Consider the following 57,671-nt stretch of genomic DNA (forward strand, 5'->3'; position numbering starts at 1 on the left):
GATCAGCGTAATGAGCTGCACCAGCATCAGGAGGACCGAGGTCAGCAGCCATTCCTGCACCCAGGCAATGGTCCAGGCGCCGGTAGCCAGGTTGTTCAGTATAAAAAAGGTGCCGATGCGGCGCGTGGCGGCATTGGCCTCATGGTTCAAGTCTGCTTTAAAGGCTTTCAGGAGGTGGTAAATGCAAAAGGCCGCCAAAGCTACATAAATGACTCCCCAAATAGCGAACGTAATGCCAGCCGGTGTAAAAAGCGCCGGATACTTACTAGAAACATCGCCAATCGTCTGGTTGTTAAATAGTTTCAGTTGTGTTAGTTGCGAAGGCAACAGATGTACCAGGAAAAAAATGGCATTTAAAACGGCAAGAGTTTTAGTTTTATTCATACAGAAAACCTTCGAAAGTCAGGAGTATCGCTATTTTTATATACAGATACCACTTACTATAGAAAATTGTTCGTTCAGTACCCTACATAACAAATGACGTAGGTGATGATAATTTAAAAATAAATAGAATATAAAGGGAATCAGCTAGCATATTTCCTTGTATATTGATCTCCGAAATTACCTTGAGGTCGAACATCATTGCCCATACCTATTTTTTGCAAGCAGCATCCTTAAAACCTGTTCTGGCTAACCATTTAACTTTAAAGAATGGAAATAACATAGGTCTGGCATGCCAGGCTGTTATGAAAGGTAAGCAGGACTTCAGGAATGGGATAGAAACAGCAGAACCAATTAAAACCATCCATATTTACTTGTGCCATGAAAACCATAGCGACAGAAGAAACACAAGCCCTTACCCAGGAGTTTAAAATGGCCAGGGGCTGGTTCATTTTTACTTGCATAGCAGCACCCCTGCTGATTTCCCTCTTCCTGTTTATGTTGGTAATGCCTTTTGTGCCCGCCCTAAACGACGGTATGGGCGATGGTGCTGCCTATTTTTTTGTTCCCCTCTCGCTGGTGATGATCGCTGTTATGGTTCTGGGCTGGCTTGATGCTATAAAGGGGCGCTTTCTAATCTCCGAGGATAGTGTAAAATCCATCGGTGTTTTTTCAGTTAAAACATTGCTTTTAGAAGATATAAAAGGATTTAGAGTATCGGAGCATTATATTTTTATTGAACCTCAGAGCAGCAATCAGAAAAAGATAAAGATAAGCTTGTACCTGGGCAGAAGCCAGGATATACTGAACTGGTTGCAGCTGCACTTTCCTGATTTGGATTTACTGCACGCGGAACAGGAAGAGCAGCAAATTCTGCAGAACGAAGAACTTGGCTGGACTCTTGAACAACGGGAAGAGAAGTTACAAAAGGCGCGCAAAACTGCCAAAATTCTCAATTGGGCCGGAGGTCTGGTGGCAGCCTGGACCCTGTTCTGGCCGCAACCTTATGCCTTCGCTATACTGGTTTGCCTGGCACTTCCTGTAATCGTTGTATGTGTTCTAAAATTGTTTTCAGGCTTAATTCGCCTAGACGAACGGAAAGACAGTGCTTACCCTTCGGTATTATGGGCTGTGTTAGGTCCTTGCTTAAGCTTAGCGATTCGGGCTTTGTTAGATTTTAACATTTTCAGTTTCGATAACTTATGGGTGTTGATGGGGCTTGTAGTGGTTACGTTTTTAGTCCCTCTCCTTTTAGGCAGCAAAGAGTTTTCTTTTACTACAGCCAAAGGTCTGGCCATGTTTGCGGGAATTTTTATGACAATAGCCGCTTACGGATATGGTGCAGTGGTAACAGTAAACTGTGTGTTCGATACCTCAGCGCCTGAATTTTACGAAGCCGAAGTGACAGGCAAAAGAATCAGCACAGGCAAAACCACCACCTACTACCTGGAGCTAACTCCCTGGGGCCCGCAGACCGAAGCAGACGATGTATCGGTTTCTAAGGAGTTATATGAACTGGTAGATTCCGGAGATGAGGTGAGTGTTTACTTTATGAAAGGCTACCTCGGTGTGCCATGGTTCATGGTAACAGAATAAACTATCAGTCGCAAACTCTTATTGTGGCATCTAGTCCTTCGCCAAAATTTAATACAAGAAATTAAAAATGATGCTGGCGCGAGTGTCCTCTCTCGTACCAACTATTCCGCGGCCACTGGCTGCCTTAAAATTCCATTGCAGAGTGCATATTGCTTTACTAATAGAATTGAAGAAGCGCTAAGAACATGCAAAAAATTATTATCAGGTAAAATAACCCGTTCCAGCAATAGGTTCTAAATTATTCAAATGAAAACAGCCTCCAGAAGGTTTTTCGTCAGAAATTCGCCAAGGGTCTATCAGTTTTGCAGTAGTTAAAGGATCATACAGAAACAGCTTTCCAGATCGTTTCCTGCCATTGCACAAATTTTTACACACCCAGCATAATCCGGTGACATCTGTCATGTAAGGGCATGATCATCGTCATGTTAATAAAAGAGTCTAAGGTGTTTTTTTGTTATACCAATTGAACAAAAACCAACACGTATGACAAGGTCACTACTCAGCAATGCGGTTATGATAGGAACCATGGGCCTTTTTGGCCTGGGTGCTCTAACATCCTGTGGCACCAAGGCCACTAACGCCGCTACACCCTCTTCCTCATTAGCAACTGACACAGGTCCGCTTCCTACCATAGAGGCTCAACTAACAGATGCTCCGCTTGTGCCAGCGCCTATTACCCGAAAAAAACCGGCAAAAGTCATCGTACGGCTTGAAGTTACGGAAGTAGTTAAAAAGCTTGCTGATGGCGTGGATTACACTTTCTGGACCTTTGGCGGTTCGGTGCCAGGCAAATTTATAAGGGTGCGGCAAAACGATGAGGTGGAGTTTCACCTCATGAACCACCCCGACAGCAAAAATCCACATAACATAGACCTGCACGCTGTAACAGGCCCGGGTGGTGGTGCGAGTGCCACATTTACTGCTCCCGGCCAGGAAACTGTGTTCAATTTTAAAGTTCTGAATCCCGGACTTTATGTATACCATTGCGCCACCGCCCCGGTAGGCATGCACATTGCCAACGGTATGTACGGCTTAATAATGGTGGAGCCGGAAGAAGGCATGGAACCTGTAGACAAGGAGTTCTACATTATGCAGGGCGATTTTTACACCAAGGGCGGTTTCGGAGCTCCCGGCCTGCAGCCCTTCGATATGGAGAAAGCGCTTGACGAGAAGCCATCGTATGTTGTGTTTAACGGTTCGGTTGGTGCCCTTACCGGCGATAACGCCATTACGGCCAAAGTAGGCGAAAAAGTTCGATTGTTTGTAGGCAATGGCGGCCCGAACCTGGTGTCTTCTTTCCACGTGATAGGTGAGATTTTCGACAAAGTATATCCTGAAGGCGGCTCCAACACAAACACGAACGTGCAGACAACCCTGGTTCCGGCAGGTGGATCGGCCATTACTGAATTTAAAGTGGATGTGCCCGGCAATTATGTGCTGGTCGACCATTCAATTTTCAGAACATTTAATAAAGGTGCTCTGGGCATGCTGAAAGTGGAAGGCCCGGATAACCTGGCCATTTACTCAGGGCAAACTACTCAGAAAATTTACCTGCCTGAAGGTTCCACAGTGCAGGAAATGCCAAAATCTGTTTCTCCGCTGGCATCTGTTGCCACCAACAAAGACATGCGCGTAGACCTGGGCAGAACCCTTTACGCCCAGAACTGCCAGGCTTGTCACCAGGCCGAAGGTCAGGGTATAAAAGGAGCCTTTCCACCACTTGCTAAATCCGATTTCCTGAATGCCGATGTTAACCGCTCGATTGGCGTAGTGGCACACGGGCTGGAAGGCCAGATAAAAGTTAACGGAGAAGTCTATAACAGCACCATGCCTAAGCTGAAGCTGACGGATGAGGAAATTGCTAACGTTATGACCTATGTGCTGAACAACTGGGGTAACAAAGGCGGCGAAGTATCGCTCGATCAGGTTAAAAAAGCCAAACTCAGTTACAAACATTAACCTCTAACCCTGCATGGCCATGATACAGGCACTACTGATTATAACATTAATCTTTGGAGGTTGCCTGGTAGCACAGGCACAAAAGAGCGCACCTGCCGCCATGGTAGAAGTGGCAGGTGGCACTTTTGTGCCGCTCTACGGCAGCAACAACCAGGCTGTGTCGGTGCCCGGTTTCCTGCTGGACAAGTACCCTGTTACGAATTCAGAATTTGAAGCCTTTTTGGCCGCAAACCAGAAGTGGAAGAAGTCGGAGGTGAAAAAGCTGTTTGCAGATGCAGGTTATCTGAAGCATTGGGCCGGTAACGCCGAAGTAGGAGAGGAGGCCGAAAAGCTAAAAGATAGTCCGGTGGTAAATGTGTCGTGGTTTGTGGCAAAAGCTTACTGCGAGTGCCAGGGCAAGCGGCTGCCAACTGTTAATGAGTGGGAATATGCTGCCATGGCCAGCGAAACTAAACGCAACGCAGCCAGCGACCCCGGCTTTTACCAGCGCAGCCTCGACTGGTATAGCCAGCCCAACCCTAAATACCTGCCACCTGTGCAGCAGAGCTTCCGCAATGTGTATGGGCTCTATGGCATGATCGGTCTGGTCTGGGAGTGGACATCAGATTATAACTCTGCCCTGATAGTAGGTGAATCGCGGGCAAATGCCAGCCTCGACCGGCAATTATTTTGTGGTGCCGGCTCTACCGGAGCCAGCGATGTTAAAAATTATGTGGCCTTTATGCGGTATGCCTTCCGGTCGAGTCTAAAACCAAATTATACGGTTACTAACCTGGGGTTTAGGTGTGCCCGCAATGCCTCTGTAAAAGTTACTGCTTCACGTTAAATCAAAAAAAATGAAAAGCTCTGTTCTTTTATTTTCCCTGTTGCTGCTCGTTACTGTTTTCTCTTGCCAGGAGCAGAAAGAAGCAAGTTGCTGCACCAAACCAGCTACGGCCACGGCCACTAAAAGCACTGTTAAAACGGTGTCCGGTACTTTACCTGACATGTCGTTGTACCAACTGAGTTCGGAGTGGCAGAACCAGGCAGGCATTACCCAGCCATTGGCACAGCTCAAGGGCAAGGTGCAATTGGTGGCTATGGTATATACCCACTGCCGCTACGCCTGCCCCCGCATTATTGCCGACCTGAAACGCATAGAAAGCTCTCTGGATGAATATAAGCGGGATGATGTAGGCATTGTGCTGATAACCATGGACCCTGACCGAGACACGCCAGAAAAGCTACGGCAGTTTGCAAGCGCCAACCGCCTCGACCCCAGCCGCTGGACCCTGCTCACCAGCAGCCACGACAACATAAGGGAACTGGCGGCACTCCTTAACATGAAGTATAAAACTGAGCTTGACGGTGAAATTTCGCACGCTAACATTATAAGTGTTCTTACCACAACCGGAGAGCTTGTGCACCAACAGGAAGGTTTAGGCTTGGACCCAGACGAAACCATTAAAAGCATTAAAGCCCAACTGCAACGTATTTGAGTAGCTGGAGAGCACAGGTTTCATGAAGCAAGACTGCTGTAGGTATAATAAGTTTAATGGCTGATAGTATACATTCTGGAAAAATGGAGCAGATGTATTGCACCATATTTTAGGCTCCTGTTTACTCCTATTCGATCTCCTGCAGGCACTGTCTTTTTGCATCTGCAGGAGATTAATGTGTATAGCTTGCACGAAATTAAGTGATAAAGGCCATTTTTTTTGATGATCTAAAGCTGCCTTAATTCATTTTTACCTTTCTAATTTTGGGTTAATTGGTGCAGTAACTTAACTACTGCAGCTTTACAATCCGTTGCCATTCGTTCAGGAAATCTTTTTTCCTGCTGATGGGTACATGAAGCCTGAACCTAACTCATTTATTTATAATGAATAGACGTTTACTCTCTGCCTTTTTATCTGCTAGTATAAGTTTTGTTTTTCTACAGCAATCGGTTTTGGCGCAGGTTACTTTTACCGGGCAGCTACGAACCCGCACCGAACTGCGCGATGGCCAGGGCAGCTTACCTTTGCCGGGTGCTAAAGCCAGTCTGTTCACGAACCAACGTACCAGGCTCAACCTGGGCTACAACACCGACCGGTACAGGTTTTTTGTATCCGGGCAGGAGGTACGGGTGTGGGGCTCCGATCAGTCTACGATCAGTAACCTGGAAGGAGGCAAGTTCTTTATGCACCAGGCTTTCGGCGAAATTATTCTGAGCGACACCTCTGGCATTAAAGTAGACAACCTTTCCTTAAAAGTAGGTCGGCAGGAAATTGTGTATGATGACGCCAGGCTCCTGGGCAACCTCGACTGGTTGCAGCAGGGGCGCAGGCACGATGCCCTTATCCTGAAGTTCAGCCACAAGGGTTGGGTGGCAGATGCCGGTGTAGCTTTTAACCAGAACCACGGGAAAGATACGCCCAACCGATCAGGAAATATTTACAACGGAATTCCGGCAGCTCCTGTAGTGCCCGGCACCAATGCCATCGGCATGATGTACAAGTCTATGCAATACGGCTACTTTGCCAGAACCGGATCATTCGGGAAACTCAGTGCCCTTGTATTTAAAGACGATTTTCAGCGGATGGAGCTGACAGAAGGGGTTAACACACCGGTTGCTGGCGTCAATAGCCGAATTACCGTTGGAGGTGCCTTGTTTTCGAAGGTATCAGACAAAATACAGGTGAATGCGGCTGCTTATTACCAGGGCAACAAAGACCGGTTTGGCAACACCCTCGATGCGCATAATTATACTGCAGATGTTGCTTACGCAGCTGGCAAATTTGTCGTAAACCCTGGCTTCGATTACCTATCCGGCAACAACACCACCGAGCCTGGTCGGGTAAATCGCCACTTCGACCCCCTCTATGGCACACCACACAAATTCTGGGGCCTGATAGATTATTTCTTTGTAGCCGATCCGTATGGGGTGGAGGGGGTACCGACGCGCTCACCGGGCCTGGTCGATATCTTTATACGGAACAGGTATAACGTGAATAACAAGTTGGTGGTAATGCTCGACCTGCACGAGTTCTACGCTGCCAATGCTGTGGCCGACAGAGCCGTGAACCCGGTGGGGAACCTGGGCGACAGCAGGCGTTTAGGAACAGAGATAGACTTTGTGTTGAATTACAGCCTCCTGAAAGAACTGAACATAGAGGCCGGTTACGCCACCATTTTTGCAACTCCTGCACTCGATGTGCTGAAAGCCCCGGCCACCTACAAGCAGGACAGAGGGCAGTGGGCTTACCTGATGCTGAATTTTACCCCTAACTTTTTGGCAAAGCAGGAGCCGCGCCAACCTTAAGCCAGTGGTGGCCTGAACTTGTTTTGAAAAAAAGAAGCTGCTTTGTTGGCTGATCTTCTTTTACCAGACAGCCTATAAAAACTTAGAAAAAGTAGAAAGCTGCTAACTGACTGGTAATGACAAGGTTATGTTGCTGTTTTGGGTTGATGCGTTTTTGTATTTTAAGCATATTCAGAATTCGTAACATCAGATCAAAGGCAGGAACTACAGGTAATTCAAAATCTTTAGAAAATTGCATCTGCTAACCGCAACGGCAGCTCTATATTAAGCGTATGCCAGAAACAAACGCTTATAATTTTCACTTATGTCATACTTGTTTCAGGATTGGGAAGCAAATAAAGGGAATTTGAAAGGCAGATTAGTTATGGTACTTTTCCGCCTGGCCCGGCCTGCTTCTATTAATATATTTTTCAGAATGCTCTGGTTGCCGTACCTGGCTTTTTATAAAGTTTTTGTAGAGTGGTTTCTGTGCATCGAACTCCCACACTGGACCTCGGTAGGCAAAGGCTTACGCTTGTTTCATGGGCAGGCACTCGTTGTGAACGGCTGCACCACCATAGGCGATAACTGTTACCTCCGGCAATCGACTACCATCGGGAACATTATACGCGAAGACGGCTCCTTCTCCAGTTCTCCGGTTATCGGCAACAATGTAGAAATCGGGGCTAATGTTTGTATTATCGGAGATATAAGAGTTGGGAATAACGTAAAAATTGGTGCTGGCTCTGTGGTGGTAAAAGATATACCAGACAACGCCATTGTGGTAGGCAACCCTGCCCGTATTATCAGAATAAATGAGCCGGTGCAACGTATGCTGCGCATCGAGCCAGAATTTTTACAAAAACTAGGCTAAGGCAATTCAGCCGGTAAGCGCAGGTAAAATGTTGAATTAAATCCTTTGGGAGGCTGCTGATTATGCTAATAAAATCAGCCTTCCAAAGGATTTTTTGCGTTTTTACCTCAAGGGTAGCTCTTGTATGGCTACATCCTTTTCTTTTCTCTTGAAGTTTGGGATAGTACATTCTGAACTATAAAGTACCTGCTGCACGATTGTAGAAACAGTCCGTAAAAGGCTTAAAGGCTTTTTGAGGAGAAATTTAACTTCATGCTAACGGATAATATTTTTTGATGGTAAATTGCAGTACATCTGACACTATTTTGAAGAAGGAAATGGACAATAACCAGCATACTATAAATACCCGATCATTAGAAGCCCTTTTAACTTTATCGAGTGGAGGTTACAAAGCTTTTTTATACGATTGCGATGGCACCCTCGCCGATAATATGCAAGCGCATAAGGATACCTATGTGCAGGTAGCTGCAGACGATGGCGTTGCAATAGATCCGGCTATTATTGATGAGTTTGCCGGCCTCCCGATACCGGCTGTGGTAGAAGAAATTAACAAACGCTACAGCAGCACCTTCGACCCAGCTGCTTTCACCGATTTAAAGTCGGCTTTGTACTACAAGGAGTATATCGACAGAATTAAACCGGTGCAGTTTGTCGTAGATCACCTGGTAAGCCATGTCGGGAAGGTTCGGATTGCTGTTGTATCGGGTGGCTCCCGCAAAATGATCGGGAAAACGCTGGAGGTGCTGAAAATTGCCCATCTGGTGGAGGTGCTGGTATGTGCCGAAGACATAGCCAAAGGCAAACCAGATCCGGCTCCTTTTCTGCTGGCAGCCGAACAGTTAGGCGTGGCTCCCGAAGATTGCCTGGTGTTTGAGGATGGTACACCGGGAACTTTAGCGGCAGAGGCTGCAGGTATGAAGTGGATCAGGATAGACAAGGTACTGACGGAGAATTCTGCTGCAGCAGGTGTGGCATTCAGAAATTAACCTGTTGCATTGGCATTATGATGGCGCGAGCGTATTATTCCGCGGCCTCCCGGCTGCTTTGAACATGCTACGCAGAGATGGATCTTCTAAGAACTAACTTGGGGAGCACTAACCATATATTTTTCTGTTTAATCGCATTTTTTTCATTCTTCCAGAATCTTAAGGTTTGGAAGAAAAGCCGAAGGGTTATTTATAAGAGTTTATACAGTTTCACGTACTGTAATAGCTGTTACAGTACGTGAAACTGTTATTTTGCCTGCAATCCTATTCGATTAATACCTAATAATATTCCTAAATAAAGGCAACTGATTTTAGCAGTTTTATCCCAACTTCTAATTTTTACTTTTGCTGTGAAGCAGCAGCCAGTATCTCCTGTACAATAACTAAAGATTCAACAAGCTTAAACAGCGACAAAACCTAGACTATACATTATTGAAGAATTTACTATATTTAGTTAGAAATCTACCTGTTCTTTTAAAAGTAAATGTATATGAACAACTTACTTGCTGAAACTAAAAAGGTGCCGCCGGAGACACAAGAAGCTTTAATCAGCACCTTACAAGCCCGTTTTGCAAAACATAAGCAGCGGCATGAGGGGCTGGTATGGGCGCAAGTGCAGGCAAAACTGGAGGCGAGCGCTGAAAAATGCTGGTCGCTGCAGGAAATGGAAATAACCGGTGGTGAACCAGATGTTATAGGATTTGATGAGCAAACGGGTGAGTACATTTTCTGCGATTGTTCCGCTGAGAGCCCGAAAAGAAGAAGAAGTATTTGCTTTGACCGGGAAGCGCAGGAGTCGAGGAAAGAGCATGCCCCAAAAAATAATGCCGTGGATATGGCTGCCGCCATGGGCATCGACCTGCTGACAGAAGAGCAGTACCGTGCACTACAAAAGTTAGGTGAGTTCGATTTAAAGACATCGAGCTGGATTCAGACACCTGCTGCTATTCGAAAATTAGGTGGCGCCTTAATTTGTGATCGGCGATATAATCATGTTTTCGTGTACCATAACGGAGCCCAATCTTACTACAGTGCCAGAGGGTTCCGTGGAATTTTAAGAGTATGATTCTGACGGTGCTTTGAAAAAATTTGTGCTAAAGCGTTTGAACCCTTGACTGATTTTGGTCCTTTTTTCTTTTGAAGGTCCCTTTCATTTGAATAATTTGCCATGACCTCGAATTTATTTTCTACAACTCTACTACCAGCAAGTAATCTGTTATGCTATAGACCCTTGGCAAGTTTTGCTCGAAAATTCTTCTGGATACCGTTTTTATCTGAATAATCTGAAATTGAGGTAGGGCAGTAGATAATTTAACCATAAAAATGCTATTCCTCTATTAGTTTTGTTTAAAAGAAACTGCCGTATCATGGATCTGGACTCCTGCCCGAAAGCTGCTTTTAATTGCAAAAAGCAATGGCGGAGAGTGAATTTGGACAAGAACCTGGGCAACTTAAGGACTATTAAGCTTATGAAATTGCCTTGATCGACCTGTGCCAACTGTTTGTCGCACTATCTGTACTGCTATGCTAGTGCTGTGTCCTCAGCTATACCAGCAATATTTTAAAAGGTCTACTCAAAATGAAGATTTCGGCACCTGCAAAGCCTATCATAGCTGCCTAAGGCTATAAAAAAATGGCCCGAGTTTTCCTGCTCGGGCCATTGTAATTTTTAATATGACTAGGTCGTTCCTATTTGTTTTTGACGAACCTAACCGGAATGTGTGGCGGGTTAAAGCCAACAGGTTGACCTGAGAAAGAAGAGTATGTATCGCTTGGCAACTGGATGATTTTAAAAACAATGGGATTGTCTTGTGCATCGGTGTTGGCTGTCCAGAGCAGGCAGTTCGTGCCTTTGCCATTCGGGTTACCGTTCGTTACCAGCAGGTTACCAGGCACCGCATTAAATCCTGATTTGTTATTGGCATATCCGTCTTGTTTCAGCCAGCCTTTCGCAGACATCAACTGACCTAACAACCGCTTAGACTGTATATCAGACCCATCTGTGGTCTCCCAAATTTCATTATAAACAATTCCCTGAGACGTTAAAAGAGCAAGATAATCCTCGCGTGTAGGAACTCGCCAGCCTGTAGGTACCTGTATTGCTGCTACATCCTGGTATTTAAGAAAAGTGCCATACTCAGGGTTATCAGCATCACTTAATCCACCTGGTCCTGCATAGTTTACAGACATCCACTCCAGGTTACCAATGGTCACAGAAGGATAATATTTGTCACCGATCTGCACATAGGTACCTGAGCTTGGTGGCTGGGAGTACAGTTCACCCGGGTTGTTTGGTACATTAGTACCTCCTTCCAACTTCTTAAATTTAACTGAAATCTGCATCCCTCCGTCGAGGCGTTTTGCCGTCATTATATTTTGGGAGCTCGTATAAGTAGAGGCCTCCGGGTTCAAAAAAACTGTGTGATAAGCCTTCATTTCTGAACTGATAATATCAGATTCCCGGAAGCCGGAGTATTTGTTGCTGAACACCCGCTTTTTGCCTGATTTTGCATGAAAGGTAATACTGGTCGGGTTGGTTTTGTGCTCTAGCGTACCGGTTATTTTGTACATGTACTGCTTCACTTCATCTCCCACATTTGTGACATCAGAAGTATACTCCACGGCATTTTTCCCGTCCGCAGTCATCACAATTGTTCTGAACTCCCGGAAGCCCTGTGCTCCTTGAAAAGTACCTTCGTCCCAATTGGCAGATAAAGGACCCTGATTATCGTCTATGTACCAGGTTCCCACAAACTTTGCCGGTATAGAGGTAAATGGCGTTTCAAACACTTCTCCATCAGTGGGGACTGTGGGGTCGGTAGGACCTGTTGGCTTAGTGTCTTCTTTTTCACAGCTACTGAATGCAGCTAGAGCACCCAACAGGAGGGTAGGTAACATACTTTTAAACATTTTCATAATCAATAGTTTTATTTTGTTGTAGGATTTAGGAATGAGTAGTAATAACTAGAAAATTGCTATTTTTAATGATTTACTTATTTTATTGTATTTTGACAATTAATATGCCATGTTAATAAAGTGTATAATAGCTTCTATTTTAGAGTAGTTTTGCCTGAAAGATGTTCATTACTGAACATGAGCTGTTCCATAATAGATCATGGAAGTAAATTGGTGAAAGATATTGTGGTGAGAGAATAAGTATGAAATAGTGCTTCGCCAAATTAAAAATTATGAGGGCGTGAACATCCTCGTTTGTAACGATTATTCCGCGGCCAGAGGCTGCTATGAAGCTCTTTTGTAAGGGTAATTAAATTGGAGGAGCATTAAATACATGCAACCAAAACATGTCGGGTAGACCCTTGGCGAAAATCGGATGCAAAACCTTCTGGAGGCTGTATTCATTCAAATAATTTAGAAGCGAACACTGAAGCAAGTTGATTTATCTGACAGAACTTTCTTGTTTGAACTTAGTTTCCTGGTGCAAAAAAATGAATAACCTATGGTAAAATGAGGCAGGTGGGTGCTGTCAAGAAAAAATAGTTTGGTTTAAAAAATAGAGAACGGTCAGCCTTATATCTTTTATTTAAAAGCACCAGTGGTCCATTGACCTGATTTGTTGCAAGCTCAAATCCGTATTTGTGTTAGCTTCCAAGAAACACGCCTTATCGAAGAGTAAGAAAATGGTTCTGGTTTAGTCTCTATTTTCAAAAGTGGCTTATCTACCTAATTTTAAAGGTATAAATCTTGCATGTTTACCTCCATGTATGCTGCACAAACTACGCTTACACCTATTAGCTGATTCCTGAATTTGGTTAATAACAGATGATAGCATAACTTTCCCCAATCAATTTAAACCCAGAAGAATCTATATTACATGCTTACACAAAAAATCAGGCTCGCATTGCTTCTCTTGTTTTCCATTTTGCTGAATATTTCTGCTTCTGCTAAAGAAGTATTTCCGGATGGAACACCAATACCAGAATGGTTCCGACAAAACAAAGCTACGGATATAAATAAGTTAGGAAAGCAATACCGTGTAACAGACCATAATATTACGACCGACAGCACGGTACTCCAGACCCGGCTCTTACAAGCAGTTATAGATAAAGCCCATGAGAACGGGGGAGGCGTTGTCATAATTCCTAAAGGGACCTTCCTGAGTGGTTCCCTGTTTTTTAAACAAGGCACACACCTGCATCTGGAAGAAGGAGGCAAGTTGAAGGGCAGCGACGATATCAGCAATTTTCCAATTGTCATGACCCGTATGGAAGGACAAACGCTGAAATATTTTGCTGCATTGGTTAATGCCGACGGTCTTGACGGGTTTACCGTTTCAGGTAAAGGAACCATAGACGGAAACGGCCTTCGTTACTGGAGGTCTTTCTGGCTACGACGTGAATTTAATCCGAAGACTACCAATATGGATGAAATGAGACCTCGACTTGTCTATATCTCTAACTGTAAGAATGTACAGCTGTCAGGTGTAAAATTGATAAACTCACCTTTTTGGACAACTCACTTATATAAAAGCGAAAACGTAAAGCTGCTCGACCTGTACATATATTCTCCTAAAGAGCCCATAAAAGCGCCTAGTTCCGATGCGGTAGATATAGACGCATGTAAAAACGTACTCATCAAAAACTGCTATATGTCGGTAAATGATGATGCTGTCGCGTTAAAGGGCGGCAAAGGTCCGCGTGCAGACAAAGACCCGAATAACGGAAGCAACCTAAACATTATTATCGAAGACTGCACTTACGGCTTCTGCCACGGCGCTTTAACATTCGGAAGCGAGTCAGTACATGATCGCAACATCATTTTGCGTCGGATAAAGGTTAACCATGCTGAGCGCTTACTCTGGTTTAAAATGCGTCCTGATACGCCACAGAATTATGAATATGTGCTGGTAGAAGACATTGAAGGCCATGACATCGGGAATTTCATTTTTATTCAACCCTGGACCCAGTTCTTCGACCTTAAAGGGGAGCAGGTATCGGGAACGTCTAAAATTCAGAACATAACCATGCGCAATATTAAACTCGATTGTAATAACTTTTTTAATGTAGGAGCGGCCAAAGAAGTAAATCCTTCTCAAGGTTTTGGCTACAAGATGTCGGACTTCAGGTTTGAAAATATTCATGTAACTGCTAAAAACCATCTTGAAATAAATACTTCCATTATAGAGAATTTCAAACTGAAGAATGTGACTGTTAACAAGAAGAAGGTATTTTAATACTAACTGTTAAAATAAAAAGCCGGCTGAAAGAAATATGGTTTCTTCTCAGCCGGCTTTTTTTATCTATTTAACTGCTCCGGTGTTAAGCGTTGTGGACTCATTCTTTGTTTACCAAACTAATCGATATAGATACTTATAAGACTTAAGGTGTATATAGTCATTTAAAATTACAGTCTACATATAGTCCGAACTAGCTGACAAGGATTCCAGTTTAAGCTTTTGCTAGTCTAGATTTAAGTGAGCCAGGGAGGCGATGCAGCATACAGTACGCGTCAGGCAATTTTTGTAGCGCAAGTCAAACAGCCTATCTGGCAGAAGATCACGGATCGTAAGCGGCTTTTCAAAATACTAATGCGGTAGTTTGGCACTTAGGTATTGTTCCGTAAAATCGTTTCAGAAAATATCCTAATACATAAAAAAGCCGCTTCAGATCTAACTGAAGCGGCTTTCGTGTAGTCCGTAGGGGAATCGAACCCCTGTTGCCAGAATGAAAATCTGAAGTCCTAACCCCTAGACGAACGGACCATTGTGTGGTATTGAGGGTGCAAATATAAGGTTGATTTGGAGTAACGCAAAATATTTTTTCTATTTATGGCAATTGGTGCTACTTTTTTATTCAACTTTCTGGTGAAGTATAGTCGTACAGAACCTATATAGAAGTATCTCGTTTTAAATACATAAAATTAAGAGGATAAAGAAATGGCAAAAAATGCGCATTACAGTGGAGTAAGACCTGAGGTATACAACCAGCTTCGCGATAAGCTACAGACTATGGGGCTTCATTTAGAAGGCAACAGTGGCAACATTAAAGAAAAAGGTGTATCGGCCAGCTACCTGTATAATCCTGAAGCGGAATCGTTAGAGATAAATGATGTGTCGGTCGGCTTTCCGGCCAGCATGATGCTGAACGCAGATAGTCTGATTGAGCGAATGAACCAGATGATAGTGCAGTATGGTGGTCAGCCAAAAATATAGTTAAACAAAGCCAATCTACCAGAACTACCGTATAAGTAGCAATTGCTAATCTAGAAAATAGGTAAACATAAAATTATGGAAAACGAACAAAACCAAAGTGCAAACGCAGGTGCCCGCAAAAAGTCTTCTGAAGGTGCTTTGCAGTTGCTGCAACCGCATGATATGTCTAAAACTGTTGAGTCGGCCATGCATGTGTTTCAGGGCCGTCACGAGAAACTGCCGGAACTACTCCACGATGTAGGTACGCTTGTTTTAAAAGCAACTAAAAAACTGACAACCACGCAATTGATTTTGTCGGCAGGTGCTGTTACCATCGGAGCCATCTTGGTTGCCCGCTATGTAGGCGACCAGGATTTCGACTTCGATTCAGAATAAAATCTGCTGCATATAAAAATCAAAAGCCTTTAGCTCCAGGAGCTAAAGGCTTTTGATTTTTATTTATCCCATTTATTCAGCTGCATTCGCCAGAATACCTGAAACTTTCCTAATTAACCAGATGCTGCAGCCACTCTTTTGGCTTATCCTATAAAAAGCACCTAATTTGTCCTCTGTTAAATACACTAAAAAATTGAGTGTAAACATAAATCTAGCTCGCAAATTATTTAAATGAAATTAGCCTCCAAAAGGGTTTTTATCAAAAATCTGCCAAGGGTTTACTATACATTTGAATGAATTGCACTGGCTGCTCCTCTTGTTCAAAGGCGGCTATACTGCATTTGCTTCCTTAATCTTTTCGTAACGCACAAATAACACAGCGGGAAAGCCATAAGCAATAACGCTTGCTCCCTGAAAACAGCTTCATCCTTATTTGAAGAAGCACTTGATTTCACGACCCTTGGATGATTATGCTCTAAATTTCTTCTGAAGGCATTTTTTATTCGAATAATTCCCTGGTTCAAACACGCTTCTCTACATTCTAAGTAATGGCATTTCATGCAACTATCTGGCAGTGATAAAAGGAAGGCATCGCGGGCAGTTTAATAGCCTTGTATTTCCAGGAGCAGGTAAGCCTTTTTGATGAGAGTCCAGAAAATTTATTTAGACTATTTTTTAGTGTTTAAACTTTGTTATTCTTGGTGCAGCATCCTTATTAGCAGCGAGTTGTACTGCAGTGGCAGTTAATTAGCCAGAAAGCTGTTTTAAATTGTATGCTTATCAAAGCCTACAACCGGGTAGTGAAGTTAAAAGATGGTACAGGTTTTGAATAGGCAGCCAGTATAGCAGCAGGCTATACAGTACCTGAACTTTTCCCAGGTGCAAATTCTAAAAATCAACCAACCTTTTTACAAAACAAAAATTATGAAAAAGTCAAAATTAATGCTGCTGATGCTGTTTGCACTTGCCGCTCCGATGGTCCTACAGGCTCAAACGCAACAGATTCTTCCTCCTATGATAAATGTTGACGGAAGAGGCGAAGTAAAAGTACAGCCAAACGAAGTGGTAGTGACACTGGGCGTAGAACTACGCGACAAAAACCTGGACCAGGTACGGAAGCAGGCAGATACAAAGGCAGCGGCCATTATTGCTTACCTGAAAAAGCAGGGAGTAGACGCGAAAAACATCCAGACATCGTATATGCATGTGCAGCCGGTGTATAACACAGCCAGCTCCGAATTTGGCAAAACAACGCCAGACTTTTACATGGCCCAAAAAACCATGACATTTGTACTGACTAAACTCGACAAATTCGATGAAGTGATTTCCGGTTTGTATGGCGTTGGTGTTAACCGCGTAGACGGAATTGCTTTCAGAGTATCGGATGTAGAGAAATATAAAGTAGAGGCCAGAAAAAAGGCTGTTAACGATGCTAAAGCGAAAGCCGCTGCCCTAACAAACGACCTAGGAGCCAAAGTAGGCAAAGTATACGCCATCAGCGAAAGCACCAATGGGGGAGGGCCTCAGCCACTTTATGCCAGAAATAACATGATGGTGCAGCAGGCTGCTATGATGGATGGAGATCCGTCTATTGCAGGTGGTGAGGTCGTGATAACATCAACCGTCAGCGTGAGCTTCGTGCTGGAGCAGTAAAACTAAAGACCCATAAACAGAGAAGCTCCTGCCAGACCGGCAGGAGTTTCTCTGTTTTTATGGGTGCCCCAGCACCTCCTCTTTGTTGAAATGCGGCATAGGTTTAAAGTGGTCACTGGTATCGGCAATAAAGCTGATGACCTGGTTCAGCTCCGGCATCAGGTGCTGCTTCCGGATACTCCACGGCTTCAGCATCTCTTCCAGCATGTGGGCGTAACTGGTGGCCTCCCAGGGGTTAAAAACTTCGTTCGTCACATCATCAATCAGCGTATCGAGTACCAGCTGTTCATCGCCTGGTTTGGTGGGGCGCTCAAAGTATTCGGGTACAACGTTAAAAATATAGGCAGCATAAAACACCCGTGCCTTTACTTCGGCCAGTTGCACCGGATGCAACTGCTGCCCCTGCGTTAACCTGTAGAACCGCCCGAGTGCCCTCTTTATAATGCCATTGTCGAGGAGCGAGCAAACGATGGCAACAGAGCCGAGCTTAATACTGAAAGCCATGGTCGTAAGTTCATCCTGGTATTCAAAAGGAAGTTCGTCTTCTGTAGAATTTACTTCCACCAGAAACAGGGAGCAAGGAAGAAAATCTGAAAACACCATCGGTACCCGCAGCGATTGCAGCACCTGGTAAAAAGATCGGAACTTACCCAGCATTTTCGGGTTTTCGCTAACGGCATACTCTGGCCTTATCAGCGGATCAGCTTCTTTTATAAGTTCGGTAACAAGGGTGCCATAATACATTTTTCCGATCCACTGAAACAGCTTTTGCTCTTCGAGGGCTTGCAGACCAGCCAGGCCCTGTGCAGCAGCCGCTTCAACCTGCTCCTCCAGCGGAATGATGTGGTGCAGGTGGCAATTATCGCAACAGGGTATGGTTAAGTCGCCAAAGGTGGTCACACTTTTATCGAGCAGGAGCAGTTCTTTTTGCTGCAGGTTGTATTGCTGCTGTAGCCAGGTAGCAAAAACCGGTGTACGTTGTTCGCTGGTAATGGAGGTGCCGCAAAGAAAGCAGTTTTGAGCACTGAACTGCATCTTCTCGAAAGGGTCGTAAACGCGTAAATCTGTCATCTTATAAAGTAAAGTGCAAAGATACGAAGGCGAGAGGGGAGTTAAGAGTTAAAAATTAAGAGTTATGAGTTTTGAGTGAAGGGAACAAATTTTTTTCTACTTCAAATTTCTGAAATAAAACATTAAGCCTTTAACAATCAACATCCTTTCCAAACAAAAAGCCCTACCAGAAACTCTGCTGCTGTTGGTGCTGCTGTAAATTAGTAGGAATAGGGAAGAACCTGGAGGATCTGAAAGAGAAGGCACTTAAGTAGAGTAGGAGTAAAGAACTAAGCAAAGGGATCACCGAAAGGCAATCCTTTTGAAAATATACACTCCATCATTCATACACAGCTTTAAAATTAAAAAATAACGGCAAGCCGATAAGCCGGGTTCTGTCATCAGGATGTTACTCCCAAAGTCTTATCATTTATCTAGGCCTGCACTCGCGCGCAGGCTCCATCGACCTACCCACTGACATCGGACGAGCAGCCCTTAGCCTTGCCGAAACAAGACGCTGCCAGCCTATTTGGTCTTTCAACTCCTAAGGTTTACCCAGCTGGAACGGTCGCCCGCCCACTGGTGCGCTCTTACCGCACCTTTTCACCCTTACCTCTCTTGCAAGAGGCGGTTATTTTCTGTGGCACTAGCTGTAGCCTTTCTGTCGCCGGAAAGGCCCCTTCCCGTTAGGAAGTAGGATGCTCTGCGTTGCCCGGACTTTCCTCTCCTCCCGAAGGAGCAGCGATAAGATGGCTTGCCGTTAATTTTTTATGCTGCAAAGATAGCTAATTTTAGATGATAGATTTTAGATATTAGATGCTAGACTTCAGGATAGACTGGTGGTTTTCAATTTCTAAGAACTACTCCTGAAAGTCTGCTCCCTTTTACCACTCACGCTGCTGAATCTAATATAACAGGTCTACTACACCATGAACATTGATTTGTTAGCATGATGCCCAATTATTCTAACGAAAAAGGCCTCCAAAAGAAATAAGAGCAACATTTGGCTCAGGGTTTAACATATGTCCAAGCCTTTCTGCTGTACTCAGTTTCTGATTTCAAATAACTATCTGATTCTAACCAAAGTAGCGCCGTAGCCAAATTTTTCTTTGCGGGCATCCTCAAAGTATTTGATGCCTTGGGTACGGCTCAGGATTTTTTGTATTTCTTTCCGCAACACGCCAGTGCCGGTACCATGAATAAAGATAATTTCGTGCATGTTGGTAGCCATGGCTCTGTCAAGGGCATCCTGGAAGTGCTCCAACTGCAATTTGAGCATGGCACTATTGCTTAGGGTTTTGTACTCGTCGGTAAGCTTCTCTATGTGCAGGTCTACTTCGTGGTCGGGTGCTTTTAACTTGAAATTTTCGTTCTGAGCAGGTTTTTCGGCCAGCTGCCCCAGTAGTTGCCCTGCGTCAAGGGGTACAGGTTTAGAGTCCAGCTGAAAAACGTAGGCTTCTTTTTTCAGGACGGGTGCCATTTTTTTGCTCTTGTAAAAAGAAGCGGCTTTAAACTGTATTTTTTTGGTGATCGGCTCAAACAGCGTGGGGCCACCGGTGCGGTGCTGCAGAAACTGTACCAGCAGGCTTGGCCACTGCTCAAAGTCTTTGAGGTGGTAGTGCCCTACTACCCGAGTGGCTTTAGGAGCAACTTTGTCGTTTTGCAGGCCTCTGTATTTTTCGTTGCGCTCTTCTCCGCAGGTAAATAGCACATCGTAATCGGTGTTGTTGATGATGGTGGCCGCCAATAACTCATCAGACTGGTGCACCATAGCCAGGTAGATGCCATGCGCTGCCAGAACAGGTGCCACAGGTTCTTTTTTAGCTACAGGTTTAGGTGTGTCGTTGCGTAGAAAAGTGCTTTCTTCGGCGGCTATTACCACTATTTCGCGGCGTGCCACCGGTATGGTAAAGTCATTGTCTATAGCCACCTCCACAATGTTATTATCTAAAATCCGGGTAATAATGCCTTCTTCTCTGCCAGACATTAACCGGACACGGTCTCCTACGTTCATCGGTTTTTCAGTTAATTGTAACTACAAAGGTACAATGTTTTTAACAAAGAGCAGCAGTGCCTGAACCAGGGCAACCCTTGACCTCAATAACCCCTAAAAGTGTTTTGGAGGCCAATTTCATCTGAATAATTAGCCAATACAGTAAATTACTTCATCGGTTTAAGAAAAGGAAGCTGCGCTTCTTCAGAACACAGTTCATAAGGTTTTTCTCCTTCTGCTAAAATCCTGCATTGTGGTAACTGGTGCGGCCAAGACCTCGCAGCGTGCGCAGCTCCTGCGAGCGTCTGAGAGATTAGAAGCAGCTCTCCGAAGATATTACTTACTGAATTGCTGCATTGGCAATGCCTTAAAATAAGCTCTGGTAAGCCTGTTGCTCTACAAGAAGATTAACTTCACATTATCTAATGGTAAGCCTAAAAGTAAACAGGGTGGAAGCGGATGCCTCCCCGGCTGCGGAACTCCAGTGCGGGTGCAGGTATTTTCACGATGCTTAGCACGTAAAGCGCTGTGTTTAATAATTTATTGCGGCCTTTAAAATGAAGCAGGTTTAAGTCGGGACTCAGGTAAAACTGGCGGTAAGCGTGCAGGCCCAAGGCACGGTTAGTGGGTACGTGGTTGTATACCATTTCTTCAGCACCATAACCTACAGCCAGGTTCAGCCAGCGGGGGTAACGCCGCTCCCGTGCCAAAAAAGCACCCACATCTACCGATAGCCAATAAGTTTGCCCGTTATAATCTTTTAGCGCCTGCTCTGCCAGACTGCTGCCAAGCAAATTGGGGCGAATGGCGGCATAGCGGGTAGTATGGAACGAGTATTTAGGCATAATCCGGATTTCGCGCCAGGCAAGTTCCTGAGCAACAACTGCAGCGGAGCCAACCGTGTTCGCCACCAGGTCGCCAACAGAAGCCCCGTATTCAGACTGAAATCCGTCGAAAATCTCGATGGGCGTTTGCAGTACCACACCCACCAAACCACCATAAACAATGGCTTTTTTATCAGGTAGTCCGGCCCAGCGCATCAGGTCTATACCGGCTCTGCTCTGGTGAAAGGCACTCCAGAAGTGACCTGCCTTGTCCATCTGTTTCCACTCGTGGTTATCGTTAAAAAAATGGAAAGAGGTGCGGTCCTGCTCTTTGTACCACGCGTGGTGCAGCGTGTACAGCATACCTGCATACCCAACTCCAAACCCGGTGCCCAGCACCAGCAGGCGCTTTTTGTTTACGCCCGTCTCCACCGAATCTGGAGGCAGGGGAGAGGCAGCAAACAGAGGCTGAAGCGAAAAAACGAGCAGAAGAAACGAGAGCAGGTACTGAAACATAATGTAAAGGTACAGAAGCAATCTAATTTGCACTAGCAGTTGCTGCTGAAACCAGCTTTCATGAAGCGAATAATGACTATTCTAATCTATTTTTAATCTATCTTTAATCTTGAAGTCTAATTTTACGGAAAATGCTTCTCTTTAAAAGTTCTATGAGATTTTTCTTAGTTTTTCTGTTTACGCTTACCTCCTTTGTAGTAAGATCTCAACATCATCATCCTGCCGATTCTACCGCTAAGCGCCCACTGAAACTGGAGCATGCCGAACCTCTTTACATCGACCTTATCCGGGATTTGGGTGCGCACAAAGGTGAGAAGGAATGGAACATCGGAGCTGGCATGACCGATAACCTGAACTACGACAGCTATGAGTTTCTGATAGAGTATGAGTGGGCACCCATCGACAGGCTCGGCCTTGAGGTGGAGGTGCCGTTTACTATGTATACCCGCAACAGCAAAGACCGCCTACCCGAAATTAACAGGCCTTCTGATAGAGTAGAGTCGCTGAAATTGGCCGCACAGTACACGTTTCTGGTGAACGCAAAGCTACAGACATCCATGGCGTTGGGGCAGATCACCGAATTTGAATTCGCAGACCTGGACCGCATCGGCAAAGACGACCTTTTTTCAGGTTTGCTGTTCAACCCTTTTCTGGTAGTGGCCAAACGTTGGGGCGGCGACTTCCATACCCTGGTGTATACAGGCCCCCGCATGCGCAGACATTTCGGGCATAGCGGTATCACAACAGATTATGAAGTAAATACCAGCCTTCATTACATGATTCCCGGGAGCAGAAACTTTCTAGGTGTGGAGCTGAACAAAGATTTTTACCACGATCAGTTTAAAATGGTCATCCGGCCGCAGATGCGTTTGGTTATTCATGAATCGCTGATGATGGGTATCGTTACAGGCATCCCGATTTCAAAAACAAGCGAACGCCTGAGCTCTTTTGTACGCTTAATTTATGAACCAGGCAGCCGAAAAAGCCATCATAAACATTAAAGTAGTGCTTCGCAAAATTAGAAATTAGAAATTAGAAATTAAAAATTATGTTCGCACAGGCATCCTCGCTTATGATAATTATTCCGTGGCCTCTGGTCGCTCCTGAGCTCTTTTGTCGTGGTACATAATTCTAAAAATTAAATTAGCAGGGCATACGATTAAGGAGTTTTATCAATTGTAAAGTAGGCAATACAAATTCATCAAAGTTAAGACTCTACTATAGTTTAGCACAAACCAGCTTTAGAACCAGGATACAAGCTGAATAATCGGTGATTAACTGAATTATTCTAATGAAATTGGCCTTCAAAAGGAATTTGAGAGATTTTGAGTCAAGGGTCTGGTAGAGGTTTGATGCCATAAGTTGGTGCAGCTTTAAGACCCCATCATTTCTATCGATTTTTTAAACTCCTGTAGGGCTCTGTCGCGTGCCTGGCTGTGGTCGACCATAGGAGCAGGATAGGCGGCTGTGCCAAACTCCGGTACCCACCTTTTGATGTACTCGTGCTGCTTATCGAATTTTTTGACCTGGCTGTCGGGGTTAAAGATGCGGAAGTAAGGTTGCGCATCGGCACCCGTTCCCGCGGCCCATTGCCAGTTCCCGATGTTGCTCGATTGTTCGTAGTCCAGCAACTTAGCGGCAAAATAGGCCTCACCCCAACGCCAATCTACGAAGAGGTCCTTTACCAGAAAACTTGCCACCACCATCCGCACCCGGTTGTGCATAAAACCTGTTTGGTTAAGCTCTCGCATACCGGCATCAACCAACGGAAAACCTGTTGTGCCCTGGCACCATTTTTCAAATTCCTGTTCGTTGTTGCGCCAGGTAATCTGCCTGAATTTCGGGTAGAAACTTTCGTTGGTGGTTTGGGGGAAGTGGTAAAGCAATTGCATGAAAAATTCGCGCCAGATCAGCTCCTGCAACCATACCTTGTTATGGCGCAGGGCCAATTGTACTGCCTGCCGCACGCTGAACGTGCCAAAGCGTAAATGCACGCTCAGTCGGCTGGTAGCATCGAGTGCCGGTAAATTGCGGGTATCGTGGTAGGCGCTGAGGGTATCTGCCGATACATCGGGGTCTGGTACCTCCACCTCCGACACCTGAAAGCCCATCTTGTGTAAAGTAGGTACTTTGGTTTTAGCATGGTTCAGGAGGTGCTGCAACTGGTGCTGGCTCGGAGCTTCTTCTGCGTGTTCCGGTTTAAAAGCCTTCAGCCAGGAGTTCTTGTATGGCGTGTACACTTTGTAGGGGCTGCCACTCTGCGTCATTATCTCCTCTTTCTCGAAAATAACCTGGTCTTTAAACGAGCAAAATGAGACGTTGTGCTTCTTTAGCAACTGCTGCAGGCGTAAATCGCGCTGGCGGGAATAAGGCTCATAATCGTGGTTGGTGTAAATGGCCTCTACTGCATAGGTTTGGAGGAGTTCTGCTATAACAGCCTCCGGCTTGCCATATTTTACAAGCAAAGTGCTGTTGTAAGTCTCCAGTTGCTGGTGCAAATTTTCTATTGTCTTGTAGATAAAGGTCACGCGCGCGTCCTGGGTATCATCGAGCTTATCGAGAATGTCTGTATCAAAAATAAAGAATGGCAGCACCTGCGCACCACTTGTGAGTGCCTTAAAAAAACCTGTATTGTCGTGCAGGCGTAAGTCGCGCCTGAACCAGAATAAAACCATAGCTTATGTGGAAAGTTTAGGTTGAGAAAGTGAGTAAACCCTTGACTGTTTTAGATAAGAAAAGCTTCTGAAGGGCAATAACATTAGCAAAATTTAAGTAATCTATAAACTGCATCCTCACTTATCGAAGCCAAATAGATACGAGCCAGGACGATCGCGCCATAATAATTTCTAATTTGAAGAAGCCTTAAGATGTCCTGAGGGTGCTCATGCCGCCATCAAGGTGCAGAATCTGGCCGGTCATCCAACTGGAGGAGTCGGAGAGGAGGTAAAGGGCTGCCGCCGCAATGTCATGAGGTTCGCCTACACGGCCGAGTGGGTGGCGTTTACCGGCTGCCTCTGTTTTTTCGGGCGTGTTGAGCAGCGTTTTTGCCAGTGGCGTATTGGTAAGCGAAGGGGCTATGGCATTAAAGCGGACCTGAGCACCGGCATATTCTGCCGCCAACGACAATGTTAATCCTTCCAGAGCGGCTTTGGCTGTGGCAATACCAGCATGAAAAGGCATACCGTTCTGCGCGGCCACCGTACTGACAAGCACCACGCTGGCTCCTTTGGCTTTTTTGAGTAAAGGTAACACGGCCTGCAGCACCTGCACAACTCCTATTACGTGTAGCTCCAGTTCCTGTCGGAAATCTTCCGGCTTTAACCGTTCAAAAGGTTTTAACCTGATGCTACCGGGGCAGTAAATCAAGCCATGCAGTTCGGCAGGCAAAGCATCTGCAAACGCATTGTCGAATTGCAGAACATCCAGCGGCAGGTGCGGTAACTGCTGTGCTTCGGCTGCTTCAGAATGCTGCCGCGATGCCACCAGAACATGCGCGCCTTGTTGTTGTAATTGAGTTGCCGTTTCGAGACCTATGCCGGATGTGCCGCCTACCACCAATATATTTTTATCGTTGAAATTCATAGTTGGGTTTTTGATACAACCGCCAGCCGCTGTATTTGTTATGACTTGTACCAGTTTTCCTAAGCTATAACCGGGTAGGGGAGGCTCAGTCACAGAACGGAACTATATCATTAAAAGAAGTTTGCCCGAAATGGTTCTTCTAATACAGGTAAACAGAAATTAGCTGTAGAGGTGGCTAACGCTCTGTTTTAGCACCTGCTGGTTCTGGGCGGTTAGTGAGCCGGTAATGTGCAGATTTTGATTTTGTACTTTAATTTAGTCTCTTTGTAATTGCTTAAGCAGCAAGGCTGGTAAAACTTTTCTTTTTAAGCATATCAAATCGTAACTGCTAACCCATTCTATGTACATCTCGATCAGCTCTTTTGAAATTGCAAACGATATGGCTTTTGAAGTAAAAGAAGCTTATCGGAACAGGCCTCACCTGGTAGACAATGCACCCGGTTTTGTAAAACTGCAGGTGCTGAGCCCCCATGAAAACCCTAACGAAATCTGGCTCATGACTTTCTGGACCGATGAGGAGAGTTTCCAGGTTTGGTACAAAAGCCACATGTTCCATGATGTACACAATAGCATTCCGGAGGGCCTGAAACTGGTACCTGGCAGCGTCAAAATCAGAGGCTTTGAACATGTAGCGGAGTAATTTCTTTAGGTGTAACATTTTTTATAGGCACAATTTCGGAAGAAGTTGTGCTTTTTTATTTTGCCTGCTTTTGGTAACTTGTCAGGATAAACTTGTACCTGCAGGCTGCATAGAGGCGATTATACTTCGCACATAATGCAGATAAGCGTAGGTTTGGTTGAGTATTACGTTTATCCATTAGTTACCCTTCATTTGAAAAACAAAAACAGCGAGTTTGAAAATTAAGTATCTTTGAGTAAAGGAAAAAACAATGGCTGAATTTACTGAAAGATATATAAACCCGTTTACCGATTACGGTTTTAAGCGGCTATTCGGAGAAGAACCTAACAAAGACCTGCTGCTGGATTTCTTAAATGTGCTACTGAAAGAAGAACAGGGGGAGATAAAAGATTTGACTTACCTAAAAAGCGAACATCTGGGAACGAGTGAGCTTGACAGAAAAGCCATCTTTGATTTGTACTGCGAAAATGAAAAAGGGGAGAAGTTTATCGTAGAGCTACAAAAGACAAAGCAGAACTTCTTCAAAGACCGCACCGTCTACTACTCCACCTTTCCCATTAGGGAACAAGCTAAACGAGCCGACTGGAACTATGAGTTGAAGGCTGTCTACACCATTGCCATACTCGACTTCGTGTTTGACGAAGACAAGAATGAGCCCAACAAGTTCAGGTATGACATAAAGCTAACAGACACAGAAACAAAAAAAGTGTTTTATGATAAGCTTACCTTCATCTATCTGGAGTTGCCTAAGTTCAACAAAACAGTTGACGAATTGGAAACTAGGTTCGACAAGTGGCTGTATGTGCTTCGCAACCTCAATAGACTTGACAAGGTGCCAGACAAGCTGAGGGAGCGAATATTTGAAAAACTCTTCGAAACAGCTGAGATAGCCAGATTCACTCCTGATCAAGTTCGATTATATGAGGACAGCTTGAAGTATTATCGTGACTTGAAGAATTCATTAGATACAGCAAAGGAAGAAAAAGCAATTGAAATAGCTAAAAAAGCTTTGAAGATGGGCTTTTCTATTGAAGACATTACAGAACTAACTGGTTTAAGTAGTGAATCTATTGAGCAGTTGAAAACAAACGAAGGGTAACCCAGCCTATAAGTTATGCTGCGGCTGCGCCTTGCACACCTTATCAGGCCACACCGTTAGATGCTATGCTAAAAACGACCGTACATACATTCAACGACCTTGACAAATGGTTGTCCGATAACTTCTACTTTGAGGACGGACACGTTTTGGCAATCACGGAAAATCCGCTTGAAATTATTGTTGGTTATAACGTGAAAGCAAACTATAAGGCAAATTCTGAAAGACACATTTTACCATTCAAAATCATTCCTTCTAAAATTCACGAATGGACTTTTGACAAAGATGTGGTAAATGTTAGTGACGACAATTACATCGAATGTATTGAAGCAAGTGAAGTTGAAAATGGAATTTGCTTGGTATTCACTACTCCTGCGACTTTTCGACTTGTTACAGATAGTCTTGTTATTGAAGAACAGCAATTAATAAAAACAATTTTTAAGCCTTGGGCAAGTGAGACAGAAATGTATTTGACAACTGACCTTTCGGAAATTCCAAGACCTGAATTTTGGAAAGAGATATTAAGCAAATACGGACACGAAATCTTGTTTCGTTATTACGCAGGTGACGAAAGACAACCAGAACAAGTTCCTTATCCAGACTACCAAGGTTACTACATTCAGCTTACGGACAGAATTAATTCAACACAAGAAGGCATTTTTTTAAAGCATCTAAAGGTAAATAACGGAAAACTGAGTTTGAGTTTTGAAAACAAGGACGAAAAATTGAAAAATGTTTGGGACGACTTAACAATGGTTCTTGCGGACTTTCCAAATGCTATAATCAACAGCGGAAATTGTGAATTTACAGGTACAAAATGGAAACAGTATCTAACTGACAAAATACTACCGACAACAGAATGGAAATAAGCACAGCATATAACAAGGTATTGCCAAAAGCGGGGCTGAACCGCTTCGATTGGGCATTTGTGCAAAGTTCAACTTTTCATTCTTCGATTGAAATTTTGTGCTAAAAATCCCCGCCTTCGGCAATACCCAAACCGCTCACACCCTAAGAATTAAAAATAATAAATGACTATCAAAGAGCACACCCTAAATAACGACCTGGTAGCAGAGGTTATCGCTGATGACATGGTAATTAAGACTGTAGAAGATGGAACAAATTTAGTTGGCGATTTATATTACCAAAATTATAACACCGTTATTATTCATCAGAAAAATATTACACCTGATTTTTTTATTCTGAGAACAGGAGTAGCTGGAGAACTACTTCAGAAGTTCTCGAACTACCGCATTCAGCTGTTTATTATAGGTGATTTTGACCGCGAGGAGAGCAAAAGTTTACAGAGCTTTATATATGAAAGCAATAAAGGTGCGCTTGTAAATTTTGTCGCCACACTAGCAGATGCTTTCAAGCGGCTTTCTATTGCTAATCCGGGTAGTTAAGGTGCAACCATGAATTACAACAACAAAACCTTCAGGCCGATCAGCAATTCTGAAAATGGGGAGACATCGGCCGATACCTTGTTTGTGTACAGGCAGGAAGGAAACCTACTGACATCCGACTATGCCGGTGGCGAAATCAGGAAAGGCCACCTGATTGGTTTAGTCGATGCGGAAGGAAATATTGAGATGCGGTACCATCAGGTAAATTTAAAAGGTGAACTTATGACTGGCATCTGCCAATCTACTCCTGAAGTACTACCCAATGGCAAACTAAGGCTCCACGAAGTGTGGCAATGGACATCAGGCGACAGATCTGCCGGCCAGTCGGTGCTGGAGGAGGTTTGACTAGGGTGCCGGATAAATAGCATTTACCACCGAGGCATATTTCTGCAATATAACTTTGCGTTTCAGCTTAAGCGTAGGCGTTAGTTCACCACCTTCTATGGTCCACTGCAGCGGGAGCAGCTCGAAGCGCTTTACCTGCTCTACCGGGTTAAAATGCTGGTTATACCAATGCACCGCTTCTGCAATCAGGGCCTGGGCTTTTTTATCTTTTATCACTTCTGTGTCGCCTGGGTAGGTTTCGCCTTGTTTCGTGTACCACTCCTGCAGCTTCTGAAAAGCGGGAACAATAAGTGCCCCTACAAATTTCTGCAATTCGCCTACCACCATTATCTGCTCAATATAAGGGCTTTCCACCATGCGGTTTTCTATGGGTTGCGGGGCTACGTACTTGCCGTTGCTGGTTTTAAAAAGCTCCTTTTTCCGGTCGGTAATCTTCAGGAACTTACCCTGCACCAGCGTGCCGATGTCGCCGGTATGCAGCCAGCCATCTTTAAGCACCTCCGCCGTCAGGTCGGGGCGTTTGTAGTAACCCATCATCACGTTAGGGCCTTTTGCGAGTATTTCACCATCGGGGGCAATGCGCACCTCCACGCCCTGCAGTAGCGGCCCCACAGTGCCAAACATGCGGTTTTTTTCGCTGAAACGGCTCCCGCTAATAATAGGAGAGGCTTCTGTTAACCCATACCCTTCCTGAATAACAATCTGGGCAGCTGTGAAAATACGCAACAGGCGAACCTGGCAGGCAGCCGCTCCGGTAATAATCGCTTTTACTTCACCACCCAAAGCCTCTCGCCATTTACTGAAGATGAGTTTGTTGGCCAGCGCCAGCTGTAACCTGTAGCTAAGACCCTGGTCGGTGTTTACTTCAAATTTCTCGGCCAATGCCAGTGCCCAGTAAAAGAGTTTCCGTTTTACGCCGGTAAGTTCAGCGCCTTTGGCCATTATGCTCTCATATACCTTTTCGAGCAAGCGGGGCACCGTGGTGAAGAGGGTGGGTTTAACTTCGCGCAGGTTTTCGGCAATTTTTTCCATGCTCTCGGCATAATACACCGAAACGCCACTGTAGAAGTAGCAATAGGTGGCCATGCGCTCAAAGGCATGGTTCAGCGGCAGAAAGCTCATGGCCCGCTTGCCCTTTACACCTATTTCCTGGATAATGTCGGCACTGCCGAGCGCGTTGCTTACCATGTTGCGGTGCGATAGCATGACGCCTTTGGGGGTACCGGTGGTGCCGGAGGTGTATAAAATGGTCGCCAGCTCATTTTCCTGCACTGCCTGACGACAGCTCTCTACTTGCTGTAACTGCTCATCAGAAACAGGTGCCAGCAGCTCCTGCCAATGCGGTGCCCCCTGCACCTGCTTAAATGTATAAACCTGCTGCAGGCGGGGCAGCGCCGATAGCAACTGCTGGAGCTTACGGTAAAGTTTCTCATCGCCTACAAAGGCCATTTTAACGGAGGCATCCTGCAACACAAACTGCAGCTCGTTGTCGTTTATGGTGGGGTAAACCGGCACCGGCACCACGCCAATCTGCAGCAACGCCATGTCCACCAGCATCCACTCCGGGCAATTCTGACTGATAATAGCTACTTTGTCTTTTCCTACAGCCGTACCGTCTCCCGACGATAGGCCCATCTTCAGGAAAGCTGCGCTCAGCTGATTCACGATCTCAGTTACTTGCCGGGTGCTGTACTTTTTCCAATGGCCGTTTTCTTTGGCACTCAGCATATCCTCGGCCGGGAAATGTTCCAGCTGGTAAGTCAGAAAATCGAATAATCTTGTAGGCTTGTTCATCAGGTGGTGTTCTCTGCTTTAGCTCTTTTACTTAACTGGAGCCTGCATGTTGCAGATCAGGGGCAGAAGCAGATCAATCTTTTTGCTTCCAAATCTACTGTTTTTGCTCACATAAAAATAGTCTTAGCCTTCGGCAAACTAATATTTTTCTTCAGCTGCATCACAGCCATTGCCTTTTGCTCCAATAGGGGAGTTGTAAGTGCCGCCAAAAGTTATAGGAGGAGAAGAGAGCGGAAAAGAGTTAAACTTACAAACAGTAATTTTTTCAGAAACAGAAAACATTATGAACAAGAATGCAGTTTATAATTAGTAATTATGCTGCATGCATACTATTTTTGAAAGGAACGGTAGATGATAAACCGACTTTTTGCGAGCACGAGCAGGGAACATACATTCTGTACCCTTGGAGCAAAAATGCCAAAAAACCGTTGGAAGGCTATTTTTATTTGGATAATTTGAAAACTATGTGCACCAAAATAAGAAACGACGGGGAAGTTATCAATGGGAGATTGAAGGATTGAATGAAGTCTTGTTCCAGAATTATAAGGATGTTCTTAAACGAAACCAGACAAAGAAATAGTCATTCATCCATTCAATCTCTCATTCAAAATTCCCATCTTACTCGTCTTCGTAGTCGAGGCCCATCATTTTGTTATAGGCCTGCTGCAACTCCGAGAAAGCGTGCATGTTTCCTTCCTGGCGGCTGATCATCATGCCTTTTTTGTAGATGCGTTCGGCCGTTTCGGGTTGGCCAAGCTCCTCGTAGAGTTTGGCTGCATGGTAGTAAGTGCCCACGTAGCTCTCGTGCTCAGCGAGGAGCTTTTCGTAGTATTCCATTGCCTTTTGTTTGTCGAAGTTGCGATATTCGGTGGCAATTGCGTATAGGGTAAAAGCATCGTTCGGGTCGTCTTGCAGGAAGACCAGGAGCTGTTCAAGTCGGGACAAAGACATAATTCGTTTTTGCTATATTTAGGAAATCATTTTAATTTATAATTCACAAAGCTAACATTTCTAACCATGAAAATATTAGTTTGCATAAGCAACGTACCGGATACCACCTCTAAAATTAACTTTACACCCGACGGTAAAACGTTCGACAAGAACGGTGTGCAGTTTGTAATAAACCCCTGGGATGAGTATGCGTTAACAAGAGCCATTGAGCTGAAAGAGGCCAAAGGCGGCACTGTAACTGTATTAAACGTTGGCGAGGCCGACGCAGAGGCTAACATCAGGAAAGCACTTGCCATAGGGGCCGATGATGCCATTCGGGTAAATGCTTTTCCGAAAGATGCCCTGTTTGTGGCGCAGCAAATAGCTGCTATAGCCAAAGAAAATAGCTACGACCTAATTTTGATGGGTAAAGAGTCTATCGACTTTAATGGCTCGCAGGTGCATGGCATGGTCGGCGAGTTGCTGGGGCTGCCAGTTATATTCCCGGCTTTTAAACTCGATCTGCTCGACGATACCACTGCCCGCCTGGAACGTGAGATAGAGGGTGGCAAAGAGGTGCTGGAAGTAAAGCTGCCATTTGTGGCGAGTGCCCAGCAACCCATGAGCGAGCCCCGCATACCCAACATGCGCGGCATCATGACGGCCCGCACCAAACCGCTGAAAGTTGTGGAACCGAGTGGCAGCGAGCCTAAAACTGAATACGCCAGCTTTAGTAAGCCCGAGAAAAAAAGCGGTGTACGCATGATCGAGGCCGAAAATGCCGGCGAGTTAATTTCATTGTTAAGAAACGAAGCTAAAGTTCTGTAATATGTCTGTATTAGTTTTAGTAGAAGGATTTAACGGCGAGATCAAGAAATCATCGCTTGAGGCAGCTTCTTACGGAAGCCAGGTAGCCACCACTTTAGGAACAGAAGCAACCGCCATAGCCATAGGCGATGTACAGGAATCTGCGCTCGCCGCACTAGGCGCACAAGGAATCAGAAAAGTTTTATTTGATGATGACGCGCGACTTCATAACTTCGTGGCGGAAGCCTATTTAAAAGTAATTGCCCAGGCAGCCTCGCAGGAGAGTGCCAAGGTCATTATTTTCTCGAACACAAACATTGGCGCGGCCCTTGGGTCGCGGCTGGCGGTGCGGTTAAACGGTTCGTTGGCAACAAACGTAACAGAGTTACCTGTTATAGCTGGCGATACCTTTACAGTAAAGCGTGGCGTATTTTCGGGTAAGGCCTTTGCCGACGTAAACCTGACCGGCGACGTAAAAATTGTGGCTGTTAAAAAGAACAGCACCGAGGTACGGAGCGATGCAGGTGGCAGTGCTACCGTAGAGAAATTCTCGACCGGCCTCACAGATGCCGATTTTGCAGCGGCTCCGAAAGAAACCGTGATGCAGGAAACAGGCGGTGGCGTACTGCTGCCCGAAGCCGAAATTGTAGTATCGGGTGGTAGAGGTTTAAAAGGACCTGAGAACTGGCACCTGGTAGAAGACCTGGCCAAGGCTTTAGGAGCGGCAACTGCCTGCTCTAAACCGGTTTCGGACCTGGATTGGCGCCCGCACCACGAACATGTTGGGCAGACTGGTATTACTATTAGTCCAAATTTGTATATTGCCATCGGAATTTCCGGAGCCATTCAGCACCTGGCGGGGGTTAACTCTTCTAAAGTGATTGTCGTTATAAACAAGGATCCGGAGGCACCATTCTTTAAAGCAGCCGATTATGGTATAGTAGGAGATGCTTTTGAGATAGTTCCACAGTTAATTGAGGCAGCAAAAGCCTTATAAAACAGACAAAAAGCTTATTGTGAAAAAAATTCAGCTAGAGATACTTGGTCTCTCTTCCAGTCAGTCACAGACAGGGTCGTTTGCATTAGTTCTCGGCGAGAGAGAAGGCAACAGAAGATTGCCCATTATTATTGGAATGTTCGAGGCGCAATCTATCGCTATTCAGATAGAAAAAATTAACCCGAACCGCCCCCTCACGCACGACTTGTTTAAGAGTTTTGCCGAGCAGTTGAGTGTTAGCATTACAGAAGTGCTGATCTCAGACCTGAAAGAAGGGGTGTTCTATTCTAAAATAATGTGTTCAGACGGCGTAAAAGATTTTGAACTAGATGCTCGCCCTTCTGATGCCATCGCTATCGGTCTCCGCTTCGGAGTTCCGATTTATACCGTAGAAAGTGTGCTCTCTGAGGCTGGAATTATTCTGAGTGACCTCGAAGATGAGGACGAGGAAGCAGAAGAAATGGCAGTTAAGAGTTCGCCTACGTCTTCTTCCGGTTCAAAAGAATCGTTGAGCCAGACATCGGTTGAGGAACTGAATAAGTTGCTGAACGATGCCCTTGAGAAAGAGGACTATGAGCGGGCTGCCAAGATTCGTGATGAGCTGAATAAACGCAATTAATGTATACACAATATTAATGTTTAAAACTCCTGCCTCACGAAGGCAGGAGTTTTGTTTTATAAAATTATCTGCTTTACTTTTGAGAAATTTCTCTAAAGCATGTCTGATATTTTAAGAGGGCTAATTGGCTTAATCGCTATTCTGGCCATAGCTTTCCTTTTTTCAAAAAATAGAAAATTTATTAGTTGGAGGCTGGTTGGGTTTGGCGTTTTTTTACAACTTCTATTCGGAATTCTTGTAACTAAAGTGGCTTTTGTGGCCAGCATGTTTGCTGCCGTGAGTCGTGGGTTTGTTACTTTTCTTGATTTTTCGCAGGCCGGGGCGCAGTTCCTTTTTGGAAGCCTTGCTAACCCTGACAATAATGCAGGGCTGGGGTTTATCTTCGCATTCTCGGTACTGCCCACCATCATCTTTTTCTCTTCTGTTTCTGCGGGCCTGTATTATTTAGGCGTATTACAAAAGATCGTGTTTGGCATTGCCTGGGTTATGTCGAAAGGCATGCGTTTATCCGGGGCTGAGAGCTTGTCTGCTGCCGGCAATATTTTTCTTGGGCAGACAGAGGCACCTCTTCTCGTGCGTCCGTTCATTGGCCGCATGACGCGCTCCGAGCTGATGTGCCTGATGACAGGTGGTATGGCTACCCTAGCCGGAGGTGTTCTGGCAGCGTATGTTTCTTTTTTGGGAGGCAGCGACCCGGCCCAGAAAGCCATTTTTGCAGCTCACCTGCTCACAGCCTCTATCATGAATGCACCGGCTGGCATCGTACTGGCAAAAATACTGGTGCCCGAAACCGAACCAGAGAAAATTAATACACAGCTGGAGGTGAACGAAGAGCAACTGGGTGTTAACCTGATAGATGCACTGTCAAGAGGAGCTGCTGATGGTCTCAGGCTGGCTGCTAATGTGGGAGGGATGCTACTTGCCTTTATCGCAGTTATTGCACTTGTAAACTATTTGCTCACCGACCTGATCGGTTCCTGGACTGGGCTAAATGATATCGTGATATCCAGTACAAACGGTCAGTTTAAGGGGTTCTCGTTGCAGTATATTTTGGGTCAGATATTTCGTGTTTTTGCTTTTTTAATGGGGGTGCCCTGGGCTGAATCGTTGCAGGTGGGCAGTTTACTTGGCCAGAAAACTGCCATCAATGAGTTTGTGGCCTACCTGGACCTGGCCGAAATGAAAAATGCCAATACACTTTCCACTAAATCTATAGTAATGGCTACCTATGCCTTATGCGGTTTTTCTAACTTCAGTTCTATTGCAATCCAGGTTGGAGGCATCGGCAGTATGGCACCTAACCAGCAGGGAAATATTTCTAAACTTGGCTTTATTGCCCTGCTAGGTGCATCTCTGGCCTGTATGATGACAGCTACTGTAGCCGGAATGCTTTACGATTTGTAGGATAGCAGGATAGAGGAGTTATTTCAGTTGCGGGGCAATTAAATTACTTGAAAGAAAATGGCCTTCCGAAGGCTTTAGAGGTAGATTTATCTTATACCTGGCATTTAGGCTACTAGGCAAAGCATTTTAACTATCTTTCGTGCTCGCGTAAGTCGGGAGCTTGCCTACACAAAAGCCACGGGTTACCGCTACTCCTAAACTCGCGGCAGTTATGAAAGAGCAATTTGCCAAGCCACAAAAAAGGGAGTGCACAGTAACATCCCTTTTTTGTGGCTTGGTCTTAGGTCTAAAATCTAAGATCCTGCATCTATAATCTATCTAGTTTCGCCCTTACGTTCTTCTTCTACACGATCTTCCTCTTCTGCACGTTCGTCCTCAACTTTTTTAGCATCACGCATCAGGCGGTTGGCAAAAATAAAGTCGTTCAGTTCTTTAATATCTGTGTCCATAATTTCAACGTTGTTGCCTTCCCATAGCTTTTTGCCTTTGTACAGGAACATAATCTTGTCACCGATCTCGATAACAGAGTTCATGTCGTGTGTCACAATAATGGTGGTAATGTTGTACTCTTCGGTTATTTCCTTAATCAGCTCATCTATGGTAATGGCAGTCTGGGGATCGAGGCCGGAATTTGGTTCATCGCAGAACAGGTAGGTACAGTTAGGGGCAATGGCACGCGCTATACCCACACGTTTTTTCATACCCCCGCTTATCTCAGAAGGCATTTTGTGGTTGGCATTTTCGAGCCCTACACGGCTCAGGCAGAAATTAACACGGTCCATACGTTCGCTTTTGCTCATGTTGGTGAGCATCTTCAACGGGAATTCCACATTCTCCTCTACATTCATAGAATCGAAGAGAGCAGAGCCCTGAAAGAGCATCCCGATTTTCCGCCTGATTTCCTGGCGAATATCGAGTTTGTTGTTGGTATAGTAGGTGCCGTCGAAGGTAACGCTGCCGATGTCTGGTTTTATCAGGCCTACAATACACTTAAGCAGCACGCTTTTGCCGGTTCCGCTGGCACCGAGGAGCAGGTTGGTTTTGCCGGTTTCAAACACCCCGCTCACACCATCCAGCACTTTTTTGCCACCAAACGACTTATGTATATTATGAATCTCAATCATAGTTTTTCAGAAACAAAATCATAGTAACAATTGGGCCAGCACAAAGTCTGCTACCAGCACCGCAATAACACTATTGGTTACCGCTTTCGTACTAGCCTCACCCACTTCCAGTGCGCCACCATCCGTTTTGTAGCCCTGGTAAGATGAGATAGAGGAAATCAGGAAGGCAAACACAACCGATTTAATGAGCGCGAACAAAATGTTGTAAGGAACAAAATCGCCCCGAATACCTGAAATATATTCTTGCGGCGTAATTTCACCTGAAAGCGCACCCGCTACAAAACCGCCGCCTATCGACAGGAACATGGCAAGGATCACCAGCATCGGGAACACCATAACGGCTGCCATAATTTTAGGCAGCACCAGGTAAGAGGCAGAGTTTATGCCCATTACCTCCAGAGCGTCTACTTGTTCGGTTATCTTCATGGTGCCCAGGCCGCCTGCTATGTTAGAGCCTACTTTACCTGCCAGTACAATAGAGGTAATGGTAGGGGCCAGCTCGAGCAGTGTCATTTCGCGCACCATAAACCCGATAGTTGAACGAGGGATCAGGGCATTCGTAAGGTTATAGGAGATCTGAACACAGGTAACAGCCCCAATAAAGGTCGACACAATAGCTACGATCAGGATAGAGTTGATCCCGATGAGAATGGCTTCGTCTATGGTTCTGTTAAAAATGATTTTTGGGGCCTCACCGCGAGCCAGGAGGCTTTGTATAAAGAGGAGGTACTTTCCGAAATTTGCTAACATATAGAGCAGTAACGCTGGGTGTGGTGGATGTTACGACAGTTCAACTTAAAAATCATGTAATAATAGTTATATTACGTCTAAAATTGTAAAACACATATAAAACTCATTTCTTATTATGCAGCGATATATTCTGGTAACAGGCGGAACAAAAGGAATCGGGAGAGCCATTATCGAACAGTTTGCCAAAGAAGGCTTTCATATCCTAACCTGTTCCCGAAACGAGAAAGACCTGCAAAAGTTGAAGCTGGAGATAGAACAAGCGTACACTTTTTCGAAGGTTTTTTACCAGGAAGCCGATTTAAGCGAAAAAAAATCATTGGACAGCTTTGTTGCCTTTGTCAAAGAATTTGATGTAAAAGTGGATGTGCTGGTGAACAACAGCGGCCTGTATATACCCGGCAAGATTTACGAAGAACCCGAAGAGGCCTTGCCCCACATGATCAGCACCAACCTGTACAGCGCCTATTACATGACCAAAGCCTTAGTGCCGGATATGGTCCGTCGTCAGTCGGGTCATATCTTTAACATTTGCTCCACGGCCAGCATTACCCCTTATATTAACGGTGGTTCGTATTGCATCTCTAAATTTGCCCTATATGGCATGACCCAGGTGCTGCGCGAAGAAATGAAGGAACATAAAGTAAAAGTAACCGCTGTTATACCGGGTGCCACACTCACAGCGAGCTGGGAAGGTGTGGACCTGCCACCAGAGCGATTTGTTAAACCAGAAGACGTTGCCAGTGCCATTTACATGGCCTACAACCTATCAGAAAACAGCGTGATGGAAGAAATACTGATACGGCCCCAGTTAGGAGATATAAATTAAACCACAACCCTTGGATATTTTTTGCATTTTTTGCTTTGGAAGGGCAATTTCATTTAAATAATTAGGGTCTATACTTATCTGTTACCTATTATTTAAATTTCTAGAAAAAGCACCTGGCAACTCTTTTTTAAAATACCACAAATCGAAAGAACCAATGAAAAAAGTTATGCTTCTGGCAGTTAGCTTAGTAGCCTTCTCAACTGCTTTCGCACAAAAAACGGAGTTTTCATTGCAGGCCAATACAGGGGTTTATCGCTTTTCGGGCTCATCAGCAGAGAGTTCCACAACTGTACAATACATTACACAGCAATCAGGCTGGAATTACACGCACAATCCTCACGGAAACAAGCTCACGCTGTCGCTGGGGGTGGCCGGGCAGGTGCAGCGGGTCACGCGTGGCAACGTTGTGTTGGGCTTGCAGGCTGGGGCTGAATTTCTTCAAAGCAAAGTAAATATTACAGGTGCTTATTCTTTCTGGCATATGGCCAATAGCAGCCTTACCTATGTAGCTGCCGACGGACGTTCCTTCTTTCAGCATAAGTTTATAAACGTACACCCATTTCTGGGCCGCCGGCTTTCGGTCGGGCCAATTGCCGTTGATGTTACTGCTGGCTCCGATATCGGTTTTTGCCTCCAAAGTACCGACAATGCCAAACTGAAGGTCGCTAACGGTGAGGAACTGGCTTTTAAAGCAGAGCGGGACAAACCATCGGTAGACCTTAGGCCTCGTGTAGGAGTAACAGGGTATTTCAGGCACATAGGTGTAACTGCTAGCTATGCCCACGGTCTTACCAATTACCTGGGGTCTTACGACGGTGGTAATCCGGAAGCCTACGCTAGAGTTCTCCGTCTGGGGTTGCTTTATCGGTTATAGTTTATCCTCATTCACCTGCTTAAGTAAAGCATCACCAACAGCCCTGTTCGTGATGCTTTTTTGCTTCCTGGATCTTCCACAGCTACTCCCTCCGTCTCTGTCCATCCTAACATTTTAAGTTCGTTTTTAAAAGAACTAACTGGCTGCTTTAAAACTTTTTCAATTTATCGGGTATTACCTGGATGAGACCTCGAACAACATGCGGGATGCCTTGAGCTGAGCACAGGCTGTTTTCCCGGAAGATGTGGAAGACCCCATTATTTACCGCTTCAATGCCAGCAGCATACCGGTTGTCATGCTCGCTGCCACAGCCACCGCGGAGATATAACCGTGGGCAGGCAGCAATACAATGTCCGTATAGATGCTGAATTTAAGTCTGTGGAGGAGATAAAGCAGATCGTGATCCGTAACACGCGGCAAGGAGGCCTAACTTTCTCTACCCTCATTACCCTTGTGTTTGTACCGGTTATGTACGCCATCTTCCATCTCAAGCGCAAGCATAAGGTAAGCCTACTTTCTGGTTAATATCAGGCCAGTACTCTTAATAAACGTGAAATGAAGAAGATAAATGATGTGATTTCTGAGGCTGAGCCAGGTTGTAGAAAAAATTCATCTATCAGACTTATGTGTCTGATTATAAAATAGGTAAAGCAGGAAATGGCTGTAATTTGTTTCTACACTTAACAGAAACAAATTACAGCCAGATGATGGGTCATACTACTCAAAGATACAATGTGGTGGCCTCGAAGTGGAAGAAAACATGCTTCTGGAATATCATTAAAAAATGACAGGATACTAAAATGAATGGAATAATGATTATCTTCAAACAGGCTTTGTCGGAAGACATAGTGGAGCTGCTTGATGAGCTGGAGATACGCGGATTTACAAAATTTACCGATCTGCAGTACAGAGGCAATTTTCAGGGCGAACTACGTATGGGCACCCACACCTGGCCCGCCCTCAACAATGCTATGCTTACGGTTACCAAAGAAGCAAAAGCCGCAGACTTAATCTCACGTTTACAGGGACTGGACCGGGCTTCGGAAGAGCAGGGCCTAAAAGCCTTTCGCTGGGAGGTAGAAACGGTGGTAGGTTAGCAATTTTTTGCATTAGCCGCGCCATTAGCAGGACTATACTCTAGCATCGTTTTAGAGAACTGAAATAGTTTTCTCTGATTGAGGCAATGAAAAAACTTGTAGTAAGATATGTCCATGTGGTGTATTGCTTCCTGAATAGTTCTAAATTCTAATATTTAATATTTGAGATATAGATGACGATTCAACTTATCGGAAATCAACAATTAATTTTTAACCTTTTATTAGGATAAAGATAAAATCTTGCATCTTGTATCTTATAACAGATGGTAGTACAAGTTCGAATTCCGATAAGTTAGGTTGCAGGTTATAGTGTAGCTCATAGGTAACCGGAAAATTACCCTTTATGCAAGCAAAAACACGTGTTAAAATCTGCTGCATCAGCAGCACCCAGGAAGCCCGGGTAGCTATAGCCTGTGGTGCAGCTGCCCTCGGCCTGGTGGGCGAAATGCCAAGTGGCCCCGGCACCATCCACGATCAGCTGATTCAGGAGATAACCCGCACTGTACCGCCACCTATTGCTACTTTTTTGCTAACAAGCCGCACAGATTCAGCTGCTATTATTGCCCATCACCAACTGGTTCAAACCAATACCATTCAATTAGTAGATGCTATAGCCGCTGGTGCCTTCGCCCAAATTCGTGCGGCCTTGCCAGGGGTTAAACTGGTGCAGGTGGTGCATGTGCTGGATGAGCACTCGGTGGAGGAGGCCCAGCAAGCGGCTGAATATGCAGATGCCATATTACTGGATTAGGGTAACCCCAGGTTAAAAGAAAAAGAACTGGGGGGCACAGGACGGATACACGATTGGGTTATTAGCCGCAGAATACGCGAGAGCATTGGCAAACCTATTTTTTTGGCAGGCGGCCTCACACCGGAAAATGTGCGGGAGGCGATTGAGGTGGTGCAGCCCTTTGGTGTAGATGTTTGCAGTGGTGTGAGAACAGGCGGGCAACTTGACCAATACAAGCTGGAGAAGTTTTTAAAAGCAGTCGACATGGTATAACATCATACCAAAATCGCCTACATACCCTTGACCCAAAAAGCATCTTTTTTCTTCTGAAGGCCAAAAACATTAGAATAATCTGGATGTTTGCAGTTAAACCTTTTTTTCTCTTCTTTAAAAAATTTATCTGATTTTGAGTGACTTAAAAGCAATGATATGAAAGTAAAAGGTAAATTGGCAGTTGTAACCGGCGTGAGCCATGGTATTGGTTTGGCAACAGTGCAGGCGCTCCTGGAGAAGGGCGTAAAAGTAGCAGGTTGGGGTAGAAGCGCCCCTGATCTACAGCACGCTAATTTTCATTTTTTTGCATGTGATGTCCGGAAGCCGGAGGCGGTGCAGGAAGCCTTTGACCAGACACTTCATAAATTTAAACTGCCTGTTTCAATTCTGGTGAACAATGCTGGCCTCGGGCTGCAGGCTCCCCTCGAAGAGCAGCCATTGGAAGACTGGCATACGATGTTCGATACGAATGTGCATGGCCTTTTTTACTGCACGCGCCAGGTTTTACCGGGCATGAAAGAGCAGGAGGAGGGGCATATCATTAACATCTCATCTATTGCCGGTAAGAATCCGGTGCCGGGTATGGTAGGCTATGCTGCTACCAAACATGCTGTTACAGGCATTTCGCATTCTCTTTTTATGGAGGTGAGGGAGTTCGGCATTAAAGTAACCTGTATATACCCTGGCTCCACCAGCACAAACTTTTTCGATAACATAGAGAATTCACCGGCAAGCCCGAACATGATGCGCCCCGAAGATATCGCCTCTACCCTGGTGCATGTGCTGGAATCGGACCCCAATTACCACCACGTAGACATAGAAGTTCGGCCGCTAATGCCAAAAGGCAAGCAAAAGAAATAGTAACAGACCCGCCTGATTTTTGTAGTTTTGTTTTCAAGAAGTTCTCCGCATGGAAATGGAGACTTCGTTATAATCTGCGAAAGTGGATTAATCCGCTTTTCTTCTGGCACAGTTTTAGCCGGAAAAGAGCCTTTAAAGGTAAACTATCTGTATCATAATCAGGAAAGTATACATTGTCTGTTGAAGTAAAAGGTCTAAGCAAAATTTTTGGCTCACAACGAGCCGTAGACGATATTTCGTTTACAGTAAAGCAGGGACAGATTCTGGGATTTCTGGGGCCGAATGGTGCCGGCAAGTCTACTACCATGAAAATTGCTACCTGCTACCTTCCGCCAAGTGCCGGCACCGTACTGGTAAATGGCTACGATGTAGCAGCAGACACCATGGCGGTTCGGCGGCACGTGGGGTATCTGCCAGAGCACAACCCCCTTTACCTCGATATGTATGTGCACGAGTATCTTCGTTTTGTTGCCTCCATTTATGGGCTTAAAGGCAGCAAAGCCAAAATGCGCGTGCAGGAGATGGTAGAGTTGTGCGGGCTTACGCTGGAGCAGGGCAAGAAAATCGGGACACTTTCTAAAGGTTACCGGCAGCGGGTAGGGCTGGCGCAGGCACTGGTGCACGACCCGCAGGTGCTCATTCTTGATGAGCCAACCACCGGCCTGGACCCTAACCAAATCGTTGAAATCCGTTCCCTCATAAAGCAGGTTGGCCAGAACAAAACCGTTATTTTCTCTACCCACATTATGCAGGAGGTTACAGCCATCTGCGACAGGGTCGTGATTATTAACCGGGGCAAACTGGTGGCCGATAGCGATGTGGCATCATTGCAGGCAGGCAGCCGAAACGAGAAAGTGACACTGGTGGAGTTTGAGCAGCCCATTGCTTCCGATTTACTTCAACACATACCCGGTGTGTTGCAGGTAAGCCCGGCGCAGCAACCCCATACCTACCGTGTCACCTCCCGCAAAGATGCCGATATCCGCTCTGCCGTTTTCAGAATTGCCTCTGAACAAAACTGGCCGCTTGTAGGGCTCCGGCAAGAAGAAAGCTCCCTGGAAAAAATCTTTCAGCAGTTAACGAAAAGCTAGAAATTAGATTATAGATGTTAGATTCTAGATGTTAGACTGTTTTGGGATTTAACTTGTAAAAGAATCCATTTGTGTAAGCATGAAGTACCTTGTCAAATTTTAAATGCAGTACTTATCCTATTAAGGTTGAATATTAGTGCTCTTTCAAATTAAAAATTAGAAATTAAAAATTATGCTGGCGCGAGTGTTCTCGTTCTTGACGATTATTCCACGGCCTCTGGCCGCTTTGAAGCTCTTTTGTAGGTAGCATAACTCCATAAATTAAGTTAGAGGAGCACTAGTGCAATAGGCTTCGGTAAGTCTTAATTTAAGCGAAACAAAAAATCTGGTGTCTATAATCTAGCATCTAACATCTAACAAAAAATGTTGGCGATACTTAAAAAAGAATTTAACGGCTTCCTGAACTCGCTCATTGCCTACATTGTGATGGCGGTGTTTCTGGTGGCGATCGGGATGTTTATGTGGGTGTTCCCGGATAGCAATGTGCTGGATTATGGTTATGCCGATATGCAGACGCTCTTTAACATGGCTCCCTGGCTGTTCCTGTTCCTGATACCGGCCATTACCATGCGTACTTTTGCCGAAGAAAAACGCGAAGGCACGATGGAGCTGCTGCTGACCAAACCCATTACAGACCTACAGCTTATTCTGGGGAAATATTTTGCCGCCCTTTTACTCTCTCTTTTGGCGCTGCTGCCCTCGCTGCTATACTATTACTCAGTTTACGAACTTGGCAATCCTGTCGGCAACATCGATTCGGCAGCTGTGGTAGGGTCTTACCTGGGGCTGGTCTTTCTGGCGGGCGTTTTTACGGCTATCGGAGTTTTTGCCTCTTCTGTTTCTGATAACCAGATCATCTCTTTTGTAATTGCCGTGTTCCTGTGCTACATTATTTATACCGGTTTCGATCTCATAGCTACCTTGCCGCTGTGGGGCACTGCCGGGTATGCCATCAGCCAGTTAGGTATCGCTTTTCATTACAGCAGCATCAGCAAAGGCCTCATCGACTCCAGAGATGTTTTGTATTTTTTAAGCGTAATTACCCTGATGGTGTTAGGAACCAAACTTGTACTGAAAAGCAGAAAATGGTAACAGAGCAGCCGCAAACTACCCAGACAAAACGCAGCCGCGATATAACAAGGTTTCTGGCTTTGGTTGGAGGCATTGTACTGCTGAACATACTGGCGGCTTCCTATTTTTTCAGGATAGACCTGACCGAAGACAAACGCTACACCATTGCTCCGGTTACAAAACAGATGCTGACCAGCCTCGAAGACGATGTGGTGGTGGAGGTGTACCTCGAAGGCGATTTCCCGGCAGGTTTTAAGCGCCTCCAGCAGTCGGTGCGGGAGACACTGAATGAGTTTAAGCAATATGCAGGCGGCAACATCAGGACCGTTTTCATAGACCCTACCGCCATTGCCAACGACACGGCCCGGGCACATTACTTTACACAATTGGCACAAAAAGGCATAATGCCGACTAACCTCAGAGCCAGCGAAGAGGGTAAGCAGGTCGAGCGCCTCGTGTTTCCGGGGGCTATAGTAAAGTACAAAGGCAAAGAGGCGACCGTAAACCTGCTGAAAGGAAACCTGGCTGCTTCTGCAGAACAACGCCTGAACCAGTCGGTAGAGGGGGTGGAGTATGAAATCGCTGCTGCTATTCGTAAAATTGCTTTTCCGGCCCAAAAAACGATTGGTTACATAATGGGGCAGGGGCAGCTGGACATGCAACAGGTGGCCGATTTGGTAGGGTCTCTGGGTGAGTATTACCGCGTGGCGCGTGGCGAACTTTCTCAAATTCCTGATTTGCAGGGCCTCGACCTGATTGTTGTGGCTAAACCGACGCAGCCTTTTTCGGAACTCGATAAGTTTAAGATTGATCAGTTTATAATGAACGGGGGCAAAGCGGTGTTTTTTGTAGACGCCTTGCAAGCCAACCTCGATAGTGTGGGGGCAGGAGGCATGTTTGCTATGCCCTACAACCTCAACCTCGACGATCTGCTTTTCCGGTACGGCGTGCGCCTGAACCCTGAAATGATTATGGACCTGAATTCAGGGTTTATTCCGGTAGTAACTGGCTACATGGGCGACAGACCGCAAACAGAAATGATTAGCTGGCGCTTTTACCCGCTTCTGAACAATTTTAGTCAGCACCCGATTACGCGTAACCTCGATGCCGTTTATTCTAAATTTATAGGAACTCTAGACACCGTGCGTGCAGATGGTATCCGGAAAACGCCCTTGGTCTTTACCTCCAACTACTCCAGGGTGCTGCAGCCTCCGGTGCCGATAACACTCGAAGAAGCACGCATGGAAGTAAGGCCGGAACAGTTTATGGCGGGGCCGCAACCTGTTGGTTATTTGCTCGAAGGTAAGTTTACCTCCCTTTTCCGGAACAGGCGGGCCCCTGCAGGTGCTTCCACCACAACTGTAAAAGAAGCAGGTGCTGAAACCAAAATAGCTGTTTTTTCGGATGGTGATTTGGTCCGGAACGATGTTAACCCACGCACGGGTCAGCCTTACGAACTTGGCTTCGACAGGTACAACAATGTAAAGTTTGCGAACCGCGAATTAGCCCTTAACACTATCCATTTTATGCTCGATGGCGGAGGACTGATTAACGTGCGCAGCAAAGAAATTAAATTAAGGCCTTTAGACAAGGTGCGGGTAAAGCAGGAGCGAACCTACTGGCAACTCCTCAACCTGGTGCTGCCCCTGGTGCTGCTCACCATTTTTGGGTTTACACGTTTTTACCTGCGCAAGCGGAAGTATGAGCAGAAAAGGTAGTGGAAAATTAAAGGTTATTACGATAAGTTTCTATAGGTGACTCTGATGTTTTGTAAACCGCAAGCGATGAGCATTACTTTATCTCTGATCTGATCCCCATGCAGCCGCATTTTGTCTTTCACCGTTCTGACTCTTTTGACACCTGCCATCACATGCTCCACTTTTACTCTGATGCTTGCCAGCAAGCTGTTGTAGAGTTTATCATATTCTGACAATGGCTGGTTAGGCATCTTTTTGACCGGAAGGCAGAGCTGCGCTCCCTCTGGCTTGTAACCTACAAATCCCAGGTCAAGCAGCAGGCCTTTTTCAGGTACAAACTCAAGCTCCATCTCATCAGCCAGTGCCTTGTCATGCAGGCTTCCTTCCACTGTCGGGCTCAGGTAGAGCACCCGGTTATGCTCATCGCTCACCAGCAGGTTTTTGTTTGTATGACAGCCCTTCTTGCCGCTATACTCGTGTTTTTGCCGCTCCCAGTTTACGGAGCGTGGCACGGGTCTTTCTGTGGCATCCATGTACACCACCTGCCCTGCGAGCAGGCGCAGTGTCATGTAAAGCCCACCAGGCTCCCGGACTGGCAGCATCTGCAGGCGCTGCAGCGCCTTGCAAAGCAGTGGAAGAAGCACCTTGAGCCACTGGCTTACTTTACCCTGGCTCATCTGGAAGGTCAAGGCCATGCCTGACTGCAGCGGGTTGTGCTTGAGATAATACAGCACGAAGAAAAGTTTATCTGTGCTCCCTTTCAAACTCATCGAGCCATGCTCGGAGAACTTCTCAAGCACACGCCGCTTGCCCTTCAGGTCATAATGGGGATGATACTGCTGCCATAAAGAATCGAATTCTTCCAGCAAATCAAAAAACTCTGATACTGTCAAGGACGTTAAACTGATCATAGAGCGGTCAGAGGCTTGGCTTTTTTTTAGGAATTGCATAACCTTAAAAGCCATTCCCTGGCCGCTTTAGTTCGTTTTCAGCTCATCAACAATTTATCGTAATATCATTTATTAAATCGATTCCTGTTTAGGGCTCTAAGGAAATAATAGACCCTTGACTATTTTTGATGTTAAAAGCTTCCGGAGGCTATTTTTATTAGCATAATTTATTCCCTCTATCAAGTAAAGGCGGTAGCAGGTAATGCAGCATGTTCACTTTCATTAAAAATAAGGCCATACTTCTTGAAGTTTAAGAGATCGATTACAGGAGCTTTTTGTAGTAGAGTAGGTGCTCTAGCTAAAAACCTACAGCCTGTGTCTAACCTCTTAACAGATGTTTGCTTCACGAACAGGCATTTTTACTCCTTTTTAAGTGATAATTTGCAAAAAAGGGCTTACCTTACACGTAGGACAAATGCGAATTATTTATAACTTTGTCCAAATAACATTATAGGCACGCGTAATGAAATTTATCGTAACATCATCTGCTCTACTGAAGCAGTTATCCAGCATAAACGGGGTCGTAACTAACAATCCTGTGGTTCCTATTCTGGAGAATTTCCTCTTTGAGATAAACGACAGCACCCTTACCATAACAGCCAGTGACCTGGAGACATCCATGATAACCGAGCTGCAGGTAGAGGCAAGAGAGAGCGGACGCATTGCTGCACCGGCCAAGATTTTGCTGGAAACGCTTAAAAACCTTCCGGATCAGCCTGTAACGTTCACGATAGATGAGGAAACGTATACGATTGAGATCAGCTCCGCCAATGGCCGTTACAAGCTGTCTGGTGAGAATGCCACAGATTTTCCGCGTGTGCCTGTTGTAAAAGGTGGTAACGCCATCGAGATGCCGTCTAACGTGCTGGCCCGGGCAATTAACAAAACTATTTTTGCTGTTAGCAACGATGAACTTCGACCTGCTATGACGGGTATTTTTGTTCAGCTGCGTTCAGATAATGTAACATTTGTAGCAACCGATGGTCACCGCCTGCTGCGTTACCGCCGCCAGGATATCTCTACAAGCCAGGAAGCTTCCCTGATCATTCCACGCAAGGCCTTTACGCTGCTCAAGTCTACGCTGCCATCCGAGCCGACAACGGTGCGCGTGGAGTTCAACAATTCTAACGCCTTCTTCAGCTTCGATAACATCCGGATGATATGCCGTTTGATCGATGAGCGTTATCCTGATTACGAAAACGTTATTCCGGTGCAGAATCCGAATAAACTCGTAATAGACCGTGCCGATCTGCTTAGCTCTGTTCGTCGTATTTCCATCTACTCGAACAAAACAACGCACCAGATCCGCCTGAAACTGACCGGAAGCGATTTACAGGTATCTGCCGAAGACCTCGACTTCTCTAACGAAGCCAACGAACGCCTCTCGTGCCAGTACGAAGGCGAGGACATGGAAATAGGATTTAATGCCAAGTTCCTGCTCGAAATGCTCAACAACATGGATTCTGATGAGATATCGTTTGAACTCTCGACGCCAAACAGAGCAGGTTTGCTGATGCCGTTAGCGAACGAAGAAAACGAAAATGTATTGATGCTGGTGATGCCTGTCATGCTTAACAATTACGTATAACAAGTTCACATTCCCATAGACACAGAAAAGGCCGGCTATCCGGCCTTTTCTGTGTTATACCCAAATATTAAATTTTACTATATATCATTTTAGTTGAACCTGTTCTACTACATTGCCTGTTCTTAGTTATAGTAAAAAATTGGGCGGATCATCTATTCTTACGGCTGTTGCTCTACATTCATTCTAGCTAAATTCATTCTCCCTTCTTTTTTTGAAGTGACACATGCAGACATTAACTCTTTATTTTTTTCGCGCTGCGCCGGCTGTTTATGCTAAGTCTTTCAAGAATAAATATGCTGTTCAGAACCTGCATGTGTTACGGCTGGTCGCACTAATTTTATTTTCAATTACTGGTCTGCTTTTGCTTAGCTCTTTTTTTATCGAGTATGGCAAGTTTATGGTTAAGGCAGATGCTCTTTTCTATAATAGCCTGTTTCTGTTCCTTGTTTCTGCGGTAACTTGGCCGCTTGCCACGTTGCTCCAGAAAAACTACCGCAAGCATGCTAATCTGTCGCAGCAATTTTGTGTTCTCTACGCGGTGCTGTTTATTTCTTCCTGCATGGCGGTGTCGTTTATTGCTCAGAATAACCCGAAGAATAACATGACCATGTATTTGTTGGGGGTGCTGTGTGCGGCAGTGTTTTTCGTGTTCTCGCTAAAAGAAGTGCTGGTGCTGATGGTGCTGGTAAGTCTGAACTTTAGCATTGGTCTTTGGCTTTGTTCGCTTACCCTGGAGCAGGAGGTGCTGAACAGTTTCGGCTCCATCTTCATTCTGACCTGCTTTTTCTTTATTTCCAGAGTTATATATAGTTACAGGCTTCACCACCACATGCAGGTAAAGCTTATAAAGGCGCAACAGCGGAAGATTCAGAAAATAAGCAGTGCCAAATCGGAAATACTGCGCATTGTGGCCCACGACATGCGCGCGCCTTTTGCGAATATTGAAATGCTGGTGACGTTGCTTCGCAAGCGAAAAGGCATGGCACCTGAAAAGCAGGAAGAATTTTACGACCTTATTTTAAAAAGCTGTTATAAATCAAAAGGGCTGATTGCCGACCTGCTGGAGCTGGCACAACTGGAGCAAAACCAGGAGCTAAAAACAAATCAGGTAAATGTGTATGCGTTTCTGCAGGAAGTGCAGGCAGAGTGGAAACAGAAGCTAACGCACAACAAACAGCTTCTTTTTTCGCTTCCTGAAAAGGACTTGTTTGTAAACCTGCACCTACAGAAGTTTCAGCGGGTACTCGATAATTTGATTTCTAATGCAGTTAAGTTTACACCGGAAAATGGCCTTATTCAGGTGCAGGTAAAAGAAAACGGGCAGAACATTGAGATTAAGATTTCAGACAATGGCATTGGTGTGCCCTTGCACCTGCAACAGCACCTCTTCAAGCCTTTCTCTAAAGCAGGCCGAAAGGGCTTGAATGGCGAGGCTTCTGTTGGTTTGGGACTGAACATCAGTAGAAAGCTGGTGGAGCAGCACGGAGGCAGTATAACGGTTGAAAGCGAAGAAAACCAAGGCACCACCTTCCAGATAAAGCTCCCGCTGGCCCAACGCGCTTAATGTTTACCAAATAAGTACCCTTGACACCTAAACCAGCTCGGAGGCTTTGGAAGGGCATTTTTATTCAAATAATTTGCCTGCTAACCGTTCTTTCCTACAAAAGAATATAACCTGATTCATCGAACTTTCAAACTGTACTGCCATCTGTTATAAGACAGAAGACATAAGACGCAGGACACAGGACATAAGATTTTATCGATCAGAAATGAAGATATATGAATGCCTGATGTTACCGTTAGCTTATGCCTGCAGCCCATTTGCTTTTTTCATTTAACCTGTTTCAGTTTAGGGCTGAACCTTCAGGTAAATAGGGAAATGGCTGCTGGTGCCGCCCTGGTAGGTAGCGCCTGCATAGGTTTTACGCGGTGTGTTTTTGTATTTGCCGAAGGTGTGCTTCAGGTTCTCCGGTTGGTGAATTGTGGCAGAGCCCCTCACAAACTGAAGGCCAGTTCCCCCTATCCACGATTTGGAGATCATTATCTGGTCTTGCATCTGAAAGCTGCCGCGGTAAAAGGAACTTCCTTTTTTGTTGATGTGGTGCATGTAAAAGGCATTGAACAGCTCCTGGTTGTAAAGTGGGTCAGGCCGGCCTGTGGCAAGTAGCGCCTGCTCCAGCACATCGGCAGAAGGGTCTACTGCAAAGTTGCCCATTACAATAATTTTTGCATCCTTATCGATTTTTTGCTGTTCGTTTATTTCCTGGCGCAAAGTAATGGCAGCGGCTCGTTTTCGGCTTTCCCTGATGCGAGTGCTCCCGGTACCGTTTGGCCAGTAGTTTATATACAAGGTAACAGGCTCGTTTCGAAGAAGGCCTTTTACCTGCAGAATGCCCGTAGTCTGGTAATTAGCTTCAGCAAAACCAATGGGTAAGGAGGCATGAGCAGTTGGCTGGAAGTGCCTGGGTTTATAAAGTAGCGCAACATCCAGTCCAGAAGCATCAGGCGAATCGTAATGAATGATCTCGTATTTATTATCGCGCAGGGCAGAGGTTTTTATTAAGTCCTCCAGCACCTGCTTATTTTCTACTTCTGCTACACCGAGAACAGCGGGCCCACCTTTATCGCCCATAGAGGCTATGGTGTTAGCCAGGTCGTTTAACTTGGCTTTGTAACGTTCTTCTGTCCAGTTGTGGGTACCACCTGGTGCAAACGCGTCGTCCTTTATAGCTGGGTCATTTTCAGTGTCATACAGGTTTTCAAGGTTGTAAAAGGCAATGGTGAGCATAGCTGCTTTTTTGCCTGAAGGTGAAAATACTTTACAGCCTGAAAAGGCAGTCAGTATAAAAAGGGTAAAGAAGATTTTAATTCCGTGGCGCATCGTGTAACTTTGTACAAATTTTAGTGTCAAGGATAGTACGAGAGATATATAGTATAAAGTTTAATTACAGAAAAATGAAGAAATCAGAAATATACTTCAGCATTGCCCTGGATGACCAAAAGGTGCCGGAAGCCATTAGCTGGAGAGCTACAGACGCTGGAGAAAAAATACATTTTGCCAAGGCCATTAATATTTCACTCTGGGACAGAGATGAGGCCGGTACCATGAAAATTGACCTCTGGACAAAAGATATGCCGGTAGACGAGATGAAGTATTTTTGTATAGATAGCATCGGGGCCATGGCCCAAAGCATTATGACTGCTACAAACGACCAGGTAATGGCCCAAAAGATGCGTGCCCTGTGCGAAGACCTGATGAAGCACGTAGAGGAGCAAAACAGCAAGCAAGGTTAAGAAGCCTTTTGCCAAGTTAGCTGTCCTTAAAAGCAGAAGAGCCACCGAAACACGGTGGCTCTTCTGCTTTTAAGGAGGGTACCTTATTAATTAATGGTTGATACAGTAGCGTCTGATTCTGAACCCGAAGTAACAGCTACAGGAGCCTTATCTTCGCTTTTGTTAAGTTCAGCCATAAACTGCTGATCAAATTTAGTTAACACGTTTCTCGATCCGAAATAGCTGTTATACTGCACGGTACTTAAAACACGCTCCAGTTCACGGTCACGCTCTGCGCTTATAGCTTTATATTTCTGATCCAGCATTTCCTGGTTACCTGCGAATTCTTTTTCAGCAGCCAACATTTTAGTGGCTTTATCGAGGTTAATCTCTCTTACCTTATTCGACTGATAATTGTTAAGACGCAGTTCCCTGATCATTTTATCGGTCAGGTTGTTAGCCCGTTGCTCTACCAGGTTATTGCCGGTGGCAGCAGCTCCAAACACGATACCAATTACCAGGAAAGTTAATACAATTAGATTTTTCATAAGTCTGTAGGTTTTGAGCGTTGTATACTACCAGATGGCCTTTTTATGCCCTGGTTGTATAGATAACATGACTAGCAGCAGAATAATTCCGTCCAATTCGACTTATTTAAAATGAAGTGTCAGTTGCCTTAAATATCTTTCAAAAAGAGCACTAGTTTTCTTACATCTTATGAAAATTTAAGGAGCAGTTTCTACCACTCATTTTTCCACATCATAGATTCTACTGGCGTAATAGTTCGTTTATTATACTTGGCATTTACTTTTTGGTTGTAATAGTTGGTGATGCCACCTTTTACTTCAAAGTAAATTAACTGACCAATAGGCATGCCATAATAGATGCGTACGGGCTGGGTAACTGATATTTCCAGGGTCCAGGTGTTACAGAAGCCTACATCGCCTTTACCAGCAGTGGCATGTATATCGATACCAAGTCTGCCAACACTCGACTTACCTTCCAGAAAAGGCACATGAGCATGGGTTTCGGTGTATTCGAGGGTAACACCTAAGTACAGGGTTTCCGGTCGCAGCACATACCCTTCCTGCGGAATTTCAAACACCTCTATCTCGTTATGCTGCCGGGCATCCAGCACCTCATCGCGGTAAGTAGCCAGGTAGCGGCCTAAATGTACATCGTAGGAGTTTGTGCCGAGGCAGGCATGGTTAAAAGGCTCCACCAGGATGGTACCTTTGGCCATTTCCTCTAAAATTTGCTGATCTGTCAGTATCATGGTTTTATGTAAGGTCGGGGCGCAAAAGTACGCATTTCATTCGACACAAGCTATAAGAAAAGCCTTGGCGATTTTAAGCAAAAATAGCTTTGGAAGGGGATTTTCATTTGAATAATTGATAGAGCAGGAGGCTCAGTTTACCTTTATCACTTTTTTTATGACCTGCTGACCATCCGGAAAAGTAAGTTTAAGCATGTATGCTCCAGAGGCAATAGACGAAATATCCAACTCATCTGCAACTGTCATTTGCTGCTCCCGCAGCACCTGCTGGCCGATGGCATTGACTATCCTAAGACTGAAAAATTGATTTGAAACACAGTCACCTTCAAAACCAAAACGCACTTTTCCAGTAGTCGGATTGGGATAAAATGTTATGGTAGAGAGGAAACAATCTTCAGCATCTGTTCTTTCTGCTGCCACTATGCCATTAAAATATGATTCAATAAAGTTAGGGAGGCCAGCTGCCTCTGCTCCTCGAAAATTAAAATATCTGAGATTGATGCTACAGTCAAAGCCCTTCCTGTTTGGATGGTCTATCACGAGCAGGTACTCGTTTGATGTTCTTTCCAGAGGTGCCAACGGATTATCTCCGCTATAGATCCTGCCATCCGGGGCTAACTGCAGACAAGAATCAAATCCGCCTCTATTCCGATCTGTAAGTATATTGGTATTAGGGTTATCTACTATAAGTCCTGTAGCCGATGCGTTAATGGCATCCAGATCGTTTGTACTGACATCATACTGGAAAACATGATTTGCCTGTTCTTTAAGTTCTCTTGAATACAGCCTGGTAATAGATACATAAAGCTTCGTGTTGTCAGGGGAAAAGGACACGCCATAAGCTCTCCCCGGAGCCCATAATGGCTTGTAATTGGAAATCAAGCCTGTCTGCGCGTTGAAGTCAAACAGGTTAATCGGGTTAGGGACATCTTCATCAATAGTGCTTGCCAGTTTGGTGCCATTCGGAGAGGCTTTTAGATAACCAATTGATGCGGCAAGTGAATTGGGATTATTTTCTATACCGTGTACCTCTCCGATTGACTGTGATGTAAAATTAGATATACCATTGGCAGTAACAGCAGCCACTTTAAAAGTGTTTGTGCCTAACTCATGCGTGAGCAGCCAATAATCTTTACCATTGGTATGAGGAACCGCAGTTACCTTTCTTACCAGATTTTCCTGCAAGAGAGTGTTTTTTGATGAGGCTAGTACATCTCCTCGCCCTCCATTCAGGTTCATATCTATAAGATGGCAGTAGAGCTGATTGGCTGCCAAGCCATAGCTAACCGTGTAGAGTGTAAAAAGGTAGAACCGTTTATCATCACCAGGAACGGGCACAATCAAAATTGTTTGTCCGTAGCCTCTGCCATTTAAATCCTGCCCATTTGGCATCAGCTGATGGCTACTGTCCCACACGTTTACGCCATCTGTGTAAAAGAGTAGATCTCCTGTTTGTGGATCGCATGCTACCGCAGTAGATAGGTTCCAGTTGGAATGTCTTATCTGTTGGGCCCCATTGTTCAGAGGAACCAAATTGCCAGATCGAAAGTCTAACCCCGCTTTATTACCGAAGTACCAAAAACTGGCTTCCTTTTGGGAAAAGGCTTCCCGTTGCAACAGGAAAATCAGCGGGAGTAGCAGAAGCTTTTTCATTGGTAATCAATTTTTGTATTAACACTATTTCTGAACCGACTCCAGCTTCTGATCCAGATTAGCTGTTGGTGAACATTTTCAATTCTTCGGTCTCTATTCTTGCTGCCAACTACGGAACTACCGTAAACACAGGCGACCTGAGAAAAATAAAGTTATTTTCGACACTTTGGTTCGGCTTCACCGGCAGATAAACTGGTCCTGAACCTGCATCAGAAGGAATGGTAAGCTGAATAGAGTCTGCGGATGCCACGAGAAGCGGATAAGCAATTTTAGGAAGCATTTCACCCATGACATCCGTAAAGGCAATAATTTGATTGGCCTGGATGGCTTTGTCGAGTTGCTTGCCATAAATGGTGACTACTGTTCCTGCGCTGCCACTTGTCGGTCTCACGCCCGTAATTTCCGGCGAGGGGTACTCGTTTATGCTGATGGTGCGTAAAGCAGCCAGGTAGTTACGTCTGGCGACCAGTAGGTCTACATAAGCAAATGGTATGCCCTCAGGTACTACCACTTTCAATTCATTTCCAGAAGCAGTGACAACAATTGCCGGAATGCCATGTATCGTTACTTGGTTTCCTGAAGGAATAAAGCTAAAATGATGTCCGTAAATGGTGAGAGTATCGCCAATCATGCAGCTGTTGAGTTTGCTGCTTCCTAATAAAGTCTCACCAGGATTTATGCTCTCAATTATAATTTGCTGCTGCTCCCTGTCTTTTTCGCAGCTCCAGGAGAGGAGGGAGAGGCAGCATAATAAGCAGAGGTAGAAAATTCTGTTCATTGGAATACTTTTTTACTTTATTAAAATAAGTAAAATCCCAGTAAAGTTACTGTTATAACAATTGGTTTAATTTAAGAAATATTGCACAAAAAATTGTCTTTTATTGGAATTAAATCTTAAAATACTCTTTAAAGTAATGAAACTTAAAAAGATTGGCTACATGTGCTGATTAACCGCTGTTGCTCATTCTCCACACAGCCCAGATTAGTATTCATATTTTGCGCAACCATAAAACAATAAAGGCAGCCCCGTTTCCCAGAGCTGCCTTTATTTACTAGAATTATGGGTCGCTACTGTTGTTGCGCCTCCTGTAGTGCCTCAAAGTTTGCCTGTAAATACTTCGACACTAATTCATCTGTAATGGCTGTAGATACAAACAATGCCTCGTACTGCGATGGCGCCAGGTAAATGCCCCGCTGCAGCATGGCGTTGAAGTAGCGGCCAAACAAAGCTGTATCAGAAGTTTTAGCACTTTCGAAATCAGTGACAGGTTGTTCGGTAAAGAATATGCTGAACATGGAGCCGACCTGGTTGATGGAATAGTTTAGTCCTAACTTCTGCATGTTTTCTTTCATGCCTTCTACAATGGTGGTCGTGGTGCTTTCCAGCTGGTTATAGATAGAAGGGTTGCTGTGGAGGTGCTGCAGCATCGCCATCCCGGCCGACATAGCGATCGGGTTACCCGACAAGGTACCTGCCTGGTAAACAGGACCAGCTGGTGCTACGTAATCCATTATTTCTTTTTTGCCACCATAGGCTCCTACTGGCATGCCGCCCCCAATAATTTTACCCAAAGTTGTCATATCTGGCGTAACGCCATAGAGTTCCTGTGCACCACCTGGCGCTAAACGGAAGCCGGTCATTACTTCATCAAAAATGAGTACAATGCCATCCTGGTCGCAAAGCTGGCGCAGGCCCTGCAGGAATTCCGGCTTTGGTAGTACCAGGCCCATGTTACCTGCAACAGGTTCCAGAATAATAGCTGCTACTTCTCCGGGGTTTGCATTTAACAGGGCTTTAACTGCTTCCAGGTTGTTGTAAGGTGCTGTGAGTGTATCTAAAGCTACACCTTTAGTAACGCCGGGGCTATCGGGTACGCCAAGGGTTATGGCACCGCTACCTGCTGCTATCAGGAAAGAATCGCCGTGGCCGTGGTAGCAGCCTTCAAACTTTATGATTTTGCTGCGGCCGGTGTAGCCCCTTGCCACCCGAATAGCAGACATAGTTGCTTCTGTGCCGGAGTTCACCATACGCACCTTCTCAACAGAAGGAACCATGCTGATTATTAACTCAGCGATCTCTATTTCTTTGCGGGTAGGTGCTCCAAAGGAGAGGGAGTTCGGAATAGCTTCCTGCACTGCCTGTTGTACCATTTCCGGAGCATGCCCCAGAATCATTGGTCCCCAGGAATTGATGAACTCGATGTATTGATTGCCATCCTCATCGAACATGTAAGGACCTTTGGCCGAAACCATAAATCTTGGGTTGCCGCCAACGGCTCTGAAGGCACGCACGGGAGAGTTTACACCACCCGGAATAGAATGTTGGGCACGCTCAAATAATTCGTTGCTGATTGGAGCTATTTTCATAGAAATTAAATCTAAATAGTAAATGTGGCTTTTGAGAGCCAGCAGGTTTGGTATAAGAAGCTAGAGAAGTTAGTCGTTTAAGTTGCTACATGAATGTTAAAAGCCGGCTGGGTTTACCACCATTAATTGCATGTTCTCTAACTTGGTAATAGGTACATACTGGTTGTCGTTGCGGAAATCGGTGCGGTTGGCAGGATTAGTGTAGCCCAGGCCCTGATAGAGCACACCACGTTTGGTGCCTGCTACCTGCAGGTTCTGGTTAAAAGAAGGTCCGTATTCCTGTAGCATACTGCCAAAGTAGTAGAGCATTTCAAAACCGGAGTAGGCGTAGGTAGATGGCGGCACATTATAACGCGACACGTATCTTTTCCTGAAATTTCGGACACTGGTAGCCGTTTGATCGAAATATTTAGGGGATATAAAATATACCTCCTGATCATCTAGCTCCCTAATGGTGACCTGATTTATGTCCAGCCACTTATCGTAGGTGATGAGTGGTATTCTGGTTGGCTGGCTGTTCAACAGACTCATGGTGTTAACTGCTGCCGTCATTCTATCAGAAAAAACAGCTAAATGACCTACATCAGCCATAGTAAGGTTCTTAAAAACACCTGCTGTGGCAGAAGACTGTTCCGAATTTATTTTTTTGTAAGATAGAACTTTGCCACCCAATTTCAGGAAGTGCTGTCGGTAATAGCGGGCAAAGGTGGTATCGGAAGTCGCGCCTTCGTAGAGTATGGCAACAGATTTTGGCGTAAAATTCTGATAGGCATAAGTGGCTGCCTGCTGTGCCTGCGTGGCTACCGAAGATTCGAACAGAAGTACGCGCGCACTATTACCAGCCACATCGGGGTCTTGCGAAAGCGGATTTATAACTGTTACCTGGTTCTCTTCGGCAAAGCGCATGGCCAC

General features: G+C 45.2%; 54 protein-coding genes, 1 tRNA gene and 1 other RNA gene (1 of these 56 running past the window's edge). 35 read left to right on the plus strand and 21 right to left on the minus strand.

The genetic code is table 11. The features are described 5' to 3' along the window. On the minus strand, positions 1 to 384 hold a 384-nt coding region (locus tag FVR03_RS09080), incomplete at its 3' end, for a TspO-related membrane protein (RefSeq protein ID WP_500797021.1). 378 nt (positions 385 to 762) lie between these two features. Here FVR03_RS09080 and FVR03_RS09085 point away from each other — a divergent pair. From FVR03_RS09085 to FVR03_RS09120, 8 genes are all read left to right on the plus strand, one after another. Further along, positions 763 to 1,977 carry a hypothetical protein gene (locus FVR03_RS09085; RefSeq protein WP_147921432.1) on the plus strand — a complete coding sequence of 405 codons (1,215 nt, stop codon included), beginning with the start codon at positions 763 to 765 and terminating at the stop codon, positions 1,975 to 1,977. Between the two features lie 483 nt (positions 1,978 to 2,460). Beyond that, positions 2,461 to 3,936, plus strand: a complete 1,476-nt coding sequence (gene nirK / locus FVR03_RS09090; RefSeq protein ID WP_147921433.1) for a copper-containing nitrite reductase — start codon at positions 2,461 to 2,463, stop codon at positions 3,934 to 3,936. Positions 3,937 to 3,955: 19 nt separating this feature from the next. Continuing rightward, the gene (locus tag FVR03_RS09095; RefSeq protein WP_255474140.1) at positions 3,956 to 4,762 is read left to right on the plus strand and encodes a formylglycine-generating enzyme family protein; all 807 of its coding nucleotides are present in this window, start codon (positions 3,956 to 3,958) and stop codon (positions 4,760 to 4,762) included. A gap of 10 nt (positions 4,763 to 4,772) precedes the next feature. Beyond that, positions 4,773 to 5,414, plus strand: a complete 642-nt coding sequence (locus FVR03_RS09100; RefSeq protein ID WP_147921434.1) for an SCO family protein — start codon at positions 4,773 to 4,775, stop codon at positions 5,412 to 5,414. 383 nt (positions 5,415 to 5,797) lie between these two features. After that, positions 5,798 to 7,219, plus strand: a complete 1,422-nt coding sequence (locus FVR03_RS09105; protein ID WP_147921435.1) for an alginate export family protein — start codon at positions 5,798 to 5,800, stop codon at positions 7,217 to 7,219. Positions 7,220 to 7,583: 364 nt separating this feature from the next. Next, entirely contained in the window at positions 7,584 to 8,072 is a 489-nt protein-coding gene (locus tag FVR03_RS09110; protein ID WP_255474141.1) for a serine acetyltransferase, read from the plus strand. Positions 8,073 to 8,377: 305 nt separating this feature from the next. Further along, positions 8,378 to 9,058, plus strand: a complete 681-nt coding sequence (locus tag FVR03_RS09115) for an HAD family hydrolase (protein ID WP_255474142.1) — start codon at positions 8,378 to 8,380, stop codon at positions 9,056 to 9,058. Between the two features lie 490 nt (positions 9,059 to 9,548). Continuing rightward, complete coding sequence (locus FVR03_RS09120) at positions 9,549 to 10,124, plus strand: DUF4256 domain-containing protein (RefSeq protein ID WP_147921438.1); 576 nt, start codon at positions 9,549 to 9,551, stop codon at positions 10,122 to 10,124. A gap of 623 nt (positions 10,125 to 10,747) precedes the next feature. Here the strand turns inward: FVR03_RS09120 and FVR03_RS09125 are convergent. Continuing rightward, positions 10,748 to 11,974 carry an FISUMP domain-containing protein gene (locus FVR03_RS09125; RefSeq protein ID WP_147921439.1) on the minus strand — a complete coding sequence of 409 codons (1,227 nt, stop codon included), beginning with the start codon at positions 11,972 to 11,974 and terminating at the stop codon, positions 10,748 to 10,750. Between the two features lie 916 nt (positions 11,975 to 12,890). Between FVR03_RS09125 and FVR03_RS09130 the strand changes: the two genes are divergently transcribed. Then, the gene (locus tag FVR03_RS09130) at positions 12,891 to 14,249 is read left to right on the plus strand and encodes a rhamnogalacturonidase (protein WP_147921440.1); all 1,359 of its coding nucleotides are present in this window, start codon (positions 12,891 to 12,893) and stop codon (positions 14,247 to 14,249) included. Between the two features lie 456 nt (positions 14,250 to 14,705). Here FVR03_RS09130 and FVR03_RS09135 read toward each other — a convergent pair. Continuing rightward, a tRNA-Glu gene (locus FVR03_RS09135) sits at positions 14,706 to 14,777 on the minus strand. Between the two features lie 174 nt (positions 14,778 to 14,951). Here FVR03_RS09135 and FVR03_RS09140 point away from each other — a divergent pair. The 3 genes from FVR03_RS09140 (at position 14,952) to FVR03_RS09150 (ending at position 17,255) form a co-directional block, all read left to right on the plus strand. Continuing rightward, positions 14,952 to 15,227 (plus strand): hypothetical protein, encoded by a 276-nt coding sequence (locus FVR03_RS09140; protein WP_147921441.1) that lies wholly within the window; start codon positions 14,952 to 14,954, stop codon positions 15,225 to 15,227. A gap of 75 nt (positions 15,228 to 15,302) precedes the next feature. Then, a complete protein-coding gene (locus tag FVR03_RS09145; protein WP_147921442.1) occupies positions 15,303 to 15,602 on the plus strand; it encodes a hypothetical protein in 300 nt (99 codons plus the stop codon). 924 nt (positions 15,603 to 16,526) lie between these two features. Continuing rightward, positions 16,527 to 17,255: an SIMPL domain-containing protein gene (locus tag FVR03_RS09150; RefSeq protein ID WP_147921443.1), complete on the plus strand. Its 729-nt coding sequence runs from the start codon at positions 16,527 to 16,529 to the stop codon at positions 17,253 to 17,255. 57 nt (positions 17,256 to 17,312) lie between these two features. Here FVR03_RS09150 and FVR03_RS09155 read toward each other — a convergent pair whose 3' ends face one another. The 4 genes from FVR03_RS09155 to FVR03_RS09170 all read right to left on the minus strand — a co-directional run bounded on the left by FVR03_RS09155 (position 17,313) and on the right by FVR03_RS09170 (position 21,638). Continuing rightward, a complete protein-coding gene (locus FVR03_RS09155) occupies positions 17,313 to 18,326 on the minus strand; it encodes a hypothetical protein (protein ID WP_147921444.1) in 1,014 nt (337 codons plus the stop codon). A 347-nt stretch (positions 18,327 to 18,673) separates the two neighbouring features. After that, an RNA gene (gene rnpB, locus FVR03_RS09160) (RNase P RNA component class A) lies at positions 18,674 to 19,066 on the minus strand. Positions 19,067 to 19,371: 305 nt separating this feature from the next. Next, a complete protein-coding gene (locus FVR03_RS09165; protein ID WP_147921445.1) occupies positions 19,372 to 20,319 on the minus strand; it encodes a Smr/MutS family protein in 948 nt (315 codons plus the stop codon). A 413-nt stretch (positions 20,320 to 20,732) separates the two neighbouring features. Then, entirely contained in the window at positions 20,733 to 21,638 is a 906-nt protein-coding gene (locus FVR03_RS09170) for a DUF2279 domain-containing protein (protein ID WP_147921446.1), read from the minus strand. 152 nt (positions 21,639 to 21,790) lie between these two features. Between FVR03_RS09170 and FVR03_RS09175 the strand changes: the two genes are divergently transcribed. Further along, the gene (locus tag FVR03_RS09175) at positions 21,791 to 22,639 is read left to right on the plus strand and encodes an HAEPLYID family protein (RefSeq protein WP_147921447.1); all 849 of its coding nucleotides are present in this window, start codon (positions 21,791 to 21,793) and stop codon (positions 22,637 to 22,639) included. Between the two features lie 372 nt (positions 22,640 to 23,011). Here FVR03_RS09175 and FVR03_RS09180 read toward each other — a convergent pair whose 3' ends face one another. Together FVR03_RS09180 and FVR03_RS09185 are read right to left on the minus strand one after the other, a co-directional pair. Next, positions 23,012 to 24,313, minus strand: coding sequence for a cryptochrome/photolyase family protein (locus FVR03_RS09180; protein WP_147921448.1), 1,302 nt, complete (start codon positions 24,311 to 24,313; stop codon positions 23,012 to 23,014). A 187-nt stretch (positions 24,314 to 24,500) separates the two neighbouring features. Further along, positions 24,501 to 25,220 (minus strand): SDR family NAD(P)-dependent oxidoreductase, encoded by a 720-nt coding sequence (locus FVR03_RS09185; protein WP_147921449.1) that lies wholly within the window; start codon positions 25,218 to 25,220, stop codon positions 24,501 to 24,503. Positions 25,221 to 25,560: 340 nt separating this feature from the next. Here FVR03_RS09185 and FVR03_RS09190 point away from each other — a divergent pair, with 340 nt between their 5' ends. The 5 genes from FVR03_RS09190 (at position 25,561) to FVR03_RS09210 (ending at position 28,707) form a co-directional block, all read left to right on the plus strand. Continuing rightward, entirely contained in the window at positions 25,561 to 25,860 is a 300-nt protein-coding gene (locus tag FVR03_RS09190) for an antibiotic biosynthesis monooxygenase family protein (protein WP_147921450.1), read from the plus strand. Positions 25,861 to 26,110: 250 nt separating this feature from the next. Next, entirely contained in the window at positions 26,111 to 26,959 is an 849-nt protein-coding gene (locus FVR03_RS09195) for an Rpn family recombination-promoting nuclease/putative transposase (protein WP_147921451.1), read from the plus strand. A 65-nt stretch (positions 26,960 to 27,024) separates the two neighbouring features. After that, entirely contained in the window at positions 27,025 to 27,825 is an 801-nt protein-coding gene (locus FVR03_RS09200) for a metallophosphoesterase (protein ID WP_147921452.1), read from the plus strand. Positions 27,826 to 27,987: 162 nt separating this feature from the next. After that, complete coding sequence (locus tag FVR03_RS09205; RefSeq protein ID WP_147921453.1) at positions 27,988 to 28,362, plus strand: DUF4180 domain-containing protein; 375 nt, start codon at positions 27,988 to 27,990, stop codon at positions 28,360 to 28,362. Between the two features lie 9 nt (positions 28,363 to 28,371). Beyond that, positions 28,372 to 28,707: an avidin-fold protein gene (locus tag FVR03_RS09210; protein ID WP_147921454.1), complete on the plus strand. Its 336-nt coding sequence runs from the start codon at positions 28,372 to 28,374 to the stop codon at positions 28,705 to 28,707. Here FVR03_RS09210 and FVR03_RS09215 read toward each other — a convergent pair whose 3' ends face one another. After that, the gene (locus FVR03_RS09215; protein ID WP_147921455.1) at positions 28,708 to 30,501 is read right to left on the minus strand and encodes an AMP-dependent synthetase/ligase; all 1,794 of its coding nucleotides are present in this window, start codon (positions 30,499 to 30,501) and stop codon (positions 28,708 to 28,710) included. Between the two features lie 618 nt (positions 30,502 to 31,119). After that, positions 31,120 to 31,452, minus strand: a complete 333-nt coding sequence (locus tag FVR03_RS09220; protein ID WP_147921456.1) for a tetratricopeptide repeat protein — start codon at positions 31,450 to 31,452, stop codon at positions 31,120 to 31,122. 66 nt (positions 31,453 to 31,518) lie between these two features. On the opposite strand from FVR03_RS09220, the gene FVR03_RS09225 reads away from it, so the two are divergent. From FVR03_RS09225 to FVR03_RS09240, 4 genes are all read left to right on the plus strand, one after another. Next, the gene (locus FVR03_RS09225; RefSeq protein WP_147921457.1) at positions 31,519 to 32,259 is read left to right on the plus strand and encodes an electron transfer flavoprotein subunit beta/FixA family protein; all 741 of its coding nucleotides are present in this window, start codon (positions 31,519 to 31,521) and stop codon (positions 32,257 to 32,259) included. Position 32,260: 1 nt separating this feature from the next. Beyond that, positions 32,261 to 33,235 carry an electron transfer flavoprotein subunit alpha/FixB family protein gene (locus FVR03_RS09230; protein ID WP_147921458.1) on the plus strand — a complete coding sequence of 325 codons (975 nt, stop codon included), beginning with the start codon at positions 32,261 to 32,263 and terminating at the stop codon, positions 33,233 to 33,235. A gap of 19 nt (positions 33,236 to 33,254) precedes the next feature. Further along, on the plus strand, positions 33,255 to 33,854 hold the full coding sequence (locus tag FVR03_RS09235) for a bifunctional nuclease family protein (RefSeq protein WP_147921459.1): 600 nt from the start codon (positions 33,255 to 33,257) through the stop codon (positions 33,852 to 33,854). A gap of 99 nt (positions 33,855 to 33,953) precedes the next feature. Beyond that, positions 33,954 to 35,258, plus strand: a complete 1,305-nt coding sequence (locus FVR03_RS09240; protein WP_147921460.1) for a NupC/NupG family nucleoside CNT transporter — start codon at positions 33,954 to 33,956, stop codon at positions 35,256 to 35,258. Between the two features lie 314 nt (positions 35,259 to 35,572). Here the strand turns inward: FVR03_RS09240 and FVR03_RS09245 are convergent, their stop codons facing one another. Continuing rightward, positions 35,573 to 36,382 (minus strand): ABC transporter ATP-binding protein, encoded by an 810-nt coding sequence (locus FVR03_RS09245; protein WP_147921461.1) that lies wholly within the window; start codon positions 36,380 to 36,382, stop codon positions 35,573 to 35,575. A gap of 18 nt (positions 36,383 to 36,400) precedes the next feature. Beyond that, positions 36,401 to 37,132, minus strand: coding sequence for an MlaE family ABC transporter permease (locus tag FVR03_RS09250; protein ID WP_147921462.1), 732 nt, complete (start codon positions 37,130 to 37,132; stop codon positions 36,401 to 36,403). A gap of 115 nt (positions 37,133 to 37,247) precedes the next feature. Here FVR03_RS09250 and FVR03_RS09255 point away from each other — a divergent pair, with 115 nt between their 5' ends. The 10 genes from FVR03_RS09255 (at position 37,248) to gldG (ending at position 45,673) form a co-directional block, all read left to right on the plus strand. Further along, a complete protein-coding gene (locus FVR03_RS09255) occupies positions 37,248 to 37,958 on the plus strand; it encodes an SDR family oxidoreductase (protein WP_147921463.1) in 711 nt (236 codons plus the stop codon). 154 nt (positions 37,959 to 38,112) lie between these two features. Next, on the plus strand, positions 38,113 to 38,832 hold the full coding sequence (locus FVR03_RS09260) for a hypothetical protein (protein WP_147921464.1): 720 nt from the start codon (positions 38,113 to 38,115) through the stop codon (positions 38,830 to 38,832). Positions 38,833 to 39,162: 330 nt separating this feature from the next. Beyond that, entirely contained in the window at positions 39,163 to 39,357 is a 195-nt protein-coding gene (locus tag FVR03_RS09265; protein WP_147921465.1) for a hypothetical protein, read from the plus strand. Between the two features lie 287 nt (positions 39,358 to 39,644). Then, the gene (locus tag FVR03_RS09270) at positions 39,645 to 39,929 is read left to right on the plus strand and encodes a PG0541 family transporter-associated protein (RefSeq protein WP_147921466.1); all 285 of its coding nucleotides are present in this window, start codon (positions 39,645 to 39,647) and stop codon (positions 39,927 to 39,929) included. Between the two features lie 343 nt (positions 39,930 to 40,272). Then, positions 40,273 to 40,680, plus strand: coding sequence for a hypothetical protein (locus FVR03_RS25180; RefSeq protein WP_369410449.1), 408 nt, complete (start codon positions 40,273 to 40,275; stop codon positions 40,678 to 40,680). Positions 40,681 to 40,707: 27 nt separating this feature from the next. After that, positions 40,708 to 40,932 carry a phosphoribosylanthranilate isomerase gene (locus FVR03_RS25185; protein ID WP_369410450.1) on the plus strand — a complete coding sequence of 75 codons (225 nt, stop codon included), beginning with the start codon at positions 40,708 to 40,710 and terminating at the stop codon, positions 40,930 to 40,932. A 156-nt stretch (positions 40,933 to 41,088) separates the two neighbouring features. Then, complete coding sequence (locus tag FVR03_RS09280; RefSeq protein WP_147921467.1) at positions 41,089 to 41,793, plus strand: SDR family oxidoreductase; 705 nt, start codon at positions 41,089 to 41,091, stop codon at positions 41,791 to 41,793. Between the two features lie 173 nt (positions 41,794 to 41,966). Continuing rightward, positions 41,967 to 42,884, plus strand: coding sequence for a gliding motility-associated ABC transporter ATP-binding subunit GldA (gene gldA, locus FVR03_RS09285; protein WP_147921468.1), 918 nt, complete (start codon positions 41,967 to 41,969; stop codon positions 42,882 to 42,884). A gap of 363 nt (positions 42,885 to 43,247) precedes the next feature. After that, complete coding sequence (gene gldF / locus FVR03_RS09290) at positions 43,248 to 43,976, plus strand: gliding motility-associated ABC transporter permease subunit GldF (protein ID WP_147921469.1); 729 nt, start codon at positions 43,248 to 43,250, stop codon at positions 43,974 to 43,976. Further along, a complete protein-coding gene (gene gldG, locus FVR03_RS09295; RefSeq protein WP_147921470.1) occupies positions 43,970 to 45,673 on the plus strand; it encodes a gliding motility-associated ABC transporter substrate-binding protein GldG in 1,704 nt (567 codons plus the stop codon). Before gldF ends, gldG begins: the two co-directional genes overlap by 7 nt. Before the next feature lie 17 nt (positions 45,674 to 45,690). Here gldG and FVR03_RS09300 read toward each other — a convergent pair whose 3' ends face one another. Next, positions 45,691 to 46,545, minus strand: coding sequence for a transposase family protein (locus FVR03_RS09300; protein ID WP_187270100.1), 855 nt, complete (start codon positions 46,543 to 46,545; stop codon positions 45,691 to 45,693). Positions 46,546 to 47,065: 520 nt separating this feature from the next. Between FVR03_RS09300 and dnaN the strand changes: the two genes are divergently transcribed. Both dnaN and FVR03_RS09310 read left to right on the plus strand, forming a co-directional pair. Continuing rightward, positions 47,066 to 48,190 (plus strand): DNA polymerase III subunit beta, encoded by a 1,125-nt coding sequence (gene dnaN, locus FVR03_RS09305; protein ID WP_147921472.1) that lies wholly within the window; start codon positions 47,066 to 47,068, stop codon positions 48,188 to 48,190. 397 nt (positions 48,191 to 48,587) lie between these two features. After that, complete coding sequence (locus FVR03_RS09310) at positions 48,588 to 49,754, plus strand: sensor histidine kinase (protein WP_187270101.1); 1,167 nt, start codon at positions 48,588 to 48,590, stop codon at positions 49,752 to 49,754. 285 nt (positions 49,755 to 50,039) lie between these two features. Here FVR03_RS09310 and FVR03_RS09315 read toward each other — a convergent pair whose 3' ends face one another. Continuing rightward, on the minus strand, positions 50,040 to 50,978 hold the full coding sequence (locus FVR03_RS09315; protein ID WP_147921474.1) for an endonuclease/exonuclease/phosphatase family protein: 939 nt from the start codon (positions 50,976 to 50,978) through the stop codon (positions 50,040 to 50,042). Between the two features lie 167 nt (positions 50,979 to 51,145). Here FVR03_RS09315 and gldC point away from each other — a divergent pair, with 167 nt between their 5' ends. Next, on the plus strand, positions 51,146 to 51,484 hold the full coding sequence (gene gldC / locus FVR03_RS09320; RefSeq protein ID WP_147921475.1) for a gliding motility protein GldC: 339 nt from the start codon (positions 51,146 to 51,148) through the stop codon (positions 51,482 to 51,484). Between the two features lie 86 nt (positions 51,485 to 51,570). On the opposite strand, the gene FVR03_RS09325 is transcribed toward gldC, so the two are convergent. The 6 genes from FVR03_RS09325 to FVR03_RS09350 form a co-directional block, all read right to left on the minus strand. Next, complete coding sequence (locus tag FVR03_RS09325) at positions 51,571 to 52,011, minus strand: DUF4890 domain-containing protein (protein ID WP_147921476.1); 441 nt, start codon at positions 52,009 to 52,011, stop codon at positions 51,571 to 51,573. Between the two features lie 191 nt (positions 52,012 to 52,202). Beyond that, entirely contained in the window at positions 52,203 to 52,739 is a 537-nt protein-coding gene (gene dcd, locus FVR03_RS09330; RefSeq protein WP_147921477.1) for a dCTP deaminase, read from the minus strand. A gap of 132 nt (positions 52,740 to 52,871) precedes the next feature. Then, positions 52,872 to 54,392, minus strand: coding sequence for a T9SS type A sorting domain-containing protein (locus FVR03_RS09335; protein WP_147921478.1), 1,521 nt, complete (start codon positions 54,390 to 54,392; stop codon positions 52,872 to 52,874). A 109-nt stretch (positions 54,393 to 54,501) separates the two neighbouring features. Then, on the minus strand, positions 54,502 to 55,170 hold the full coding sequence (locus FVR03_RS09340; protein WP_147921479.1) for an IPT/TIG domain-containing protein: 669 nt from the start codon (positions 55,168 to 55,170) through the stop codon (positions 54,502 to 54,504). A 290-nt stretch (positions 55,171 to 55,460) separates the two neighbouring features. After that, positions 55,461 to 56,759 (minus strand): glutamate-1-semialdehyde 2,1-aminomutase, encoded by a 1,299-nt coding sequence (gene hemL, locus FVR03_RS09345; protein ID WP_147921480.1) that lies wholly within the window; start codon positions 56,757 to 56,759, stop codon positions 55,461 to 55,463. A 96-nt stretch (positions 56,760 to 56,855) separates the two neighbouring features. Continuing rightward, positions 56,856 to 57,671 carry the end of an ABC transporter substrate-binding protein gene (locus FVR03_RS09350; RefSeq protein WP_147921481.1) on the minus strand. It continues 897 nt past the right edge of the window, so only the last 816 of its 1,713 coding nucleotides appear in the window; its start codon lies beyond the right edge, outside the window — the gene reads right to left on this strand; its stop codon occupies positions 56,856 to 56,858.

Origin of the sequence: Pontibacter qinzhouensis (assembly GCF_008017455.1) — a bacterium.
GTDB classification, from domain to species: Bacteria; Bacteroidota; Bacteroidia; order Cytophagales; family Hymenobacteraceae; genus Pontibacter; species Pontibacter qinzhouensis.

Excerpts from the sequence above, each read along its gene's own strand:
- FVR03_RS09085 (WP_147921432.1), top strand. The coding sequence starts at position 763 with ATGAAAACCATAGCGACAGAAGAAACACAAGCCCTTACCCAGGAGTTT.
- nirK (WP_147921433.1), top strand. The coding sequence starts at position 2,461 with ATGACAAGGTCACTACTCAGCAATGCGGTTATGATAGGAACCATGGGC.
- FVR03_RS09095 (WP_255474140.1), top strand. The coding sequence starts at position 3,956 with ATGATACAGGCACTACTGATTATAACATTAATCTTTGGAGGTTGCCTG.
- FVR03_RS09100 (WP_147921434.1), top strand. The coding sequence starts at position 4,773 with ATGAAAAGCTCTGTTCTTTTATTTTCCCTGTTGCTGCTCGTTACTGTT.
- FVR03_RS09105 (WP_147921435.1), top strand. The coding sequence starts at position 5,798 with ATGAATAGACGTTTACTCTCTGCCTTTTTATCTGCTAGTATAAGTTTT.
- FVR03_RS09110 (WP_255474141.1), top strand. The coding sequence starts at position 7,584 with ATGGTACTTTTCCGCCTGGCCCGGCCTGCTTCTATTAATATATTTTTC.
- FVR03_RS09120 (WP_147921438.1), top strand. The coding sequence starts at position 9,549 with ATGAACAACTTACTTGCTGAAACTAAAAAGGTGCCGCCGGAGACACAA.
- FVR03_RS09125 (WP_147921439.1), bottom strand. The coding sequence starts at position 11,974 with ATGAAAATGTTTAAAAGTATGTTACCTACCCTCCTGTTGGGTGCTCTA.
- FVR03_RS09130 (WP_147921440.1), top strand. The coding sequence starts at position 12,891 with ATGCTTACACAAAAAATCAGGCTCGCATTGCTTCTCTTGTTTTCCATT.
- FVR03_RS09140 (WP_147921441.1), top strand. The coding sequence starts at position 14,952 with ATGGCAAAAAATGCGCATTACAGTGGAGTAAGACCTGAGGTATACAAC.
- FVR03_RS09145 (WP_147921442.1), top strand. The coding sequence starts at position 15,303 with ATGGAAAACGAACAAAACCAAAGTGCAAACGCAGGTGCCCGCAAAAAG.
- FVR03_RS09150 (WP_147921443.1), top strand. The coding sequence starts at position 16,527 with ATGAAAAAGTCAAAATTAATGCTGCTGATGCTGTTTGCACTTGCCGCT.
- FVR03_RS09155 (WP_147921444.1), bottom strand. The coding sequence starts at position 18,326 with ATGACAGATTTACGCGTTTACGACCCTTTCGAGAAGATGCAGTTCAGT.
- FVR03_RS09165 (WP_147921445.1), bottom strand. The coding sequence starts at position 20,319 with ATGAACGTAGGAGACCGTGTCCGGTTAATGTCTGGCAGAGAAGAAGGC.
- FVR03_RS09170 (WP_147921446.1), bottom strand. The coding sequence starts at position 21,638 with ATGTTTCAGTACCTGCTCTCGTTTCTTCTGCTCGTTTTTTCGCTTCAG.
- FVR03_RS09175 (WP_147921447.1), top strand. The coding sequence starts at position 21,791 with ATGAGATTTTTCTTAGTTTTTCTGTTTACGCTTACCTCCTTTGTAGTA.
- FVR03_RS09180 (WP_147921448.1), bottom strand. The coding sequence starts at position 24,313 with ATGGTTTTATTCTGGTTCAGGCGCGACTTACGCCTGCACGACAATACA.
- FVR03_RS09185 (WP_147921449.1), bottom strand. The coding sequence starts at position 25,220 with ATGAATTTCAACGATAAAAATATATTGGTGGTAGGCGGCACATCCGGC.
- FVR03_RS09190 (WP_147921450.1), top strand. The coding sequence starts at position 25,561 with ATGTACATCTCGATCAGCTCTTTTGAAATTGCAAACGATATGGCTTTT.
- FVR03_RS09195 (WP_147921451.1), top strand. The coding sequence starts at position 26,111 with ATGGCTGAATTTACTGAAAGATATATAAACCCGTTTACCGATTACGGT.
- FVR03_RS09200 (WP_147921452.1), top strand. The coding sequence starts at position 27,025 with ATGCTAAAAACGACCGTACATACATTCAACGACCTTGACAAATGGTTG.
- FVR03_RS09205 (WP_147921453.1), top strand. The coding sequence starts at position 27,988 with ATGACTATCAAAGAGCACACCCTAAATAACGACCTGGTAGCAGAGGTT.
- FVR03_RS09210 (WP_147921454.1), top strand. The coding sequence starts at position 28,372 with ATGAATTACAACAACAAAACCTTCAGGCCGATCAGCAATTCTGAAAAT.
- FVR03_RS09215 (WP_147921455.1), bottom strand. The coding sequence starts at position 30,501 with ATGAACAAGCCTACAAGATTATTCGATTTTCTGACTTACCAGCTGGAA.
- FVR03_RS09220 (WP_147921456.1), bottom strand. The coding sequence starts at position 31,452 with ATGTCTTTGTCCCGACTTGAACAGCTCCTGGTCTTCCTGCAAGACGAC.
- FVR03_RS09225 (WP_147921457.1), top strand. The coding sequence starts at position 31,519 with ATGAAAATATTAGTTTGCATAAGCAACGTACCGGATACCACCTCTAAA.
- FVR03_RS09230 (WP_147921458.1), top strand. The coding sequence starts at position 32,261 with ATGTCTGTATTAGTTTTAGTAGAAGGATTTAACGGCGAGATCAAGAAA.
- FVR03_RS09240 (WP_147921460.1), top strand. The coding sequence starts at position 33,954 with ATGTCTGATATTTTAAGAGGGCTAATTGGCTTAATCGCTATTCTGGCC.
- FVR03_RS09245 (WP_147921461.1), bottom strand. The coding sequence starts at position 36,382 with ATGATTGAGATTCATAATATACATAAGTCGTTTGGTGGCAAAAAAGTG.
- FVR03_RS09250 (WP_147921462.1), bottom strand. The coding sequence starts at position 37,132 with ATGTTAGCAAATTTCGGAAAGTACCTCCTCTTTATACAAAGCCTCCTG.
- FVR03_RS09255 (WP_147921463.1), top strand. The coding sequence starts at position 37,248 with ATGCAGCGATATATTCTGGTAACAGGCGGAACAAAAGGAATCGGGAGA.
- FVR03_RS09260 (WP_147921464.1), top strand. The coding sequence starts at position 38,113 with ATGAAAAAAGTTATGCTTCTGGCAGTTAGCTTAGTAGCCTTCTCAACT.
- FVR03_RS09270 (WP_147921466.1), top strand. The coding sequence starts at position 39,645 with ATGATTATCTTCAAACAGGCTTTGTCGGAAGACATAGTGGAGCTGCTT.
- FVR03_RS25180 (WP_369410449.1), top strand. The coding sequence starts at position 40,273 with ATGCAAGCAAAAACACGTGTTAAAATCTGCTGCATCAGCAGCACCCAG.
- FVR03_RS09280 (WP_147921467.1), top strand. The coding sequence starts at position 41,089 with ATGAAAGTAAAAGGTAAATTGGCAGTTGTAACCGGCGTGAGCCATGGT.
- gldF (WP_147921469.1), top strand. The coding sequence starts at position 43,248 with ATGTTGGCGATACTTAAAAAAGAATTTAACGGCTTCCTGAACTCGCTC.
- gldG (WP_147921470.1), top strand. The coding sequence starts at position 43,970 with ATGGTAACAGAGCAGCCGCAAACTACCCAGACAAAACGCAGCCGCGAT.
- dnaN (WP_147921472.1), top strand. The coding sequence starts at position 47,066 with ATGAAATTTATCGTAACATCATCTGCTCTACTGAAGCAGTTATCCAGC.
- FVR03_RS09310 (WP_187270101.1), top strand. The coding sequence starts at position 48,588 with ATGGTTAAGGCAGATGCTCTTTTCTATAATAGCCTGTTTCTGTTCCTT.
- FVR03_RS09315 (WP_147921474.1), bottom strand. The coding sequence starts at position 50,978 with ATGCTCACCATTGCCTTTTACAACCTTGAAAACCTGTATGACACTGAA.
- gldC (WP_147921475.1), top strand. The coding sequence starts at position 51,146 with ATGAAGAAATCAGAAATATACTTCAGCATTGCCCTGGATGACCAAAAG.
- FVR03_RS09325 (WP_147921476.1), bottom strand. The coding sequence starts at position 52,011 with ATGAAAAATCTAATTGTATTAACTTTCCTGGTAATTGGTATCGTGTTT.
- dcd (WP_147921477.1), bottom strand. The coding sequence starts at position 52,739 with ATGATACTGACAGATCAGCAAATTTTAGAGGAAATGGCCAAAGGTACC.
- FVR03_RS09335 (WP_147921478.1), bottom strand. The coding sequence starts at position 54,392 with ATGAAAAAGCTTCTGCTACTCCCGCTGATTTTCCTGTTGCAACGGGAA.
- FVR03_RS09340 (WP_147921479.1), bottom strand. The coding sequence starts at position 55,170 with ATGAACAGAATTTTCTACCTCTGCTTATTATGCTGCCTCTCCCTCCTC.
- hemL (WP_147921480.1), bottom strand. The coding sequence starts at position 56,759 with ATGAAAATAGCTCCAATCAGCAACGAATTATTTGAGCGTGCCCAACAT.